This window comes from Paenibacillus sp. FSL R7-0312 (assembly GCF_038004445.1).
Classification (GTDB): Bacteria; Bacillota; Bacilli; order Paenibacillales; family Paenibacillaceae; genus Paenibacillus_AQ.
On record NZ_JBBORE010000001.1, the window covers coordinates 4,609,010 to 4,666,680 of the forward strand.

Annotated in this window: 52 protein-coding genes (2 of these 52 running past the window's edge); 33 read left to right on the plus strand and 19 right to left on the minus strand. The window is 52.1% G+C overall.

Annotation, left to right across the window (positions count from 1 at the left end; translation table 11 throughout):
• Together MKX70_RS20225 and MKX70_RS20230 are read left to right on the plus strand one after the other, a co-directional pair.
• Positions 1-879, plus strand: partial view of a 2-oxoacid:acceptor oxidoreductase family protein gene (locus tag MKX70_RS20225; protein WP_042236998.1) — the 3' portion only. Its footprint begins 132 nt before the window's first position; only the last 879 of its 1,011 coding nucleotides appear in the window; its start codon lies off the left edge, out of view; it ends in the stop codon at positions 877-879.
• A gap of 26 nt (positions 880-905) precedes the next feature.
• Positions 906-3,212: a thiamine pyrophosphate-dependent enzyme gene (locus tag MKX70_RS20230; protein ID WP_340840597.1), complete on the plus strand. Its 2,307-nt coding sequence runs from the start codon at positions 906-908 to the stop codon at positions 3,210-3,212.
• Positions 3,213-3,283: 71 nt separating this feature from the next.
• On the opposite strand, the gene MKX70_RS20235 is transcribed toward MKX70_RS20230, so the two are convergent.
• From MKX70_RS20235 to MKX70_RS20250, 4 genes are read right to left on the minus strand one after another with little or no spacing between them, the layout of a single operon-like run.
• Complete coding sequence (locus MKX70_RS20235; protein ID WP_340840598.1) at positions 3,284-4,042, minus strand: ABC transporter ATP-binding protein; 759 nt, start codon at positions 4,040-4,042, stop codon at positions 3,284-3,286.
• Between the two features lie 4 nt (positions 4,043-4,046).
• A complete protein-coding gene (locus MKX70_RS20240; protein ID WP_340840599.1) occupies positions 4,047-6,377 on the minus strand; it encodes an ABC transporter permease in 2,331 nt (776 codons plus the stop codon).
• Complete coding sequence (locus tag MKX70_RS20245) at positions 6,367-7,530, minus strand: sensor histidine kinase (protein WP_340840600.1); 1,164 nt, start codon at positions 7,528-7,530, stop codon at positions 6,367-6,369. The genes MKX70_RS20240 and MKX70_RS20245 overlap by 11 nt, the downstream gene beginning before the upstream one ends.
• The gene (locus MKX70_RS20250) at positions 7,527-8,210 is read right to left on the minus strand and encodes a response regulator transcription factor (protein WP_340840601.1); all 684 of its coding nucleotides are present in this window, start codon (positions 8,208-8,210) and stop codon (positions 7,527-7,529) included. Before MKX70_RS20250 ends, MKX70_RS20245 begins: the two co-directional genes overlap by 4 nt.
• A 269-nt stretch (positions 8,211-8,479) precedes the next feature.
• On the opposite strand from MKX70_RS20250, the gene MKX70_RS20255 reads away from it, so the two are divergent.
• From MKX70_RS20255 to MKX70_RS20270, 4 genes are all read left to right on the plus strand, one after another.
• A complete protein-coding gene (locus MKX70_RS20255; protein ID WP_340840602.1) occupies positions 8,480-9,517 on the plus strand; it encodes an ROK family transcriptional regulator in 1,038 nt (345 codons plus the stop codon).
• Position 9,518: 1 nt separating this feature from the next.
• Positions 9,519-10,730 carry an MFS transporter gene (locus MKX70_RS20260; RefSeq protein WP_340840603.1) on the plus strand — a complete coding sequence of 404 codons (1,212 nt, stop codon included), beginning with the start codon at positions 9,519-9,521 and terminating at the stop codon, positions 10,728-10,730.
• The gene (locus tag MKX70_RS20265; RefSeq protein WP_042236985.1) at positions 10,730-11,329 is read left to right on the plus strand and encodes a DUF1349 domain-containing protein; all 600 of its coding nucleotides are present in this window, start codon (positions 10,730-10,732) and stop codon (positions 11,327-11,329) included. The genes MKX70_RS20260 and MKX70_RS20265 overlap by 1 nt, the downstream gene beginning before the upstream one ends.
• Before the next feature lie 123 nt (positions 11,330-11,452).
• A complete protein-coding gene (locus MKX70_RS20270) occupies positions 11,453-11,974 on the plus strand; it encodes a hypothetical protein (RefSeq protein WP_340840604.1) in 522 nt (173 codons plus the stop codon).
• A gap of 197 nt (positions 11,975-12,171) precedes the next feature.
• Here the strand turns inward: MKX70_RS20270 and MKX70_RS20275 are convergent, their stop codons facing one another.
• From MKX70_RS20275 to MKX70_RS20295, 5 genes are all read right to left on the minus strand, one after another.
• Complete coding sequence (locus MKX70_RS20275; RefSeq protein WP_340840605.1) at positions 12,172-12,990, minus strand: ABC transporter permease; 819 nt, start codon at positions 12,988-12,990, stop codon at positions 12,172-12,174.
• On the minus strand, positions 12,987-14,009 hold the full coding sequence (locus tag MKX70_RS20280; RefSeq protein WP_442950490.1) for an ABC transporter ATP-binding protein: 1,023 nt from the start codon (positions 14,007-14,009) through the stop codon (positions 12,987-12,989). Before MKX70_RS20280 ends, MKX70_RS20275 begins: the two co-directional genes overlap by 4 nt.
• Positions 14,010-14,030: 21 nt before the next feature.
• On the minus strand, positions 14,031-14,828 hold the full coding sequence (locus tag MKX70_RS20285; RefSeq protein WP_042236977.1) for an ABC transporter permease: 798 nt from the start codon (positions 14,826-14,828) through the stop codon (positions 14,031-14,033).
• A gap of 31 nt (positions 14,829-14,859) precedes the next feature.
• A complete protein-coding gene (locus tag MKX70_RS20290) occupies positions 14,860-15,900 on the minus strand; it encodes an ArsR/SmtB family transcription factor (RefSeq protein ID WP_340785575.1) in 1,041 nt (346 codons plus the stop codon).
• 206 nt (positions 15,901-16,106) lie between these two features.
• Positions 16,107-16,622: a MogA/MoaB family molybdenum cofactor biosynthesis protein gene (locus MKX70_RS20295; RefSeq protein ID WP_042236973.1), complete on the minus strand. Its 516-nt coding sequence runs from the start codon at positions 16,620-16,622 to the stop codon at positions 16,107-16,109.
• 181 nt (positions 16,623-16,803) lie between these two features.
• On the opposite strand from MKX70_RS20295, the gene MKX70_RS20300 reads away from it, so the two are divergent.
• From MKX70_RS20300 to MKX70_RS20325, 6 genes are all read left to right on the plus strand, one after another.
• A complete protein-coding gene (locus MKX70_RS20300; protein ID WP_340840606.1) occupies positions 16,804-17,814 on the plus strand; it encodes a CobW family GTP-binding protein in 1,011 nt (336 codons plus the stop codon).
• Between the two features lie 93 nt (positions 17,815-17,907).
• A complete protein-coding gene (locus MKX70_RS20305; RefSeq protein ID WP_042236968.1) occupies positions 17,908-18,255 on the plus strand; it encodes a four-helix bundle copper-binding protein in 348 nt (115 codons plus the stop codon).
• Between the two features lie 214 nt (positions 18,256-18,469).
• Positions 18,470-19,435 (plus strand): ABC transporter ATP-binding protein, encoded by a 966-nt coding sequence (locus tag MKX70_RS20310; RefSeq protein ID WP_340840607.1) that lies wholly within the window; start codon positions 18,470-18,472, stop codon positions 19,433-19,435.
• On the plus strand, positions 19,432-20,142 hold the full coding sequence (locus tag MKX70_RS20315; protein ID WP_340840608.1) for a hypothetical protein: 711 nt from the start codon (positions 19,432-19,434) through the stop codon (positions 20,140-20,142). The genes MKX70_RS20310 and MKX70_RS20315 overlap by 4 nt, the downstream gene beginning before the upstream one ends.
• Positions 20,143-20,152: 10 nt before the next feature.
• Positions 20,153-20,335 (plus strand): hypothetical protein, encoded by a 183-nt coding sequence (locus MKX70_RS20320; protein WP_340840609.1) that lies wholly within the window; start codon positions 20,153-20,155, stop codon positions 20,333-20,335.
• A 55-nt stretch (positions 20,336-20,390) separates the two neighbouring features.
• Positions 20,391-20,855: a hypothetical protein gene (locus tag MKX70_RS20325; protein ID WP_042236964.1), complete on the plus strand. Its 465-nt coding sequence runs from the start codon at positions 20,391-20,393 to the stop codon at positions 20,853-20,855.
• A gap of 86 nt (positions 20,856-20,941) precedes the next feature.
• Here the strand turns inward: MKX70_RS20325 and MKX70_RS20330 are convergent, their stop codons facing one another.
• The 3 genes from MKX70_RS20330 to MKX70_RS20340 form a co-directional block, all read right to left on the minus strand.
• Complete coding sequence (locus tag MKX70_RS20330; RefSeq protein ID WP_042236963.1) at positions 20,942-22,201, minus strand: winged helix-turn-helix domain-containing protein; 1,260 nt, start codon at positions 22,199-22,201, stop codon at positions 20,942-20,944.
• Between the two features lie 139 nt (positions 22,202-22,340).
• Positions 22,341-24,437, minus strand: coding sequence for an ABC transporter ATP-binding protein (locus MKX70_RS20335; protein WP_156123188.1), 2,097 nt, complete (start codon positions 24,435-24,437; stop codon positions 22,341-22,343).
• Positions 24,438-24,504: 67 nt separating this feature from the next.
• Positions 24,505-26,253, minus strand: coding sequence for an ABC transporter ATP-binding protein (locus MKX70_RS20340; RefSeq protein ID WP_042236958.1), 1,749 nt, complete (start codon positions 26,251-26,253; stop codon positions 24,505-24,507).
• Between the two features lie 487 nt (positions 26,254-26,740).
• On the opposite strand from MKX70_RS20340, the gene MKX70_RS20345 reads away from it, so the two are divergent.
• Positions 26,741-27,058 carry a HesB/YadR/YfhF family protein gene (locus MKX70_RS20345; RefSeq protein WP_042236956.1) on the plus strand — a complete coding sequence of 106 codons (318 nt, stop codon included), beginning with the start codon at positions 26,741-26,743 and terminating at the stop codon, positions 27,056-27,058.
• A gap of 129 nt (positions 27,059-27,187) precedes the next feature.
• Here the strand turns inward: MKX70_RS20345 and MKX70_RS20350 are convergent, their stop codons facing one another.
• Entirely contained in the window at positions 27,188-27,703 is a 516-nt protein-coding gene (locus tag MKX70_RS20350) for a hypothetical protein (RefSeq protein ID WP_042236954.1), read from the minus strand.
• Positions 27,704-27,823: 120 nt separating this feature from the next.
• Between MKX70_RS20350 and MKX70_RS20355 the strand changes: the two genes are divergently transcribed.
• Positions 27,824-29,572 (plus strand): ABC transporter ATP-binding protein, encoded by a 1,749-nt coding sequence (locus MKX70_RS20355; protein ID WP_042236953.1) that lies wholly within the window; start codon positions 27,824-27,826, stop codon positions 29,570-29,572.
• Positions 29,573-29,681: 109 nt separating this feature from the next.
• On the opposite strand, the gene MKX70_RS20360 is transcribed toward MKX70_RS20355, so the two are convergent.
• Positions 29,682-30,125, minus strand: a complete 444-nt coding sequence (locus MKX70_RS20360; protein WP_042236951.1) for a DUF441 domain-containing protein — start codon at positions 30,123-30,125, stop codon at positions 29,682-29,684.
• 20 nt (positions 30,126-30,145) lie between these two features.
• On the minus strand, positions 30,146-31,129 hold the full coding sequence (locus MKX70_RS20365) for a YpdA family putative bacillithiol disulfide reductase (RefSeq protein WP_042236949.1): 984 nt from the start codon (positions 31,127-31,129) through the stop codon (positions 30,146-30,148).
• 220 nt (positions 31,130-31,349) lie between these two features.
• Here MKX70_RS20365 and MKX70_RS20370 point away from each other — a divergent pair, with 220 nt between their 5' ends.
• The 4 genes from MKX70_RS20370 to rsgA all read left to right on the plus strand — a co-directional run bounded on the left by MKX70_RS20370 (position 31,350) and on the right by rsgA (position 35,205).
• Positions 31,350-31,946 carry a DUF2087 domain-containing protein gene (locus tag MKX70_RS20370; protein ID WP_042236947.1) on the plus strand — a complete coding sequence of 199 codons (597 nt, stop codon included), beginning with the start codon at positions 31,350-31,352 and terminating at the stop codon, positions 31,944-31,946.
• A 120-nt stretch (positions 31,947-32,066) separates the two neighbouring features.
• On the plus strand, positions 32,067-32,525 hold the full coding sequence (locus tag MKX70_RS20375; protein ID WP_042236946.1) for a DUF3939 domain-containing protein: 459 nt from the start codon (positions 32,067-32,069) through the stop codon (positions 32,523-32,525).
• 154 nt (positions 32,526-32,679) lie between these two features.
• Positions 32,680-33,351, plus strand: coding sequence for an HAD family hydrolase (locus tag MKX70_RS20380; RefSeq protein WP_042236943.1), 672 nt, complete (start codon positions 32,680-32,682; stop codon positions 33,349-33,351).
• A 762-nt stretch (positions 33,352-34,113) separates the two neighbouring features.
• On the plus strand, positions 34,114-35,205 hold the full coding sequence (gene rsgA / locus MKX70_RS20385; RefSeq protein ID WP_042236941.1) for a ribosome small subunit-dependent GTPase A: 1,092 nt from the start codon (positions 34,114-34,116) through the stop codon (positions 35,203-35,205).
• A gap of 194 nt (positions 35,206-35,399) precedes the next feature.
• Here the strand turns inward: rsgA and MKX70_RS20390 are convergent, their stop codons facing one another.
• Complete coding sequence (locus MKX70_RS20390; RefSeq protein WP_042236940.1) at positions 35,400-36,026, minus strand: FMN-dependent NADH-azoreductase; 627 nt, start codon at positions 36,024-36,026, stop codon at positions 35,400-35,402.
• A gap of 329 nt (positions 36,027-36,355) precedes the next feature.
• On the opposite strand from MKX70_RS20390, the gene MKX70_RS20395 reads away from it, so the two are divergent.
• On the plus strand, positions 36,356-36,493 hold the full coding sequence (locus MKX70_RS20395) for a hypothetical protein (protein WP_340785601.1): 138 nt from the start codon (positions 36,356-36,358) through the stop codon (positions 36,491-36,493).
• A 132-nt stretch (positions 36,494-36,625) separates the two neighbouring features.
• Here the strand turns inward: MKX70_RS20395 and MKX70_RS20400 are convergent, their stop codons facing one another.
• Positions 36,626-36,865: a hypothetical protein gene (locus tag MKX70_RS20400; protein WP_039310083.1), complete on the minus strand. Its 240-nt coding sequence runs from the start codon at positions 36,863-36,865 to the stop codon at positions 36,626-36,628.
• Positions 36,866-37,046: 181 nt separating this feature from the next.
• Here MKX70_RS20400 and MKX70_RS20405 point away from each other — a divergent pair, with 181 nt between their 5' ends.
• Positions 37,047-37,715: a hypothetical protein gene (locus MKX70_RS20405; RefSeq protein WP_340840611.1), complete on the plus strand. Its 669-nt coding sequence runs from the start codon at positions 37,047-37,049 to the stop codon at positions 37,713-37,715.
• Here the strand turns inward: MKX70_RS20405 and MKX70_RS20410 are convergent.
• Entirely contained in the window at positions 37,702-39,447 is a 1,746-nt protein-coding gene (locus MKX70_RS20410; RefSeq protein ID WP_340840612.1) for an alpha-amylase family glycosyl hydrolase, read from the minus strand. The two genes, MKX70_RS20405 and MKX70_RS20410, sit on opposite strands and share 14 nt — an antisense overlap.
• A 381-nt stretch (positions 39,448-39,828) precedes the next feature.
• Here MKX70_RS20410 and MKX70_RS20415 point away from each other — a divergent pair, with 381 nt between their 5' ends.
• The 7 genes from MKX70_RS20415 (at position 39,829) to MKX70_RS20445 (ending at position 47,321) form a co-directional block, all read left to right on the plus strand.
• Complete coding sequence (locus MKX70_RS20415) at positions 39,829-40,842, plus strand: ABC transporter substrate-binding protein (protein WP_445323671.1); 1,014 nt, start codon at positions 39,829-39,831, stop codon at positions 40,840-40,842.
• Positions 40,843-40,925: 83 nt separating this feature from the next.
• On the plus strand, positions 40,926-41,705 hold the full coding sequence (locus MKX70_RS20420) for an ABC transporter ATP-binding protein (RefSeq protein ID WP_340840614.1): 780 nt from the start codon (positions 40,926-40,928) through the stop codon (positions 41,703-41,705).
• An 80-nt stretch (positions 41,706-41,785) separates the two neighbouring features.
• On the plus strand, positions 41,786-42,538 hold the full coding sequence (locus tag MKX70_RS20425) for an ABC transporter permease (protein WP_445323710.1): 753 nt from the start codon (positions 41,786-41,788) through the stop codon (positions 42,536-42,538).
• 95 nt (positions 42,539-42,633) lie between these two features.
• The gene (locus MKX70_RS20430) at positions 42,634-43,623 is read left to right on the plus strand and encodes an aromatic acid exporter family protein (protein ID WP_340840618.1); all 990 of its coding nucleotides are present in this window, start codon (positions 42,634-42,636) and stop codon (positions 43,621-43,623) included.
• Between the two features lie 215 nt (positions 43,624-43,838).
• Positions 43,839-44,861 carry an HD-GYP domain-containing protein gene (locus tag MKX70_RS20435; RefSeq protein WP_042242696.1) on the plus strand — a complete coding sequence of 341 codons (1,023 nt, stop codon included), beginning with the start codon at positions 43,839-43,841 and terminating at the stop codon, positions 44,859-44,861.
• 244 nt (positions 44,862-45,105) lie between these two features.
• Positions 45,106-45,663: an outer spore coat protein CotE gene (locus tag MKX70_RS20440; protein ID WP_039310097.1), complete on the plus strand. Its 558-nt coding sequence runs from the start codon at positions 45,106-45,108 to the stop codon at positions 45,661-45,663.
• A gap of 230 nt (positions 45,664-45,893) precedes the next feature.
• Positions 45,894-47,321 (plus strand): putative amidoligase domain-containing protein, encoded by a 1,428-nt coding sequence (locus MKX70_RS20445; protein ID WP_340840619.1) that lies wholly within the window; start codon positions 45,894-45,896, stop codon positions 47,319-47,321.
• Positions 47,322-47,472: 151 nt separating this feature from the next.
• Here the strand turns inward: MKX70_RS20445 and MKX70_RS20450 are convergent, their stop codons facing one another.
• Entirely contained in the window at positions 47,473-48,270 is a 798-nt protein-coding gene (locus tag MKX70_RS20450; protein WP_042236927.1) for a GNAT family N-acetyltransferase, read from the minus strand.
• Between the two features lie 268 nt (positions 48,271-48,538).
• On the opposite strand from MKX70_RS20450, the gene mutS reads away from it, so the two are divergent.
• The 6 genes from mutS to MKX70_RS20480 form a co-directional block, all read left to right on the plus strand.
• Entirely contained in the window at positions 48,539-51,280 is a 2,742-nt protein-coding gene (gene mutS, locus MKX70_RS20455; RefSeq protein ID WP_340840620.1) for a DNA mismatch repair protein MutS, read from the plus strand.
• Between the two features lie 110 nt (positions 51,281-51,390).
• Entirely contained in the window at positions 51,391-53,502 is a 2,112-nt protein-coding gene (gene mutL, locus MKX70_RS20460) for a DNA mismatch repair endonuclease MutL (RefSeq protein WP_340840621.1), read from the plus strand.
• Between the two features lie 42 nt (positions 53,503-53,544).
• The gene (locus MKX70_RS20465; protein ID WP_042236921.1) at positions 53,545-54,330 is read left to right on the plus strand and encodes a class I SAM-dependent methyltransferase; all 786 of its coding nucleotides are present in this window, start codon (positions 53,545-53,547) and stop codon (positions 54,328-54,330) included.
• Positions 54,314-55,270, plus strand: coding sequence for a tRNA (adenosine(37)-N6)-dimethylallyltransferase MiaA (gene miaA / locus MKX70_RS20470; protein ID WP_042236919.1), 957 nt, complete (start codon positions 54,314-54,316; stop codon positions 55,268-55,270). Before MKX70_RS20465 ends, miaA begins: the two co-directional genes overlap by 17 nt.
• A gap of 496 nt (positions 55,271-55,766) precedes the next feature.
• Complete coding sequence (gene hfq / locus MKX70_RS20475; RefSeq protein ID WP_042236917.1) at positions 55,767-56,006, plus strand: RNA chaperone Hfq; 240 nt, start codon at positions 55,767-55,769, stop codon at positions 56,004-56,006.
• A gap of 139 nt (positions 56,007-56,145) precedes the next feature.
• A protein-coding gene (locus MKX70_RS20480) for a PBP1A family penicillin-binding protein (protein WP_340840623.1) crosses the window boundary here: on the plus strand, positions 56,146-57,671 show its 5' portion. Its footprint extends 1,126 nt past the window's final position; the window shows 1,526 of its 2,652 coding nt (coding positions 1-1,526); its start codon is at positions 56,146-56,148; its stop codon lies beyond the right edge, outside the window.

Below are 57,671 nucleotides of genomic sequence, written 5' to 3' on the forward strand. Positions count from 1 at the left end.
GTCAGTTTTTCATCGTATGGTTCGGAAAAGAAGGGGTCGGCGGTTAAAGCTCATATCCGTTTCTGCGATATGGACACTCATATCCGTGATACCTCCCCGGTAGAACGTCCGCATGTTGTAGGTGTTTTTCACGAAGCGCTTGCCAAGACCGTTAACGTAACCAGCGGAATTCATGAACACAGTACCGTTCTTGTGAACTCGGCCAAGACGCCGGAAGAACTCAAAGAACTGCTGAAGATGAAGGCCGGTACGATTGCAGTAATCGATGCCACCAGCATCGCGCTGAAAGAGAAGAACCGGGTGAATATGGCGATGCTTGGCGCGCTGTTCCGGCTCTGTCCGTTCCTGGATACCGATATTATGAAGGGCGTTATTGAGAAATCGCTCGGCAAGAAATATCCGCAGGCGGTCCAGTCGGCCATTACGACCTTTGACCGTGGCTATAATGAAGTGAAATTCCTGCATTTCGAGCTGGCTGCCGGCGACAGCATGCCGGTGTATGTCCGCTCCGATATTTCCGCTCTCGGCTACGAGACTCAGCCGATAGGCGGCACCATCACGAACCCGGGCGGCAGTTTCCTGAAGAACCTCAGCATCTCCCGTTCCGGTATGCTTCCGGTCTACGAGAATGAGTCCTGCATCAACTGCGCACAGTGTGACACGGTATGTCCGGATCAATGCTTCGTATGGGAAGAACGGCTGGACCGCAAGGGCCGTTCACAGATGTTCCTGCTCGGCATTGACTATCAATATTGCAAAGGCTGCCTGAAATGCATCGGCGCCTGCCCGACCTCGGCGCTCTCCAGCACCCGGGAGAAGGAAGGCTATGCAGACAGCCATACCGTGAAGCATACGTTTGATCTGGTTACTCAAGTCTAAATTTCGGAAGAAAGGTGGAATGAATTGTGGCTATTGATTATGAAAAAGAAGTAGGCTCCGCAAAAGTGGAGCAGAAATTCCTATATGAATCAGGCAATGAAATGGCTGCTTATGCCGCCCATCAGATTAACTATCATGTTATGGGGTATTTCCCGATCTCGCCGTCGACGGAGGTTGCCCAGTTCCTCGATACCATGAAAGCCAGCGGCCAGCATGATATTATGCTGGTGCCTTCCGATGGGGAGCACAGCTCCGCCGGGATCTGTTACGGCGCTTCAACAGCAGGCGGCCGTGTGTTCAATGCTACCAGTGCTCAAGGGTACATGTTCATGCTGGAGCAGTTGCCTGTACAAGCAGGTACGCGGATGCCTATGGTTATGAACCTGATCTGCCGTTCGATCTCGGGTCCGCTGAATATTCACGGTGACCATTCCGACTTGTATTTCGCCCTGAACACCGGCTGGCCGATCATGATGTGCCGTGATCCGCAGTCCGTATATGATATGAATCTGATGGCATTGAAGCTTGCGGAGCATGCCAAGGTCCGCCTTCCGGTTATGGTTGCTTCCGACGGTTATTTCACCTCTCACCAGAAGCGCCGTGTGCAGGCTTTTGCCCACCGCGAGGATGTTCACAAGTTCGTAGGCGAGCAGCCGCCAGTTGGCTTCACAGATACGCTGGACCGCAATAACCCAGTTACTGTAGGTCCTTATATGAACGAACCGGATTATATCAACAACCGTTATCAGCAGTCGGTAGCCATGTACAATGCCGGTGACGTGTTTGAAGAGATCGCAGCGGAATTCGCTGTGCTGACAGGCCGCCATTATCCCATGATCGAGCAGTACCGGATGGAGGATGCCGATGTGGCCGTATTCCTGATGAACTCCGCTTCGGAGATTATCAAGGATGTAGTTGACCAGCTGCGTCTGCAAGGAATCAAAGCGGGAGCGATCTCCCCGAATATGATCCGCCCGTTCCCGCAGAAGCAGATTGCTGAAGCGCTGAAGAATGTCAAAGCCATTACTGTAGGTGACCGTGCGGATTCCGTCGGCGGACACGGCGGCAATATGGTTAACGAAATTAAGGCTGCATTGTTCACCTACGGCAACACTACCACTAAGGTAATCAGCCGTATCTACGGACTGGGTGGTAAAGACTTCTATGCTGAAGACGGCCATCACTTCTTCCAGCTCGCAATGGATGCCGTGGTAGCGGACCGCGTAGAAGTGCCGTTTGATTACTACGGACATAATCCGGGAGCGCCGGAGAATGCGCCTAAGCGTCTGCTGAAGCCGATGAACTTTGATCTGTTGAAGACCGGACTGATTACGGTGAACAAGAATGAAGAAACAGGTAAGCTGGCCGTGAAGATTCCGCCGATCCGCTCCCTGATGAAGAAGCCAAGACGTCTGTCTCCGGGACATGGCGCATGTCCGGGCTGTGGTATTTTCTCCGGCCTGGAGCTGTTCTTCAAAGGGATTGAAGGGGATATCGTAGCGCTGTATCACACCGGCTGTGCCATGGTTACAACTACCGGCTATCCTTATTCGTCACATAAATCAACGTTCATCCACAACCTCTTCCAGAACGGTGCAGCTACGCTGTCCGGTGTGGTCGAAATGTTCTGGGAACGCAAACGCCGCGGCGAGCTGGACGGCCTGGGGCTGCAGGATGACTTCACCTTCGTTATGGTAACCGGTGACGGTGGTATGGACATTGGTATGGGTCCGGCGATTGGCGCTGCGCTGCGCGGCCACAAGATGATTATCGTGGAATACGATAACGAGGGCTACATGAATACAGGTGCACAGCAGTCCTATTCCACACCGCTCGGACACCGTACTTCGACTTCGAGCATCGGCAAAACCCAGCAGGGCAAGCTGACCCAGCATAAGGACACTGCACAGATTATGGCTGCGACCAATATCCCTTATGTCTTCACCGGTTGTGAAGCTTACCCGCAGGATCTGCTGAAGAAGGCTGCGAAGGCTCAGTGGTATGCTCAGAATGAAGGTCTCGTCTATGGCAAGATTCTGATCGCCTGTCCGCTCAACTGGATGAGTGAAGACAAAGACGGTACAGATATCGTCTCCCTGGCCGTTGAGTCCTGCTTCTTCCCGCTCTATGAAGTAGAGCAGGGCATGACCAACATCACGTATAACCCGGAAGACAAGGAGAAACGGATTGAAGTCTCCGCATGGCTGAAGACTATGGGCAAAACGCGCCATCTGCTGAAGCCGGAGAACGAGCCTGCACTGCGTAGCTTCGAGAATGAGGTACAGCGCCGCTGGAGCCGTCTCAAAGCGAAACATGAGCATCCGGATTTGTAAGGCTTAACCTAAGCACCACTATAATTAGCCATCATTCATACCCGCCCGGCAGAGATTCTCTGCCGGGCTATTTAAATACCCACAGCCGCCATCCGGGCGAGTACCTTGTCCCCTCTCGCCTCCATATCCGTGCCGCTGAACTTTGGTAGCGGTAGTTCGGAAACGATACTTCCGTCTTTCGTAAACAGAACCCTGTCAGCCCTGGCCGCGACTTTCGCATCGTGGGTCACAAGCAATATGGCTGTGCCCTCTTGATTAATAACCACCAGCAGCCCCATGATTTCATCCGCTGACTTTGTGTTGAGCGCGCCGGTCGGTTCGTCGGCAAAGAGTATCTCCGGCGCATTCATCAAGGCGCGGCAGATGCCGGCCCGCTGGAGCTGGCCACCCGATACCTCTGTGATATCCCTGCCTTCTAAACCGGAAATCCCCGTTTTCTTCATTAGGGCTTTGGCCTTTTGTGAGATTTCCGCTGTATCCTTGTAGCCCTTATGCACGGCGGGGAGAATAATATTATCCAACAGATTTAAATTTCTCAGCATAGTGGGCTGCTGAAAGACAAAGCCCATCTTTGTCCGGCGAATATCTGCAAGCGCGTTTTCGCGGAGTTTAGATAGTTCGGTATGGCCAAATTTCACCGATCCGCCTGTAATCTCATCCATGCCGCTAAGCGCGAACAACAGTGTGGATTTCCCCGAACCTGACGGCCCCATCACGGCAACAAACTCGCCTTTTGCTATTTCCACTGTTACTCCGTTCAATGCCGTGACCTGCTCCTTGCCCTTGCCAAAGGTTTTCACGATATTTTTGCCTGTGATAATGTTATTCATAAGGTTAAGTCTCCTTAATATGTTCGGAAATTTGTAGTGTACGGATGCCGGAGACGCCCAGCATGGTGGCGTAGATGACGCAACCCGTAATCAGCAGAGGTGAGGCGAGATAGACAAACCATGGATCTACCGTGAAATGGAAGGTTGCTGCGCCAAAGGAAGAGACGATGGCTACACCCACAAGCTCACCCAGCGTGTTTGCCAGAAGCGTTCCGATGAAGACGCCCAGCGCCAGCACGGTTATGGAGCGTGTAAGATACTGCCCGCGAATATCCGCACAGGTGAAGCCCATTGATTTTAGGATGGCGATGGGATATCGGTCTTTCGCTACCAGCATTTTCATAAACAGCACCGTAACCAGCAGTGTAAGCAGGACGGTTGCCAAGGCAGCGACAACGGAAGCCATTTTGATGGAATCCCGTATAGATCCGAGCATCTGCCCAATGCTTTCGTCGATGCCGGTAACCTTGGCGAAGGGCAACTGTTCCCTGTACTGTGATATTGCTGTCTGTACACTCTTACGGTCACGGAACGTGGCGGCCAGCCCAACGCTCAATACCTCTCTGTTGTTTACGTTAAAAGTGGCTTGCGCCGTTCGGCCACCGCTCGTGACATCAGAGTAAATCCCGCACACCGTCAGATGCTTTTCTGCTCCGTCAACGATTAAAATGATGTCATCCCCAACGGCTGTTTCAAGGTCTTCGGCATTGAGGACGGAAAGGGCGATTTCCGATTCTGACTGCGGCGCATGGCCCTTGGAATAGGTGATAGGATAGGTGGAGTAGTCACCAATCGTCACCCGCAGCTTCTCCATCGTTCCGTCGTTCGCTATCCGCTCTAACATTATGCCGGTGAACAATGCATACTTTTCAACATTCTTATCCGCCGCCAGCATATCAGCAACTTCCGCCGCCTTCCCCGTAACGTCCTCCACCTGTGTCCGCATCACCCCGATATTAACATCGCTAATTCCCATCCCCATGTAGGTGATGAAGCGCTCCGCCGAAATAGTGCTGCTGATATTGTGCGGTACAATCATAATGAATGAGGATATGACCAGCACCATCAGCAGGGTGACATACAGCTTTTTCCGGGTAAGAACATCTTTGATTCCAAGAAAGATATTCCGGGAAAAAAGCCTGTTATTGCTCAGCCGGAAGCTTCTGGCAGGTTTCGATTGTTCCGGCGCTGAGCCGAACCGCGCCGCCTGCGCTGCAGATATGTTGCGGAAACGCCGCAACACCCCGTTCACATACAGCATGACAACCCCGCTGATAACTGTGGCCCCCGCAAGACCGCAGAGCAGGCCGGGTAACGGGCTGCTGCTCTCTCCCATATATAGACGGATATTTTGCATGAAAGGAATTTGGAGCGGCAGGGAGGCGAGATAACCCAGCGCGCAGGCTACCCCTGAGATAGCGCCGTATTTCGCAAGGTAAAGCTTTTTAATCTGTGATACCCGTATCCCTATGGCCTTCAGTACGCCTATTTCCTTATAATCCTCTTCAATTTTAGCCAGAAGCGTTAACCGGATGCACAAAAATGCCACGATGATCACGAGGGTGCCTATCAACACCAACACGGCAATGGTTATACCATCTGTAATGCCATTTATCATCTTTACTTGTGGGTAAGTGATCGCGGGGGGGCCGTTCGACGGAAGCCCCGCATTAAGATAGGCTGCCTCGAAAGCAGGGAACGAAACATCCTCCGCCAGCCGGAACTCAATAAGGTTCTCTAACTGTCCGAAATCACGGACTTTATCAAAATCCGCTTGGCTCACAAGGAACCGTTTGGAGCTTACCATCGCCGCGTTCATGATAGAATCCCGTAAAAACCCTGCGACGGTAAAGGAAATGCCATGAATGATCACCTTGTTGCCAAGTGCCGCGTTTCCAGCCTGCCTGTAATAGATGGGGAGATAGATTTCGCCGTCGGCCGGCTGGATGATTTCACCGTTTAAGTTAAGCAGGAAGTCGAATTTCTCGCCCTGTACGGAAAGGCCGTTATCCTGTATGCTCCCGACAAGGGAACCGTCCCCGATGACAATGTCCGCACCTTCAAGGTTAAGGAACTTAAGCACCTGATAGTCCTCTACGCTGTCGTTAGCGTCCGCGAAGCTTCCCAACTGTTCCATATCAATATCGCCTGTGTGCATCTGCATGAAGTGGGGCGCCTTTGCCGAAAGAAGCATATTGTCGATAGCACCGAACAGGTTTACTGTCAGCGATGCAGCCAAAGCAGTCAGCATGGCGGCAATCAGGATAAATGCCGTAATCATCGCGGTAATCAGCTTGCTTTTGCGTATATCATTTTTGATCATTTTACGATACATCTTCATCCCTCAGTCTTTCTGTGTCTTGAAACTTTGAAACTTTGGGGAGACACAGGACAAACATCTTGGTATAGGGTGAGGGGGCGTCCCATACAAAGACCTCACCAGAATGGTGTTCCATCACCTTTTTTACAATGGCTAGCCCAAGTCCTGTTCCACTGCTGGTACTTCTTGAATCACTGCCGGATACAAAAGGCTCGAACAGACTCCCGGCAATCGTCTTGGGGATAGTTGTTCCGTTATCGGCAACATGTATTTCGATACAGCCGGATTCCTCCTTCAGCCCCACGTATAATAAGCTGCCGCTCGGATTATGGCGGATTGCGTTGGTCAGCAGATTGCTGATAGCCCTGGCAATTTCCAGCGAATCCGCCATATGAAATAATGGATGATCCGGCAACCGCAGCTCCAAGTTCATCAGCTTGTTTTCGATTTCACCGAACAAAGCGGCACAAGATGCGCGAAGCAGCTCTACAAGGTCAACCTTGGCAACATTTAACCGGTACTTCGGCGTACCCAGCTTGGAATAGGAAAGCAACTGGTCAATTAATTGGTTCATCTGTCCGGATTTCGCTTGAATCGCCAGATGGTATTCCCGCTGTTTGTCAGGTTCCTCAACCATACCGCTTGCCAAAGCCCCAGCGTATCCGGAAATCGTCGTCATGGGGGTTTTTAAGTCATGGGCAATGTGCGAGAAAAGCCGCATCCTTTCATTTTCCATGGTCATTCGCTGTTCTTCGGAATCTTTCAGCTTTCGCGCCATATAGTTGAAGGCGTCCCGCATGTCCCCAAATTCCGTTTCTGTTTCAAAGTCTAGTATAGTGTCCAGGTGGCCGGCGGTAACTGCCTTGAAGCCTTCTTCCATTTTCTGAATGGGTTCCATGATTCTCTTGTTGATTCCGCGCCCAAAAAGGACAATCCCAATCAGATATACTCCAGCTGTAATAAGATTCCAGAATACTGAAAGTGTGATTTGAAGAGATTCTGTCCCCTCGCCCAGAGGGGAAGACGCCAGCTCCGAGAGATTCATCCCGTTATTCAATGTATACAGACTGAATAAAAACTCCAACACCAGAAGCGTTAGTGCAATTCCGATGGTGTAACCTATGAATCTGTGTATGATGACTCTTTTGAAACTGCGTCTGTTCTTCATGTACGCACCTCCAGACGATAACCTAATCCCCGCACAGTTCCAATGGATACCGCGCCTCCGGGAAGTTTACTGCGCAGCTTGCTGATGGCGACCATCACTGTATTGTCGTCTACGATGGCGGTCTCCTGCCATGCAGCCTCATAAATCTGCTGTTTGGTGTATACACGACCGGGACTTTGCATAAACAGCTTCATTATGTTAAATTCTGTCGCTGTAAGAGGAATTGCCCCGTTGCCAAGGCTAAGAATGCAAGCCGAAACATCCATACACAATGCGCCTGCCGTCAGCAGATCCGCTTCTCGATCCGACACACCTCCGTCATAACGTCGTAATTGAGCTTTGATCCGGGCAGTAACCTCCAAAGGGTCAAAAGGCTTTGTTACATAATCGTCTGCGCCAAGATCAAGCCCCAGAATTTTCTCGTAATTTTCCGTTTTGGCGCTGACGACAATAATAGGAAGATTACTGTGTTCTCTCAGACCTTTAATAAGCTGATAGCCGTCAAGCTCAGGCATCATAATGTCGATAACCGCCAAATCAATCCGTGTGGACGCAGCCCGTTTAAGCGCCTCCAATCCGTTAGCAGCCTGGATTACGGAGTAGCCGTCCTTCTCGATATATAACCGTAGAAGCTCACGGATTTCCTTCTCGTCATCTACAACCAGAATCGTTTTGTTCACGAGTTCACCTCTCTTCCTGTTCATCATATCCTCGGGGTCGTAAGTTCATTATAGTTGCCTTGCCTTTCAGTTAAATATGACTAACCTTAACACTGTCTTAAGATATTCCAGCGATAACGGCTGTCCAAAGCATAATAATATGCAGGGACTCACCGCCGCAGCGTTGGGTGGAGGTGCGTACCGTTATAGCGTTCCTGAAGCCGGAGTTTTCAATTTGTCTATTTATTTAAATACTTTTATAAAGTATTATATTAATGAGGTGAAAGCAGATGCAGAAGATTGGCGGCAACGCTCTGGTCATTCGAGAAGTAAATATTAATCTGGTGCGGCAGGTGCTGAAGGAAAGAGGGCAGGCGACCAAGCGTCAGATTGCCGAGTATTCCGGGCTTAGTATCGTTACTGTAGGAACCGTACTGCAGATTCTGATGGAGCGGAATGAGGTAACTCTGGGTGGGCAGGTTTCCTCAAGCGGCGGGAGACCGTCACAGCAATACATATATAACGAAGAATTCGCTCTAGCACTGATTGTATTTACACATGAAGAACAGAATGTCATCTATATTCACAGAACCATCGTTACGCTTGCCGGTCGCTGCCTGTTTGAAGACAACACGGCTGTTCTGCGAGTTGATCTAGCGGCTTTTGAAACCGTAATAGACAGCTCGCTGCAGATGTGCCCCGCTATACAGGCAATAGGGTTAGGACTGCCTGGTGCTGAAGTGGATGGCAAAATGATTGTGTCCGATTATGATACACTGCTCGGTGTTCCGGTGGCAGAGCATTTCAGGCAGCGTTACGGCAAACCCGTAGTGATTGAGAATGATGTCAACGCTGCAGTGATCGGGTATTGCCGCAGAATGAAGGAGGAGGAAGGTTCAGTTATTTATCTGTATTTTCCCGACCGGTTTGGACCGGGGGCAGGGATCTTTATTAACGGTAAGCTCTATAAAGGCAAACGGGGCTTTGCTGGAGAAGTGGCCAACATACCCTTGGGCATTCCGTGGGGAGATCCCCGTCTGATCTCCTCCTTTGCAGAATTGACTGATGCGATTGCCAGACTGGCGGTAGCTGTCAGCAGTGTGCTGAACCCGGATGCAGTTATCTTGTATGGGAGCTTCCTGAATGAAGGGCATCTGCAGGCGCTTGCGGAGAAATGCGGGGCCCTTCTGCCGGACGCCGCTATTCCGCGGGTGCTGCTCTCAGAAGATTTTGCCGCCGATTATATTCAGGGTATGATTGTGCAGACCTTAGGGACTTTGGAGCAGGGGCTGAAGCTGACGAAATCTGAAGGACAGGGTGGATATTGACATGGCAACAGTATTTTTAATTATTATATATTTGGCGTTTATCAGTTTGGGGCTGCCGGATTCCATGCTGGGCGCAGCCTGGCCGATGATGAGGCTTGATTATGGGGCACCGGTCGATACAGCAGGACTGCTCTCCATGATCGTAGTCGCAGGCACAATTATATCAAGTTTGGCCAGCAGCAGCGTGCTGAAACGGTTCGGGACAGGAATGGTTACTTTTATCAGCGTGGCTGTGACCGCTCTGGCTCTGCTGGGTTTCTCTTATTCTTCCTCTGTAGTCTGGCTAGCGGTGCTGGCCTTGCCGCTGGGACTCGGTGCAGGTTCGATCGACACAGGGCTGAACAACTATGTGGCTACCCATTACAAAGCACATCATATGAGCTGGCTACACTGCTTCTGGGGCGTCGGGGCAATGCTCGGGCCGATCATTATGTCGCGTTATATTGCAGGCGGCGAATCCTGGAGAGAAGGGTACTTCATGGTCAGCATGATCCAGTTTGCCCTTGTAGTGCTGCTGTTCGCAAGTCTCCCGTTATGGAAAAGAGCTGGTAAGAGCAGCAGTCCGCAAGCTGGTGAAAAAGTTCAGGAAGGGCTGGTGGCAGTGCCTGCTACGAATGCTTCTTCCGGTAATGTGCTGCGGATTAAGGGAGTAAAGCTGGCGATGATCACCTTCCTGTTCTATTGTGGTGTTGAGGCGACAGTAGGTTTATGGGGCAGCAGCTACCTTTTGAATGTCAAGGATGTATCCCCAGCTACGGCGGCTGGCTGGGTGTCGCTGTACTACGGGGGAATCACTGCTGGGCGGCTGATTACCGGATTCATTACCTTCAGATTCAGCAACCGTGCGCTGATCCGCGGCGGTCTTCTGATTTCGTTGCTAGGTGCGCTGGTGCTGGCTATGCCGCTGCCTGCTGTCTATTCACTGGTTGCGTTTATTCTGATTGGTCTGGGTTCGGCGCCGATCTTCCCTTGCATGCTGCATGAGACACCGGCCCGGTTCGGGAAAGAGAATTCCCAGAAGATTATGGGTTACCAGATGGCACTGGCTTATACGGGCGGTGCTTTTCTGCCTCCGCTTCTCGGGTGGGTAGCTGCCCGCAGCACTTTTATGATTCTTCCGCTTGTGATGATCGGGTATATTATTGTTATGATGTTAAGTTCTGAGCAGATCAACAGTATGATGAAAAAACGGAAAGAAGAGGTGAGCCTGTAATGAGCATAGTAGAGTGGCAGGATGGAGTATGGAGCAACGAACCGGTGTCCAGCACAAAGATCTCTGGCAAGCTTGTGGTGGAAGCAGCAGAAGGCAGTGATTATTGGCAAAAAACGATGTACGGCTTCCAGCATGACAACGGGCATGCGCTGCTCGCACCTTGGGACGACTCGGAAGCTGTTGAGGTCAGCTTTGTACTGGACGGGTTTACAGGGCTCTACGATCAGGCGGGAATAATGCTGTGGCATAGTGATGACATATGGATCAAAGCCGGAATTGAACTGAATGATGGCGTGCCGCATATCGGCGCGGTTGTGACGGATACGTACTCAGACTGGTCGCTGTCACCAGTTCCGGAATGGACAGGTGAGGTGGTGACTCTACGTGCATCACGGATGAAGGATGCGGTTATCCTTAGGGCGAGAACAGAGAATCATCCTTGGCGGACGATCCGGGTAGCACGTTTTGCTCATGAGAATGGCAAGCAGGCAGGTCCGTTCCTGTGCGCACCAACCCGGCCAGGGCTTCAGGTGACCTTCACCCGCTGGTCAGTCTCAGCCCCGGATATTGATGTGCATACAGATCCACCTGTACGGTAACGGTACTTCGGTCTGGACAGCACGCAGATGTGAATGGCAGCGGTTTGCATATTTTTCACACGCTCAGACATCCTATACCTAACAGGAATGAACCTGAGTGTTTGGAAAAGGGGGCTTTTGGCTATGAAGCGCAGATTAGCAGCCATGCTGGCTACCGCACTGACTGCCGGGACACTGCTGGCGGGCTGTTCCGGGGAGCAGGACAAGAAGGAAGCGGGAAGCTACACGACGCAAGCCTATCAGGATGGTACGATGCTGGCCCTTTCACAAGGGAAGGGACTGGACGGCCGGTTCCGCAAGGAGATGCATCAGGCTTTTGCCAGAGAACAAATTAAGCTGACGGATGAGAAATTTACTGAAGACAACAGCGGTAACACGAGTTATCAGTATCTGATTAACAGCCAGCCAGCGCAGAATATTACCCTGCATGTATTCAGCAGTAAGCCTGAGCGGGTGAGCCGGATTGCAAATTGGTATGGCGGATTGCAGGTATCGGAAACTTCCGGGGCCAGAACAGAGATCTACAACAAGGACAATACCTCGCTCGTCTATACATCCATGGGCAAGGAGAAGGGGAAATACTCGAAGAAGGTAAAGAGCCTCTTCACTGGACTTCTGGAACATTTGGGCACATACGAGCATTAAAAGATCAATTAATATTCACCATTATAGGGATTGATCTTTATGCATGGGTTAGTTTTGGATAGTGATATAGTCAATAAAACCAAAAACCGCCCGCAGAATTAATGCAGCGCTGCTGCTATTAATCTGCGGGCGGTTCTTTATGAGGAAGGTTGTTTTTTCTTGGTGAAGTCCATTTTCCATAGGCTGTGAAGCCGGCGTTAGAACAAGCTCCAATTGCCTTTCAGTCTGGCATGGTGCTCCGCACGGTACAGCACATAACGGGTGCATCCCGCAAGTACTATGCTGCCCACGGCCAGGATGCCAAGAGCCCACCACCAGGTGGCCCCGATGGTGCCGTACAAAGCTCCTCGTACCAGGATTAGGCTGTAGGTCACCGGGAATAGTGTGGAGAGTCCGGTTGCCCAGGCCGGGAAGACCGCTGGGGGGATCCGTACTCCGCCGAATAATTCCATCGGTGTCTGGAAGATATAGTAGAGAAATGAAGATTCACGGGAGAACAGCGACACTGCGCTGAGCAGAGCACCCCAGACCACGGCCGCAACCATAATCAGCAGCAGCGCAAGCGTCAGCGCCGTCCAATTGACGCTTGAAATATCAGACACAAATACAAAGGTCAGCAGGGAGAAGACGGCGAACATCCAGATTCCGTGCATAAGCGAATACAGGGAGCGTCCGTACAGAAAGGCTATTTTGGGAGCAGGTGTAAGGAATACCGTCTCCACAGTACCGTCTTTGCGTTCCTGCTCAAAAATCCAGGCAGCTTCAACCACCGTCCAGAACAGCTGGAACACCAGATACCCGCTGAGCAAAAACAAAGGAATGCGTTCATCCGGTATGATCCGCGAGAGGACGGAGCCTTCCCCGGTCCTGTAGGGCTTCATGGTGTAATAGGAGGTCAGGAAGCTGAGCGCAGGCCAGAATAGCAGGGAGAAGAAGGTTGCCCTTCCTTTCCTGCGGTTCCGGTGCTGCTTGGACAGCTCGGCGGCAATCGTCGTCCATAATCCACCGGGTCTCATGATGCCCGGTCCTCCGACAGCAGAATAATGGCATCCTCCAACGTTGGTTTATCGCAGGAGAAACTGTGGATACGCAGCCCGTGTTCACTTACCCAGGGGAGCAGCTCTGTGATCAGCGTATCAGCTACCGGAGTTTGTACAGAAATCCGGTACGTTGTATCTTCTCCGGAAGAAGTCTGGCTGGCGGCATTCTCTCCGACAACCAGCTGTGCGGGATGCCCAAGCTCAGTCAGATGAGACACCAGCTGCGGACGAAGCTGCTCATCCCATCCGCTTACCTCGAGATGGGCAGATTGAGAACCGGCAATCTGCCGGACAATAGCCTCCGGCTTGTCGCACAGCAGAAGTTCCCCGCGGCTAAGTACGTATACCCGGTCACATAGCTCTTCAACCTCCTGAAGATAATGGCTGGTCAGCAGAATACCTTTACCCTGCTCTTGGGCTAGCGTCCGAACCGTGCCACGCAATTGACGGGCAATCGGTGCATCGAGTCCAAGTGTAGGTTCATCCAGGAATAAGTAGGCAGGGTCATTAATCAATCCTCTGGCGATCTGGAGCCGCTGCTTCATCCCTTTGGAATACTGCTCTACAGGCTGGTCAGCTGCTTCCGCCAGCCCGACTTCATTCAGAAGCCGGGTGCTTTCCATCCGGATTGCAGTGCTGCTAAGACCGTAGAGTCTGCCGAAATACTCCAGATTCTCCCTGCCGGTGAGCCGCCAGTACAGCATTCGTTCACCACCGGGAATCATGTTTACCTTCGATTGGATAGCTTTCCGGTTATCGGCCATGGAGAGTCCATCCACCTCTATACTTCCTGAAGTCGGATCAAGCAGGGTTGAGAGCATGCGGATGGTTGTAGTCTTGCCTGCCCCGTTCAGCCCGAGCAATCCGACAACCTCACCCGGTGCAATGGTCAGGGTCAGCGCTTTGACTGCCGCTTGTATCCTGGTTTCGGAGCGGAACAGACCGAGTCTATGTTTGGTCTGATAGATTTTGGTTACCTCGTTCATGCAGATCACTTGAATATCAGCCTCCTGAGTTTAGAATTTCTCGAATAAACTGCGTTCAACCCGGTTAGTGCACCACAATCCAACTACAATATAGACCAGGCTAAGTAGCAGTGCAGGCAGCATATCCGGAAATGATACCGCGTTACTGGTCAGCAGTGCTCCGCGCAGAAGCTGAAGCGAGGAGGTCAGCGGGAAGATCTCCGCTACATTTTGCAGGGAACGGGGGAGATACTGTCTTGGAAACTGGAAACCGCAGAGCAGGGTAGTTACGGCAAATAGTGTATTCTGTACGATGTATGTATCACGTGTGAACAGCATTACACTGCCCAGCACCAGCGCCATGGCATAGGTAGAGAGAATAAACAACAATGCGCCTAACAGCACGGATAGCAGGTGAGGAGAGGGGAGCCGCAGTCCGGCCAGAATGCCAAAAGCCAGTACAGTGATCAGCACAATGCCGCTGCGGTAAAATTGCTGAACGGCTGTTCCTAGAAAATAGCCATTCCGGCTTGAAGGGGAGAGCAGAAGCGCCTCAAGCGTTCCTTCCCGCCATTCGGTAATCTGCGCCCGCGATACGTTCATCATCATGCTGATGCAGAAAATATTCATAGTACCGCCAATGATGGCAAAAGCCAGATAGTTATTGGTTCCGGTATAGAGTGCGAACCTGTCATCTAAATCGCCTTGTATTAAATAGACATACGAGAAATAAGAGACCAGGACCAGATAAGCCCCTTCAATAATATGCCCTAAAGTGAAGTTCCAGGGAAAAGCCCTGAGATTGGCTCTCTGGTTCCTGAGCGCTGTTGCAATTGCGGTTTGCCACACGTGTGAACAACTCCTTATTCAGGGATCAGCTTCATTGTTCAAAATACTGCCTCTGCAGAACAATCAAGCTGTCGAACGCCTCCTTGTCACTGGAGTAAAACAAATAGTTCCCTTTGCGCTGCGAACTTACGAGTCCGGATTCACTCAGCAGCTTGAGCTGCTTCGATACCGCTGCCTCCGAGATGCCCATTATGGGAGCAAGCTGCTTCGTGCAGTGCGGAGCTTGCCATAGCAGCTTCAGTATGCGCAGGCGCGTCGCATCGCCAAGTCCCTTGAACTGGCGCAGCAGATCCGCCGGAGGCGCTTCGCTGAAGGACAGGCCGGGAATATCGACAGCGAGCGGCAGCACAAGCCTGTCTCCGGTCCAATCGATCAGCAGATGAGGGAAGATGAAGGTGGAGGGAAGTACATAGATCAGCTGTAATTGTTCATATTCAAAATGATAAGTGACCGCCTTTTGTGCAGTGATGGTTCCTTCAGCGGCGTGCAGCCGGGGATGCAGGGAATTCAGCGCCCGCTCCGCAGAACGGGAGACCGAGTCCTGAAACTCTGCGGCTGCAGTATGGATCCATGGCTGGACATACTCCCACTCCTTGCGGAAGTAGTCCTGTTCATAGGTTTCCAGTGTTGTGAACAGCTGTGTGCGTACTTCATTCAAATGCTGCAAAAGGTATCGGGCAGGTTCATCTGGCTGACCTCCGGTCTCGCCGTTTCCCGGCAGCAGTCCATGCTGCCACTCCAGAATGGTGCCGAGAGAAACCTTGCCGTTCAGCAGCACGTGGAGAAGCTCTGTATCAGGCAATGCTTTCAGCTGCCGGATGCCCGCAAGGCTTGACGGGAACGCTCCGTTTCGCCCGGTAAGCATAAGACCCATCCAGCTGTCGGTTAACCGGCCGATAGTATGTATCCCTTCAACCAGCGAAGAAGGCATTACACTTAGCATCTCAACGGCCCACTGCAGGCGTTTGGGGTGATGCTCCGGCTGATGGAGTACATGCAGGCTGCACAGCATTTCATGATAGGGACAGGCAACCGTTTTGATCTTGCGTTGCAATTGTTGGAGTGAGCTCATCTCTTTCCTTTCCGATTAACCATTTAGTTAATCAAAAAACACTTTCGCGTAAAGTGTTCAATAGTATAAGGAGATCTCCAGATGTTGTCAATGCCATTATTGATCCATGCCAAAAAAGGCAAACCTGCAAGCAACGCGCCTCGTTAAAAACGCGGTTGCAGGGTTTGCCTTCAATAAAATAATACATAGGGTGCAGCAATCCGTACTTAGGAGCGCTTATAGATCTCACGCATGACATGGCGCAGCTCAGGAAGGATCAGCCGCTCCATGGCAAGCTTGATTGCACCTGTAGAGCCGGGCAAGGAGAAGACTGCTGTGCTGCCGATTGTACCGGCAATGGCCCGGCTGAGCATGGCAGCGGATCCGATATCTTCGGTAAAGCTGAGCAGCCGGAAAATCTCTCCAAACCCCGGCATCGACTTGTCGAGCAAGGAAGCAACAGCTTCATAAGTGGTATCCCGGGGGGAAATGCCTGTTCCTCCGGTCAGCAGTACAGCTTCGATGCCGGAATGAACAGAGCTTTTGTAGACCAGTTCACGGATATCCTCATAATCATCCTTAATGATCGTGCGGCCGTAAACCGTATAGCCTGCTGTTTCAAGCATATTCTGGATCAGCAGTCCTCCGGTATCGGTCTCCATGGTCCGGGTGTCCGAGACCGTAATGATATAGCAAGCTACTGAATCGGGGGCTTCACGCCGGTGTTCTTCAACGGATGACATGCGAACCAGCTCCTTAATGGTGTTATGAACGGCTTGTAATCCCATGATAGGGGATGGGGCATGCAAAGACAAGTTCAGGCAGCAGCAGGCGGATACCCCGGAAGCTGCAGATGTCTTGCGTAGAGCCGTCCGTTGTAGTACACTCGCTACCATAACTGATTTTTGCGGGGAGCGATTGAACTTGGAACACACATTACCAGTTTACATATTGTCGGGATTTCTCGGCAGCGGCAAGACTACATTACTGCAGCGTCTGCTGGAGCATTGGAAAACGCAAGGCCTCCGGCCGGCGGTCATCATGAACGAGCTTGGCGAGGTTAATCTGGATGGTCTGCTGGTAGAGCAGTCTGTGCCGATGGCAGAGATGCTGGGCGGTTGTATCTGCTGTACCAGCCGGGGCGATTTAAGTACAGAGCTGACCACTCTGGTCAAAAAAGAATCACCGGATGTAGTTGTCATTGAAGCGACAGGCGCAGCGAATCCGCTGGAGATTGTGGACGCTGTTACCGAAACCTCACTTTATCAGCAGGTGGAGCTGAAAGGACTGATCACGGTCGTCGATGCGGCCCATCTGTTAGAACTGTACCGTTCCCAGCAGGGGGCTACCTACCGCCTGATGCAGGAGCAGATCCGCTGCGCCTCCGTGCTTATTCTGAATAAGACAGACCGGATCAGTGCAGAGGAAGCTGAAGAGATCTCGGCGGTGCTGCGCAAATGGAATGCGTATGCAGAGATACTGCCCGCTGTACGCTGTGAGCTGGAGCCGGAAGCCCTGCTCGGCAATATCGGTGGAGTTTATTCGGAAGAACGTGGTGTAACAGAAGAGAAGGAGCATAGTAAACAGGATGGAGATGCCAGGCAAATGCATGCTTCGCATGATCATGTGATGGCATACACGCATTATTTCAAGAATCCGGTGAACAGCGAGGCCTTCGAACGGTTTGTTAAGGAACTACCGCGTGACGTCTACCGGGCTAAGGGAATTGTATCCTTTAACGACACCTCGAGCCGGTTTCTGTTTCAATATGCTTACAGGGAAGCGGATTTCATGAAAATCACCCCCCAGGGCGAGGTACCTGATGTCGCCGTATTTATCGGTGAACATTTCTCTTCCAGCGAACTGCGCACAGAGCTTCTGCGGCTGGAGAAACGTCTGCTGGCAAGACCGGCTGCCGTCAAAAGAAGCCTGTAATACCTTCCCCTGAGTCCGGGGGATTGGTTCGTTCCTTTTCTTGCAGGTTAATACATAGGCATACCCTATAATAATTGCAGGAGGTTTAAGGCTATGACCCGAATTCAATATCAGGAATGCATTGATGCTTGTATGAAATGTATGGATGCCTGTAACTATAGCTATGTCTCAAGCCTGAAAGAATATGATTTGGCAGCACTAAGGGAGACCATCCAGCTTGACCGCGAATGTGCTGATATGTGTTCTTTCGCCATCCAGGCAATGACCCGCCAGAGCCCGTTCGTGGTGGAGATTCTCCGGTTATGTGCTGATATCTGTGAGCGCTGTGCGGATACGAGCAGCAGACATGAGCATATACACTGCCAGAAATGCATTGATGCCTGCCGCAGTGCGGCAATGGCCTGCAGACTGGTAAGCGGAGCTGTTGAGGTATACGCATAATACAGATTTTAAGCACTTCCTTATAAAAAAGCAGGGGCCAGACAGGTGCGGGAATCATTCTGCACCTGTCTGGTTTTTTTGTATCCGATATTCAGTAATCTGCGAAATCCAAAAGGAGAAAAGGAAGCTTCCGGCGAATGTAGTAAATAAAGAACTTTGGCTGCCATTTCGTGCGGCCGTTGCCCTAGCGTAAGTTGAAGGAGGCTATAAACGAATGTTCCTTCAGAGTACAGACACAATTAATATGCCGGAAGATCCGGATGCACGCCCGCTTATTACACTCACCCGGGGAGCCAAGCGGTATGGAGGCCGCCCGGTTCTTCATGAAATATCAATGATTGTCCACCCTGGCACGGCGACGGCGCTCATCGGAAGGAACGGCTCCGGCAAGAGTACTCTGCTCTCCATTCTCGCGGGACTGCTGAGGCTGTCCTCCGGTGAACTTACATACGGCCGTCAAGGGCTGACTACGGGTTATGCGCCCGAAGCGTTTCCGGGACTGAAATTAACAGCAGAAGATTATCTGCACGACATGTGCCGTATTGCCGGGCTCTCCCGGGCGGCAGCGGTATCGCGGGTGAGCGAACTTCTGGATATCTTTAAGCTGGGAGCGTCCCGCAGCCACCCCCTGGCAGGCTTCTCCAAGGGCATGCTGCAGAAGGTCAATCTGATCCAGAGCCTGCTGATCCGTCCGCAGCTTCTGCTTCTGGACGAGCCCATGTCTGGACTGGATCTTCCGGCTCAGCATACTCTGACCGAACTGCTGCAGAGGCTGAAGTCGGAAGGGACGGCACTGGTCTTCTCCGTGCACGAGCCTCAGACCGTACAAGCTCTGGCGGATGCCGTGTATGTACTGCAGGAAGGGCGGATGATCCGGACAATCCATGGAGCAGAGAACCTGCGGACGGTGCCGTCAGTACATATCGTCTACACAGACCTTCCGCCAGTGGAACAACAGGCGGTAAAGGCGTTGCCTGGAGTGCTCCATATGCATCCAGTACCGGATTCTGCAGGTGCAGCCTGTACAGGATTGACTGTAGACCAGAAGATGGCAGATACTTGCCTGCAGCAGATTCTTGCAGCAGGCGGTTCAATTGTTTCGGTTGAACGTCTTGGGGGCTTAAGCGGTATAACAGAGTGGATGGACCCGAAGGAAGAGAACGGGAGTGGATGCGGGTGAAGGCTCTCATCAGATATTTTTTGCGCAGCTACAGTGTCTCCCAGCGGTATTTCGGTCCAATTGCCGGCATTATTATAACTGTGTTAATCTTGTATTCCTATAAGCCTAATCCTGTAATGAACAGCTACTCGGCTACGGCAGTCTTTCTATTTGTAGCCTGCTGCTGGCTGGGGTTAAGCTTTCTGAATCATGAGCATGCGGTACAGAAACAGGTGGTTATCGTCCAGCTCCGCAGTGCCCGCCGTTACAGTATCGGCGGTATTCTTACATTGGGCCTGCTCACCTTGCTGCTGGATCTCTTCATTGTCATCTATCCGGTGGTGACCGTGAGTTTCAATGAACCGGCCGGACTGGACCGGATCCTGCTTGCTTTTACGGGACATGCTCTACTTGGTATGTTGGGTATTGTAGTCTCCCTGTACCTGCAGTCCTCGTGGGTGTCCAGAACCAGCTACGCCGCCGGCTTGATGCTCATCACAATCATTCTGTCCATCAGCGCCAGCAAGGTTGCTGAGCTGGTGCCCGGACCTGTTGTTCCGGTGCTGCTGCCGCCCGTATTTCCGGTGATGGATGCAATGATGAATGCGGATACGCTGCCGGTGTCAACCCTGCTTCGCGCCTATGCCCACGCGCTGGTATACATAATTTTGCTGACCGGATTCTACATTTACCGTTCCGGCCGCATGGACTATAACAAAATAACATGAGCTGTATCCTTTGAACCTGAAGATTTACAGTTTGGAAAAAGTGGCGGAGGAGATATTTGGAGCTGTAGGAGCAGAAGCGACCGCCTTTGTCTACGGATTTCCACCGCGAACAGCGGATAAATTGGAGAAATCTGGAGACGGGCAGCGGCCGGAAGTCCAAATATTCTCAGCAGCAACGGTCATTCCAAAATAGAATTTAAGGTTCAATAGATACAGCACAAATAACCAGATCAAGAACGGGAGGAAAGATGAAGGATACACATGTACCGGAGAGTGAACAATCCAAAGAGCTATTTGCTTATTTCGGGCTGGCCGTTTATTATTGCCAGGCGCTGGAGCAGCAATTGACCAATCTGCTGCTGCTGACCAAGCTGTCACAGGGCAAAACGCCAACCGATGCAGAGATATCAGAATTGTATCAACGCAAGCTTAGCAATTCACTCGGCCAACTCATCAAAGAAATCCAGCATCACTTTCCATTCTCGGAGGAAGAAACGAGTCAGCTGCAGGCAGTATGGAAAGAACGCAACCACATTGTCCATGATTATTTCAAGGAACGGATTCAGGAGACGTTCACTCCGGCGGGACGGGCCCATATGATCCGCGAATTGAAACGGTTTAAGAACAAGGCAAGCAGACTGGAGATTAAGCTGCAGGGCTATTGTACAGAAATGTACAGCAAGCTGGGTCTTGAAGAAGAGCATATCAAGTAACGCCATCCTATCAGTTCATACCAAAGAGACTCACTCTTTACGCAGAAAAACACTGCGGATAAGAGGAGTCTCTTTACGTTGTGCGGTTATTGTGGAGAGGACAGCACGGATTCCAGTTCCTGCAGCCCGCAGGATTGGACAGTTTCCGGCGCAAACTGGATACCGGACGCTCCGGTTGAACGGGCAAGTGAAGTAAGAGCCTTGACGAGCGCGGGAAGCATGTCCGGAACAAGCGATTCTCCGGTTTCCCACCACCAGCGGACAATGGTAAGAATTCCGCTCTTCTTATTCATCACCGGTTCAAGCCGGGCGATAAAGCGGTCGCCATATAGCAGGGGAAGTACGTAATAACCGTACTCCCGCTCAAGCACAGGCTTGTATACCTCCCAGCGGTAATGGAAGCCGAACAGCTGGCGGATCAGCTCTCTATCCCACAGCAGGTTGTCGAGCGGAGCCAGCGCCGCTGCAAACGTAAGTTCCTGTGTGTCAGCGTCCGTAACAGCGGCGTCATCCAGCCGCAGTACCGCTTCCAGCTCCGGGGCATCGGATGTCCGCATGTACAGCGGGAGCTTGATGCCCTCGACCCGTACCTCGCGGAGCTTATCGCTTAGCAGCAGTCGCTGCACGGCTGCTGTCCGCTCCTTGCTCTTCAGGCCGGAGATTCCGAGCCAGCCGTCCCCGGATTTGTTCCATTGCAGCCCGATGCTGCCGATCCGTCGCAGTACATACCAATCATGGTGCTGCTCCATGGTTACATTCGGGTCGCTTGTGCTGAGCAGTCCGGCCGGTAGCAGCTTAGCCGTAAAATCATAATAACGGCGGGTATGCACCCGGTGGTGTATGGAGAGCTCTCCCCAGAAATACATGCTCTCCATTGCTGCCCTGGATAGTCTCGCCGGAGCCCAAGACCAGTCGATCTTCTCTTTGCTCTCCAGATCAAGCGAAGAGAGCGGACCCCGTGAGTTCAGTTCTTCACGGACATGGGTGACCATGGCAGCCATGGCTTCATTGTCCTGATGCCTGGCGGCGGCTTCTCTGCGCCGCTGGAAATAAGGCCAGTCCTCTGTGCAGTAGATCGACATATTCTTGTCCCAGCCGTCAATCAGCAGCCTGTCCTTATAGAGCAGCTCCGTGGCCATTTCCGGCCGGAATCCCGGGAGTCTGGCCTGCAGCACAAGCTCATGATTATGTCCGGCTATACTCAGCGGATCATATTGAATACAGCCCACGTGGCGGACGAATTCGTGGATGCTCATCTTACCCTCCTTCAGTCCTCCCGTGACCAGCCGCTGGTGACGCAGCAGGAACAGCCGGGCTTGCCGCTTGCTCAGACTATAGGTTATCAAGTCCTTCACCCCATCCCTATGTATTGCTTTCCATTATACGGAACAAATGTTCTGAACTCAAGTGAAAGAGCCCCCCTGAAGCTTCTACAGCATCAGGGGGGCTTGTTAATCAGCAGAGAGGATGGCTGAACCTCAAAGATTAAATCTGCTCCAGTGACGGACGCAGTCCGGCAGCGGAAGTGGAAGAGGAGACAGGGTCTGGGGCTGGTGCATCCGTACCGTTACCGGCACCGGCACCCAGCTGAAGCTGATACATGCGGAAGTAACGTCCGCCCAGCGCCATCAGCTCATCATGGCTGCCCCGTTCAACAATCTCGCCCCGGTGCAGCACCAGAATCTGGTCTGCGCTGCGGATGGTGGACAGCCGGTGGGCAATGATGAATGTGGTCCGGCCCTTCTTCAACACCTCCAGCGCCTGCTGGATGATACTCTCCGTTTCGGTATCGATGTTGGAGGTCGCTTCATCCAGAATCAGAATCGCAGGATCGAACGACAACGCTCTGGCGAAGGAGATCAGCTGCCGCTGGCCAGCGGATAATGTGCTGCCTTTCTCAATTACCGGTTCGTCGAAGCCTTGCGGCAGATGGGACAGCAATTTGTCAGCCCCTACTTCACGCAAGGCACGCTCTACACGTTCCCGGCTGATGCGTTCATCCCCGAGACTGACATTCGAGGCAATCGTTCCGGTGAAGAGGTAAGGGTCCTGCAGCACAATGCCCATATGGCTGCGCAGCCACTGTTTCGGCAGATCCTTGACCTCCTGGCCGTCAATAGTGATACTTCCGGCTTGCGGATCATAGAAGCGGAACAGCAGATTGATGATCGAGCTTTTGCCCGAGCCGGTATGACCGACCAGAGCGACAGTCTCGCCCGGACGCGCTTCGAAGGAGATATCACGCAGGACGAAGTCTTTTTTGTAGGCGAAGGATACATCCTTGAAGACCACATCACCTTTATAACGCGGCATCGAACCGTCGGTTACCGGCTCACCAGGCTCATCCATCAGCGTGAAGACGCGCCCTGCGGATACCATCGAGCTGTCGAGGTTCGCCAGCTGGTTGACCATTCCTGTAATCGGCTGGAACATCCGTCCCAGTACGTCAACGAAAGCGTAAAGAACGCCCAGGGATACGAAGGTTGAACCGTCGAGACTGCCGAAGCCGAAATACCACAGCACGAGCACGAAGGAGAGACTGCGCAGGGAGTTCACCAGGTTGTGAGACGTGAAGGCATTCAGGTTAAGCATTTTGTTCTGGTATTTCAGATAGTCATCATTCAGCTGTTCAAATTCGCTACTACTCTGCTTCTGACGGCGGAAGATCCGGATAATGGACATTCCTTGAATGGATTCATTGATAATGGCATTGATCTCACTAAGGCGTGAGCGGATGATCGTATTGTATTTCGTTGCAATTTTGCGGTAGAGCACAATCCAGACAATGATAATCGGCACGATGAACAAGCTGACTAGCCCCAGCTTCACGTCCAATAGGAAGAGGGCGACATATACACCCGTAATATTAATAATCCCTGTTGCGAAGTTGGACAATACAGCAATGAACAGATCTTTGACCGCTTCCGTATCATTGGTGACCCGGGACACCACCTTGCCTGCAGGCAGATTATCGAAGAAATGCACCGGGAGGCGCTGGATATGGGCATACACATCCGTCCGCAGCTTGCGGATGACCTGATTGGCTGACGATTGCAGCCAGTAGGTTTTGCCGAACTCCGCAATTATGGAGATGACGAGGAACATGGCGTATAGAGCGACTAGTTTATAAATCCCGGGGAACTCTGGTTTGTAAAATGAAAACAGGTCATCAGCCGACAGCCTGACGGCCGGATAGATCGTCGCCTGATCGCCATATTGGATACGCAGGTTCCCGTCCGAGAAGCTCCGCTCGCCTTCAGTCTGGGCTACAGCTTCATTAATGAAATAGAAGCTTCTGCCAGCCTGAAGCAGGCGGATTTCCTGGCCTTTGACTTCATCTGCGGCAAACCGGTCACCGCGCTTGTAATAGTTGTTGTTATATTCAGCAGCATCTTCAGGCGAAGCAGTCACGAAATAAGGCTGCTCAATCGCGAGCAGGTGATTGTCAATCATACTCTTGGCGATGAAAGGCCCCGCCAGTTCAGCCGCTACCCCGATGGTGAGGAGCAGAAGGGCTGCTATGAATGTTTTTTTGGCAGTCAGTGCGTACTGCAGCAGACGTTTGCCTGTACTCTGTGTCAACGGTGACACCTCCTATATTTCAGAACATTAGAATGGATATGATGCACGTGAAAACGTATTTTTTGGGTTATTCATTCGTCAGGTTATTCTCAACCTGCTGACGGTCGAACTGCTCACGGTACCAGCCGTTCAATTCAAGCAGCTCCTGGTGGGTACCCCGTTCCGTAATATGTCCTCCGTCAAGCACCACGATCAGATCGGCGTGTTCAATAGCCGAGAGGCGGTGGGTGGAGATGAGCGTGGTTTTACCGCTGCGCTCTTCACGGATGTTCTCGATGATCTTGGCTTCTGTCCGCGCGTCAACAGCAGACAGTGCATCATCGAGAATCAGAATATCCGGATTAGAGATGAAGGCTCTGGAGATTGAGACCCGCTGCTTCTGTCCTCCGGACAGGGAAACACCGCGTTCGCCAACCATCGTGTCGAGCCCGTCGGACAAGGTGCCGAGGTCATTTTGGAATGCTGCAGCCGTTATAGCCTGCATAATGAGCTCATCGCTGGCTCCCGAATGGCCGAACTGTATGTTCTCGCGTACCGATTTGGAGAACAGAATCTGCTCCTGCGGCACATAGCCCATCCAGCTGTGCAGCTGATCCAGGGCAATCTGCCCGATCGGAACACCTGAGATCAATATCTCACCCTGGCCGGTCGGATATTCATGCAGCAGCTGTTTCAGCAGAGTCGATTTGCCGCTGCCGGTCCGTCCAACCACACCGAGTGTCTGGCCCTGCGACAAGGAAAGGCTGACTCCGCTCAGGTTGTCGATGGTTGAGGTCGGATAACGGAAGGTCACATCCTTCAGTTCAATAGATGACGGATGTTCTACGGGTGTTGGGTGAGGGACATCCTGCACATCAGGTTTGGCATGCAGTGTCTCATCGATCCGCTCCAGCGAGGCGCCGCCGCGCTGCATAATGTTAATCAGCTCGCCGATGGCGAACATCGGCCAGACAATCATGCCGAGATACATATTGAAGGAGACAAGATCTCCAAGTGTGATCTGATTGCGGAAGACCAGATTGATTCCGTAGGTCAGTGCAATAATATAACTGAGGCCAACGCAAAAGCGGATAGTCGGCTCGAAGAAAGCATCGACCCGGGCTACGGCCATATTCTTGCGGTACACATCTTCGGTGATATCAGAGAAACGCTTCTCATCCTGGCGTTCCTGCACATAGGCACGGATAACGCGGATACCGGATACGGATTCGAGCACCTGATCGTTCATGTCACCGAAAGCATCCTGCGCCAGACTGTAGCGGTCGTGAATGGCTTTGCCGTAGAAGACCATAGCTATCGCGATCAGCGGAAGCGGGATAACTGCGGCAAGTGTCAGCTTCCAGCTGACCAGGAACCCCATGGCGAACAACACTACTGTCAGATAGACTGTCGAATCGACGAGGGTCAGCATACCAAAGCCTACGGTAGCTGATACCGCACGGATATCATTGGTGGCACGGGCCATCAGATCACCGGTGCGGTTGCGCTCGAAGAAAGCCGGTGTCATCGTCATGAGATGATTCATGAAACGCGAGCGCAGCAGGCGCTCCACCAGGTTTGAACCTCCGAACAGCTTGTGCATCCATATGTAGGTGATCCAGTAAATAATTAGCAGCATGAGCACGATCATGCCAATATATTTCATCAGTGAACCTGCAGTAATGGCGCCGCTGACAATATCGTCGATGGCGTTACCGAGGAGACGCGGAGGCAGCAATTCAAGCACACCTACCACAATTAGGAGTATAAGGCCTATAGCATAGCGCCTTTTTTCCCGGCGGAAGAACCAGCCGAGATCGCGGAGAACGGAGAACAAGGGAAATCCCTTCCTTTCGTGTTGAGAATGTTGTTTGCCGGCTTGGGTAAGGAAATTGTGGGGCTGTAGAACAATGGATAACTCTCTCAAAGCATGCAAAAAAGCGTACCATCCGAAAACGGATGATACGCCTGTCATTTACGGCTATCATGTCCACGGTGCTTGTCGCAGCACAGAGACATGGAAGAGAATTGCTTAGCCTGAATTCATACGGTACGCGTAACACGCATGATACTCAGGAATTATCCATTACTCGGGCTGCTTCGGTATTCAGTTGTGTGGATTTGCCGACAATAGTTAGGAAATATGCTGGAACAATAGTAAACACCGCGCTCACCCTTTCTTTGATTTGATTTTGGTAATAACTTGAAGACGCTTCGTTATGTTCCGAGTTTATCATCACCCTTCAAGAATTGTCAAATGTAATTTTGAACAAATTGCGAATAAGCTGTATGATAAAATAAACTTATGCGGGAGGAGTGGAGAGATGAACATGTTAATTAGTCCGGAAGCTGCCGCCTGGTTCAAGAGAGAGCTGAGCCTCCAGAATGGAGCGTATGTCCGTATATTTCCCCGGTATAGCTCAGGGGGCGGACTGCATCCCGGATTCTCGCTGGGAATAGCTACAGAACCGCCGGGCCGTCCCGCTGTTCAGTTCGAGCAGGGAAGCCTTATTTTCTATATGGAAGAGCAGGATCTGTGGTACATGGAGGGGTATAGCCTGTCGATTGTCTATTCGGAGGCTGAGGATGATATCGAGTATAAGTATGAGTCTGTGCCGGTCGCCGGAGGGGTAAAGGAATAACCCGGAAGTAAGGAATGGTGCAGGCCCCATTACGGTGAAAGATGTAAAAATCCCTTGCCATGAGGCAAGGGATTTTACGTGAGAACGCATTAGCGGATAGGCATTCCGCCTACATCATCTGCTGCAGCATCAATGAGAACTGCGGAATGTTTCTTCTTCCATCGCGAACTCGAAATCATCAATATCAAACACCTGTACCGGCACTCCGCCTTCGATGATACGCTGAATCAGCTCGAATTGGTCGGTGAGAATCGGTACCTGTTCACGCTGGGAGGCCAGGAGCAGTTCCGTCTCGATCGGATCAAAGGTTTCTCCGTAGGAAGCGTTGTCCAAGCTGTTGATGATAGTAATCTGCGCCTGTCCTCCGAGCAGAATGCCGGAGCTTTTGGCCCACGGGACATTAAGGCAGCGGTTGATCTTCTTGGAATTAAGCGGTTCCTCGAAATAGTTGATCAGCTCGCGGATTCTCAGCTTCACATGCTGGTCATCGTCAGCGTGGCTCATCACCGGCTCATCACTGTCCCGTAGTTCGTACAATTCCATAATTGTAGTGTAAGGCACTATATATTCTACAGGGCTCCGCGGTGCGAGAAGCTGGCCGTAAATCGCCATCATGACGGCTTCCGTCACAAATTGTCTGGGCATCATTATCCTCCTGGATTTCAGGTACTGCGATCGTAACTAATAAAATTATAAAAACACTGCGGAGCGCAAATGTCAACAGTGTCCGGGTAAACCAATTAACGGGAAAGGGCGTAAGAGGCTGTGAAACAATGGAAATCTTATTATACCTTCGTACGGCCTTACATGAAATGGATTGTGCTCACATTAATTATCGGGATGATCAAATTCAGTATTCCGCTGACGCTGCCGATGATTTTGAAGTATGTAGTAGATGATCTGCTGGGCAACCCTGCGTTAACCATTGCTGAACGGGTGTCCAAGCTGATGATCGTGCTCAGCGGCGCATTTGTGCTGTTCGTGATTATCAGAGGTCCGGTAGAGTATTACCGCCAGTATTTTGCCCAGCTGATTACAAGCAAGATCCTCTTCGATATGCGCAATAAGCTGTATGGACATATGCAGCGACTGTCGCTGCGTTATTACCAGAATACCAAAGTGGGCGAGGCAATCTCCAGATTTATTAACGATGTGGAGCAGTCGAAGAATCTCGTTGAGGTCGGAATGATGAATGTCTGGCTGGACATGTTCACGCTGCTCTTTGCACTCGGGTTCATGTTCTACCTGAATCCGGTGCTGGCGCTGGTCTCGATTGCGATTCTGCCGCTGTACGGCATTGCCGTGAACACCCTGTATAAGCGGCTCAAGCTGCTTACCAAGGACAGGTCCCAGGCGCTTGCAGTTATTCAGGGCTACTTGCATGAACGGATTCAGGGGATTGCGGTGATCCGCAGCTTCACTATGGAACGGGTGGATCAGCAGCAGTTCAAGGATATTAACGGCAGATTTCTGGAAAAAGCGATGGCGCAAACGCGCTGGAACGCTTTTACCTTCGCGATTATCAACACCTTGACGGATATCGCGCCGCTCCTCGTCATTGGATATGGGGGGTACCAGGTGATCCAGGGTAATCTGACTCTGGGAACCTTCGTAGCCTTCTTCGGATACCTGGACCGCATGTATGCACCGCTCCGCCGGCTGATTAATTCCTCGACTGCGCTGACCCAGGCTTCTGCTTCGCTGGAGCGGGTGATGGAGCTGATGAACGAGCCTTATGATATCGTAGACGCCCCAGGGGCGAAGCCGCTGCTGGCACCCGCAGGAGAGATTGAATTCAGCGAGGTATGGTTCAAGTATAACGATGAGAATGAGTGGGTTCTACGCGATATTAATCTGCGTATTGCTCCGGGGCAGACGGTGGCTTTTGTCGGGATGAGCGGGGGCGGCAAGTCCTCGCTGATCAGCCTGATTCCGCGGTTCTACGATATCAGTGAAGGCAGCCTGCGGATGGACGGGCAGGATATCAGAGGGCTGACACAAGAGAGTCTGCGCAAGGCAGTGGGCATGGTGCTGCAGGATAACTTCCTGTTCAGCGGCTCCGTGCGGGATAATATTCTGTTCGGTAATCCGCAGGCAGGGGAGCAGGAGGTCATTGCAGCGGCGGTGTCGGCTAATGCCCATGATTTCATCATGCAGCTGCCGGAAGGCTATGATACGGAGGTAGGAGAGCGCGGAGTGAAGCTGTCCGGAGGCCAGAAGCAGAGAGTGGCGATAGCGCGCGTATTCCTGAAGGACCCCAAAGTGCTGATTCTGGACGAAGCCACCTCAGCGCTGGATCTTGAATCAGAGCATCTGATTCAGCAGTCGCTGCAGGCCCTTTCCTCAGAACGGACCACACTGATTGTGGCTCACAGACTGTCTACCATAACCTATGCCGATCTGATAGTTGTGCTGGAGAACGGGGCCGTTACTGAACGCGGAACCCATGAACAGCTGATGGTGCTGGAGGGCAGCTATGCACGCCTGTTCAATGTCCAGCGGCTGGATGGTTAGCAGGGTCCCCAAGCGACAGCAGAGCGCAACTTATTAGGCAGGACAACAAACAGGCTGCATACTCCACCCGATTAGGTGAAGATGCAGCCTGTTTCATTTGTGGCTGGGTTCAGATCCGTCCAATCAGCAGCGACAGGATACCGGCGGCAATCAGCGGACCAACCGGCACGCCTTTGAAAAAAGCGACGCCGATGACGGTGCCAATCAGCAGCCCGGCCACAATCGTCGGCTGGCTGCCCATAAGCACCGCGCCGCGACCGCCGAGATAGGCGACGAGAATCCCGATGCCGATTGCGGCCAGCGATTTCCAGTGCAGGAACGATTGGCCGATCGTCTGCAGCGAGATTTTACCGCTGGCCAGCGGTGTCATCACTCCGATGGTGAGGATGATGATGCCGACGGTAAGCCCGTATTTCTCCAGCCAGGGAAAAGCCTGCTGCAGGCCCAGCACCCGTATCAGCAGCAGAACGACCATGGCAATCGTGACCGGAGAATTGCTGCTGATAATCCCCAGTGCGGCCAGACCCAGCAGCAGTAACGAGGTCATATCCATAGCTTAGAAGCACTCCTTCTCTAAGAAAGCCTTTTGCTCATTATATGATCGGCAATCAGTTTGCCGTGCCCGCGACCGCTCTCGATGAATACCTCATTGGCATTCCGTCCGGACGCGATAACGCCTGCGACATAGATACCGGGAATATTGCTCTCCATCGTAGAAGGATTGAAGTCAGGTTTATCCAGGGAATCATCCATCAGCACACCTGCCGAGGATAATAGGGTTCTGCTCGGACGGAAGCCGGTCATGGCAAGGACGAAGTCATTATCCAGGATGCGGGTCTCCCCGCTGCTAGCCGTGACTACTGCAGAAGACGGGGTGATTTCCGTTACCCGTGACTCCAGATGGAGCGCAATGTTCCCTTTCTGGACCATGCTCTCAAAAATCGGACGCACCCATGGCTTAATATTCTCCGAAATACTGCTTCCGCGGTAGACCATATCCACCTTGGCACCGACCCGGATGAGCTCCAGAGCGGCATCAACCGCTGAGTTGCTTCCCCCGATGACGGCAACCTTCATGCCGGAATATGGATGGGCTTCACCGAAATAATGGGTTACTTTGGATAGCTCTTCCCCGGGAATCCCGATCATATTCGGCTGGTCGAAATAACCGGTTGAAATGACTACATTCGCGGCGTTATGGTGCTGCTCTTCTCCGCGCTTGTTGCGTGTATGTACGATGAAGCTGCCATCCTCCTGCGGCAGAACGGACAGTGCCTCCTCATAGGCGGCGATGTCGAGGTCATGCTGCGCGGCTGCGCGGCGGTAATAGACCAGGGCTTCATGGCGGTACGGCTTGTCGTTTGGGGAGGTGAAGGGCACATCTCCGATTTCAAGCAGCGGGGTTGTACTGAAGAACTGCATATTCGTCGGATATAAATAAATAGAATGGACGATGAAGTTCTTCTCAATGATCAGGCTGGAGAGCCCCTGGCGCTGGCATTCTATAGCTGCAGACAGTCCGCAGGGACCCGCACCGATAATAATAACGTCTTTCATAATAGCTGCATCCTTTCGGGTAAGTATTCTTTTCAGTAAATGGTACCTTATATTTTAGATTTATGCCATTCCCCGGTGTTTCCAGTAACAAAAGCATTGCTCAATCATTGAAAAAGGTATATAATTAGATATATATCTAAACACAATGCAGCAGATAACAGTATTTATTTTTATAAAATAGGGTTTATGAATGTTCAAATGTCTATAGGAGCGTGTTCCGATGCAGTTAGATAAAATTGTTGCTTACCATAAAGCGTTATCCGATCCGACCCGGCTGCGGATTCTGCTGCTTTTGTCCAAAGGCGAGGTTCACGGACATGCGCTGGCCGAGAAGCTGAACCTGTCACAGCCCACCGTAACCCATCATGCCGCCAAACTGCGCGAAGCTGCGCTGATCTTGGAGAGAAGAGATAAGAATACGGTATATTTCAAGCTGAATCCTGAGTTTATTCAGGCAGGCTCAGAGGCCTCGCTGAAATTTATTTTTGCCAAGGGGGTGGAAGAGATGGAGGAAGCGTCGCCGGAGAGCAGTCTGAAGGAATCGGTGCTGCGTAATTTTTTTGCGAAGGACGGACGCCTGCGGCAGATTCCCGCACAGTATAAGAAGAAGCTGATCGCCCTACAGTATATGGTGGAGAAGCTGGAGCCGGGTGTAGTCTATTCCGAAAAAGAGATCAATGAATTCATTAAGCCGTTTCACGAGGATTATGCGACGATCCGCCGGGAGTTCATTATGCATCAATTCATGTACCGGGAGAACGAGAAGTATGAGCTGAATCCGCCCGAGTTGTGGACTCACTGGGAAAATGTCAAATAATGATCTAATAAATGGGGATTTTGTGTGACAAGTTCGAATCTGCTGATTAAATGTTTGAATAACGAATAAAATGGAATTGTAAGCGTTATCTGACATAAACTTCGAAAGGAGACTTTCAGTATGATATTCAAACGCGCCAAAAAAAATATGCCGTCTGTTCATCTCACCGTTACCTTGCCGCAAGTCAAGCAGGCTGTTAGGCAATTTGAAGAAGATATGCCTGCGCCGATTAACCGCACTGCTCTGATTATGGACGATAAAAGTATTGATCTTAATCGGCTTAAACGATATTTGGGCGGGGTCCCGCAACAGAAGTTCTATATGTCCCGCGAAACCTTTGAAATCTTTGAGGAAGCTGACAAGCTGGTACCGTATTATCTCGATATGGTGCAGTCGGCTGTAGACAACTATATCAGTGATACGGGCAAGCTCCCGCTGCTAGAAGATGCCTGGCTGCCAGAAGTTCATTACCGGCTGCTCTCCACGGAACGTTATCTCAAGGAAACGCCGCCATTCCCGCTTTACATTACGGAAGAGGAAATGATGCTTACGCATCGCGCAGAGCATTTTGAATCTTAGGCGTTCCGGACCTGAATCTGAAAATAGAGGCCATCCTGTGGAAGAAGCGGTTGTTCTTCTTAACAGAATGGTCTTTTCTTTGTTCCCCGGTGCATAGTACAATGAATTTCTGATGTTGGATCATAGAAATTGATGAAATAAGGGGAACGAAAGAATGAAGGAAGTACAAGCTTTACTGTTTGACCTCGACAATACGCTGATGGACCGTGATCAGACCTTCCGCAGCTTCAGTATGAAATTTGTACAGGATTTCCTCGGGCATCTGGAAGGGGAAGAGGCCGCGCAGGTGGTTGAAGATATGATTATCAGAGATGCTGACGGTTACCGTGATAAGGATGGATTTTTTGCAGAACTAAGCGAAGTTCTCCCTTGGCAGACTGTGCGGTCGGCAGAGGACATCCGGAAATACTACGACGAAACATATATTCACCACGGGGCAATCATGAAGCATGCGGTGGCGACACTGGAATATTGCCAAGGCCGCGGCTATCCGCTGGGACTGGTAACGAATGGCAGCAGGGATATTCAATATAGCAAAATCGATCTGCTCGGTCTGCGCCGCTATTTCCGTACCATCGTTATTTCTGGAGAAGTCGGAATCAGCAAACCGGACCCTCAGATTTACCGGCTGGCCTTGGAACGTCTAGGTTCAACGGCAGACCGGACCCTGTTCATAGGGGACCATCCGGTGAATGATATCTGGGGGGCAGTCCGGGCCGGAATGGATACCATCTGGCTGAAGCGTAACCATGCCTGGGATGAGTCGCTGAACGTGCAGCCGGTGGCCACTATTCATGAGCTGAATGAGCTTGAAGGCATTATTTAATTCGAATTTGTTAAAAAATTCAAGAGAGCCTGTTGACAAACAGCTGGCAGCGCGTTTATCATAACAGCATATTAGTTCGGAAGGAGACGATGTCAAATGACAGTTTATACCGTGTTATCAGGATCAGTTGCAACTGTTGTGGATACGTGTCTTCCGGGAACAGCGGCTGTGGAATAAGATTCCCAGCTTAGCGGGTAAGCTCTAAGATGCCTTTTAGAGCCGCCGGGAACCGTATCGGTTCCGGCGGCTTTTTTGCGTGCATTGCCAGGTGTATATTCATGCGCTTGAATATATCCTGGTCTGTGGCACGCCCAGAAATCTGAGTCAGTTCTCCTTACGTGGGGAGTACTTCAGCTTTTTGTTCGATTCCGCCGCCGGAACCTTTGGGTTCCGGCGGTTTTTTTGTTGAAACAGCAGCCATTATATGCTGCACGCAGTAAATGATGTGCTGTGCTAAAAGGATTGGATGGGTTACTGATTCCCGGAAATACACTTGAATGATTAAGCAGGCTAGTGAAGCTATTGGTTTAGAATTGAATATTTGAGAAAAGAGAAGGAGTGGCGGAGGGGGATTTTGGGCTGGAGGAGCGGTAGCGTTCGCCTTTAGGTTTGGATTTCCACCGTGAACTCGGTGATAAATCATGAAATCCAAACCTAACAGCGGCCGAAAGCCCAAATATCCACCGCAGTGGCGGCTGATCCTAAATCTCAAAAAAGGAAATATTTAAAGCTTAATACGAAGCAATAACCAGGAGGATTTGTATGAATATAGAACAGTATGGCTGGAACGATGAATGGAAAAATAAGTGGACAGAGAAGCTGCAGCAGCTCGAGGCCAGGATACTTGAGCCGGGCCGTATTGTCGGTGATTTCGGCAGCAAGTACCGGGTTATCGCAAGCACAGGAGAGATCTGGGGAGAGTTATCCGGCAAGCTCAGACATACCTTGACCGGGTCCGGTGATTATCCGGCGGTTGGTGATTGGGTGGTTCTGGCCATGCAGGACGGCGGGGAGCATGCTGTGATTCATGGCATCCTGCCCCGCCGCAGCGTAATTTCGCGCAAGGTGGCAGGGGTGACGCAAGAGGAACAAATCGTTGCCTCCAACGTCGATACCCTGTTCCTGGTCAGCGCCTTGAACGATGATTTCAATGTACGGCGGATGGAGCGTTATCTGATTATGGCCTGGAACAGCGGGGCAAATCCGGTGATTCTGCTGACCAAGGCAGATCTCTGTTCGGACGCGGCGGATAAAATTGCCGAGATGCAGCGGGCGGCTCCCGGGGTAGCTGTACATGCGGTCAGCGCACTGCTCGGCGATGGGCGGGAGGAACTGCTGCCTTATATCGGCCGCGGTCAGACCGTAGCCCTGACCGGTTCCTCCGGCTGCGGCAAATCAACGATGGTCAACTGGCTCAGCGGACAGAATCTGCAGCTTACCCAGGATATCCGTGAAGGGGACAGCCGCGGGCGGCATACGACCACACACCGTGAGCTGTTTGTCCTGCCGGATGGCGGCATCATTGTGGATACGCCGGGGATGCGTGAGCTGCAGCTGTGGGAAGATGAGGGAGGCCTGGATCTGGCCTTCGGTGACATCAGCTCGCTCGCGGCAGACTGCCGCTTCAGTGACTGCCGCCATATTCGGGAGGAAGGCTGCGCGGTGCTTGAGGCAGTAGCAAGCGGTGCACTGGATGAGAAACGGCTGCTCAATTACCGCAAGACGCAGAAGGAACTGCAGTTCCAGAACAGCAAGGAAGTGAAGCAGAAGCGCAAAACCGTAGCTGCCTCCTCCAAAAGTACACCTCCGCGTGCCAAAGGCAGCAGCTGGCAGCGGGTATTGGAAGAGTATTAAGCCTTTCCGGAGCACAAAAGAGGCCCTGCAGCTGACGTAACAGCTGCAGGGCCTCTTCCTGTAGGGTCCGCCGGGTGCCCCGGAGGATGCACCGGCGGATCTATATATAAATAAAAGTCCGGTTGATGTTATGGCAGATGCCTGATAAAAGTGCGGGGTTCTAAAGGTGAAACCGGACTTTTAGCGCTGGCGGATTAGAACGATACAGCTGCAGTTTTTGCCAATTGCAGACCGGTAGCGATAATTTCAGCGGATTTCTGCGGGTTCTGGTTGTGTCCTTCAACGATAACTTGTGTAGTTTCCTTGAAGCCCCAGAAGTTCAGGTTACCCATGATGAAGTTAACAGCCATTTCAGCACTTGCTGCCGGGCCTTCGGAGTACACGCCGCCTCTGGCGTTCAGTACAGCTGCTTTTTTGCCTGTCAGCAATCCTACAGGACCTTCAGCAGTATATTTGAAGGTGGTGCCGGCCTGGTTCAGGTAATCGATGTAAGTGTGCAGTACAGCCGGAACAGTCATGTTCCAGAGCGGGAAGGCGAATACCACTTTATCAGCGGCCAGGAACTGGTCTAGATATTTCTTAACTAGAGCGGCGCCGGCAGCTTCTTCAGGAGTTGCTTCGAAGCCTTGTGCTGCTTTGTATACGCCTGTAATCAGCGTATTATCGTAGTATGGAAGTTGTTCAGCGAACAAATCCAATTCAGTAACTTCATCCTGCGGATGGGATTCTTTGTAGCTCGCCAGGAACTCATTATAGAGCTGAACACTTACAGATTGCTCGGCTGGGCGGTTATTTGCTTTGATAAACAGGACATTAGACATTATGATTTCTCCTTAAATATATATTTAATATTAACTATAGATAATATAGCATTTAATAAATTGTTTGTAAATATCCGTCGGATAATATTTTTATTTTGCCGACACAAACAGGCTTTTTTTTGCACAGATACCATATCTCCTGATCCAGGAATCCATTCACAGAAGAACCGTCAATATGTAGTAAGACTAATTTCGCAGCTGTTTGCAACAGCGATATTGGCTGGTTTAAGCCATCCGGGACCCGGTTATATAGGTGTTACAAGGAGACAAGGAAATGATTTCCTCTCTCTACAACAGGATTCCGATCCCATTCCAAAGGAGCGATTGACATGTCCATTGACCGGTTTATTATTAAGAAATTGGACAACTGTCACGAAGAGCATACCCGGCGCAACCTGGTGAAGTTGTTCAAGCTGCGGATTCAAAAGGCTGAGAAAGAAGAGAAACGGAAACTCAGGATTGGCTGAGGCAGAGCATTCACTGATCATACAGAGCATTATATAGAGAGGGCACATTCCTGGATGCAGGCGTGTGCTTTTTTGTATGGTTTTCACCGGATCTGCATCAAGTACATTTTCAGGCAAAAAAATATCCCTCTATTAATAGAGGGATAAAGCCAGTGAATCATTTTCACTATAACTGTGCAATATAGCTTCTGAGCCTTTAATTTCGATACTGATCAGAGAATTCAAACATTTCTGCAGGGCGTTTTTCCCCTTTTGAATTTTGAGCTCCAGTGTGCTGTTAAGCAGTCGAAGTACTTTTTGGGTAGGCTGTTTGTTTTCTGTTGTGAAATATACTGGTACAAGCTTGTTCTGAAATGTGATGAGCATTCTCATTTTGAAATCACCTCGCTAAAAGTATTTCATGGTATTGATCTTACCCTGCATTTCTTAATTTTACCTTAAAATTAGCTTATGATAACATAAAGATTGCAAGTTTTATAGTATTACCGTTTTTTGAAAGCCACTCATTGACAATAAATTTCAGATTTATGGGAATAGGGAAGGATATATGGATGTGAAAACTCAAGATGTAATCTGTTTAGCACAGTTTCTGTTCCCCGGTGAAACAGAGCGGAAAGTGGTGGCGGATATCCTGCAGACAGTCTCTGGCACAGTAGGGATTTGCAGGGTGAAGTATTTGGAAGGCGAAACTTCGCAGGATGTATGCATGCAAATACATAAAGATAAAATAGTTGTTACCGGTATACTGGAAGAAGACCCCTTCGGTTATGAATTGAAGGAGCCAAGTGAGATGAAGCGCGCCTGTTATTATCTTTTTAACTGCTTTGAATATGCAGAGACCCGCATGGTGTCTGTTCCTGCACTCTTCCTGTCCAGAAGCAGGTATGAGGAGATTAAACAACAAGCAGGGTCCTGCGGTTTGTATATGCTGGCTGAGTACCTGGGGGAGGAGACAGGTGATTTGGCCAGTTCAACTGAACTGGCCAAGGTTATGTTAGGCCCGGAAATGACCGGAGAACTGCGGTTATGCTCCCGAACTGGCAGCGGCTGGAGCCTTCAGCAGGCTTCATATTTTGAGAACGCTGCTGGCGGCTGGCTCCTTCGGATGAGCTCCGAGCCCGCGCGGGACTATCTGATCGCCGCTCCGCTCACGAAGGCGGAGCTGTGCTGCGCCTTTTATGAGTGGGTCATGCATTCTACTCCGATTTTTACTCCAGAATAACTGTTGTGTAAGCAGGAAGTGTGAGTCCGCCGCTGCCGAGTGCAGCCTTGCCTCCAACTGTCCGGAGGATACCAGCGTATATAATGCCTCCAGTTCCGCTATGAAGCTGCATCGTCTGTGCCGATCCCGTTAAGTTATGAATAACAAGGACCTGCTGCCTGGCGGTTATCCGTTCATAAGCCATAATTCCCCCGTTCCCGGAAGGGTAATCACGTATGTCCCCGTCTCGCAGGGCCGGCACCTCTTCCCGCAGCTGAATAAGCTCACGGTAGCGCACCAAAAGTGAACCCATGCGCGATTGCTGGCTCTCTACATCGGCCCCGGGATTCGCAGCGTTATTGCTGCCCGGCTCCCACGAAGTCTGACCTGTATCCAGTCCGTCCGGCGTCCATTTCATGGGCTCGCGGATGCCTTCATCCGGCTTCACACCCAGCAGTCCGATCTCTTCCCCATAATAGATAAATGGATTACCCGGCAGGGTCAGCAGCATGGCTGCCGCCATTGCGGCATGATCTGGCTGATTCTCAAGCTGGCTCATGACCCTGTTCTGATCATGATTGGTCAGGAAAATCGCATCTGTGAAAGCACTGCCTGAGAGTTGCGAATACAGCTTGTAGGTCCGTTCCAGCGTGAACGCGGCTCCGCTGTCTTTCTCCGTTTGAGCCGAATGGACCAGCGTTTCAGCAAGCCCGAAGTTAAATCCGGAATTGAAGGCCTGATCTAGATAGGCCCCTACGGACACAGCGGAATTCTCCCAGACCTCACCTACAATATAAGCCTGCGGATTCACCCCGTTCATGGCTGTGCGGAATTCCTGCCACCAGGCTACATTCTTGGCTGTTGTCGCAGTGCTTTTGTCCGAAAGAAGATCCTCATAAATATGCTTTGCAGCATCCAGACGGAACCCGTCGACGCCTTGTTCCAGCCAGTAGGTACCGATGCTCTTCATTTCCCGGCGGACCTCAGGATTATCGAAGTTGAGATCCGGCATTCCCTCCCAGAAAGTCCCCATATAATGGCTTCCCCGCAGAGCATGCCACGGACTGCCGCTGCCGGCAGCACTGGTTCCACTGACCGGGCGGTTCTGATCTTCTGCCCAGATATACCAGCTGCGGTATTGGCTGCCTAGATTCCTGGCTGAATCCACAAACCAGGGATGAGCCTTGGACGTATGGTTCACCACCAGATCCATAATTACCTTGATGCCCCGTTTATGTGCCTCCTTGATCAGTGTCTGCATATCTTCGAGCGTTCCATAGTCCGGATTAATACTCCGGTAATCGGTTACATCATAACCGTGATAGCTGGGCGAGGGGTTAACCGGCATCAGCCATATTCCTCCTACACCCAGATCCTCATGGGTCCCCGGGTCGCCGTCATTTAAATAATCCAGTTTCTCCGTGATCCCCTGCAGATCACCGATACCATCCCCGTCAGAATCGTAGAAGGAGCGGACGAAGATTTCATAAAATACGGTGGAAAGCTGCTCGTCTACAGCTGCATTCGGATTAGCGGCAGGTTGCCCAGCGCCGTTGTTCTGTATTCCTGTCCCTGATTCCGGTTCTGTACTGTGAACGGGGGAGGAAGGTTGTGCGGATGAGACACCGGCAGCTTGATTTCCGCCTGTGCGCGCAGTACTGCTGCAACCGGCCAGCAGCACCGCAGCCAGGCCAGTGATTGCTAAGGCATGCACCAAACGGGTTGTTGGCATAACTGATGAAGAACGAGACATAGAATTAAAACTCCTTTCAGGCATTCGGGATATTTCGCTTCATTATATGTAACTTCGTAAGCGCTTTATTGTTACATCTTATTGGAAACTCTACTATTGGTAAAACGTTTGCACAACCTGAATATTGATATATACGGTCATAGGATCGGTTTTGACCAAGTTAATCTGGAGTTATCGCTTTAATGCTTTGATTTAGTCTGTTTTATTACCTGATATGACCATTATATTAATGCCTATCCGGAAAATCGACCGAAAATATATACAAATCGCTTTATAGAATGCAGTTTTTTTGTGCAAACGATAGCAATACAGGTCTTTAACCTTTCGGCGGGCAACCGCATATGCATAGAGCAAGGGCGAAAGACCCGGGAAGAAAGGAGAATGAAGATGAATCTCAAGAAAAAACTGTCATTGCCGCTCATGATGATTGTCATGTGTTTTGCAGTACTCGCCGGGTGTGGCGGTGATTCGGCTGTAGTGAAGGTGAAGATCGGTGAGGTTACCCGCTCCGTGTTCTACGCGCCGGAGTATGTGGCGTTGTCCCAGAATTTCTTCAAGGATGAAGGGCTGGATGTGGAGCTGCAGACCATACCGGGCGGGGATAAAACGATGACGGCGCTGCTCTCCGGAGCTATAGATGTAGCGCTGGTCGGTTCGGAAACTTCGATTTATGTGTATCAGCAGGGAGCGGATGACCCTGTGATCAATTTTGCCCAGCTCACGCAGCGGGATGGAACATTCCTATTCGCACGTACACCGGACAGTACTTTCACATGGGACAAAGTTAAAGGGTCAACCTTCCTGGGCCAACGGCAAGGCGGCATGCCGCAAATGGCCGGCGCATTTACCCTCCTGAACAAGGGGATTGATACCACCAGGGATCTGACACTGATTCAGAATATTGATTTTGCCAATATTGCCGGCGCCTTTGCTTCCGGGACAGGGGATTATGTACAGCTGTTTGAACCGCAGGCATCGATCTTCGAGAGTGAAGGAAGGGGCCAGGTTGTCGCTTCATTCGGTGTAGAGAGCGGTTATCTCCCGTATACCGTCTTCATGTCCAAGGAGAGCTACATCAGCAAAAACAAAGACACGGTGCAGAAATTCACCAATGCCATCCAGCGTGCACAATTGTGGGTGAAGAATCATAGCGCGGAAGAAGTCGCCGATGCGGTTATGCCTTATTTTGATAAAACGGACCGGAATATTGTCGTCTCTGCCATCAGCCGCTATAAAGAACAGGACACCTATGCGGTAAACCCGGTTATTGATGATAAAGAATGGAACAATCTGCTTGATGTGATCGACAACGCCGGTGAGCTGAAGGAACGTGTCCCTTCGAGCAAGATTGTGGATAACACTTTTGCTGAAAAAGCGGAGAGCAGCATTAAGTAAGATGTGGATGCTTCCGAAGCGAGTTTTGCTGCAAAGAAGAATCGAAGATGTGATTTTTACGCAAAACTTTTAGGAGGGCTGATATGCTTCCAGTAGTGGAGTTGAAGGAAATCACGCACGCCTATCTGGGAGACCGCGAGGCTTCGCTTGCGATCGAGGATTTCAATCTCAGCGTGGGCCAGGGTGAGTTCGTCAGCCTCGTCGGGCCCAGCGGTTGCGGCAAGACGACGCTGCTGTCGATCATTGCCGGGCTGCTGCGGCCCTCTCGTGGCGAAGTTTTGCTCAGCGGACGCTCAGCGGATGGGCCGTCTCCTGAAGTAGGCTATATGCTGCAGCAGGATTATCTGTTTCCCTGGAGGAGCATTCAGGATAATGCACTGCTTGGCCTGGAGCTGACCGGAAGGCTGGATGAAGAGTCGCGCAGCAAAACCCTGCAGCTACTGGCCGATATGGGGCTAGCGGGCAAGGAGCTTGCCTTTCCGGCTCAGCTCTCGGGCGGAATGCGCCAACGCGTCGCTCTGGTGCGGACGCTGGCGACAGATCCCGGCCTGCTGCTGCTGGATGAACCGTTCTCCGCGCTGGATTACCAGATTAAGCTGCAGCTGGAGGATCTGGTCTCGGAGACGCTAATGCGCCGGGGAACAACGGCCATTCTGGTTACTCACGACCTGTCTGAGGCGATCGCCGTCAGCAGCCGGGTCATTCTGCTCCAGCGGAATCCTGGAAGAATCCGCAGGATTTTTCAGGTTCCGGAAGCCATCCGCAGTACCCCGCCGCTGTATGCGCGGGACTTGCCCGGATTCGCGGAGCTTTTTCATGAAGTGTGGAAGGAAATGGAGCTGGCAGGGAGGGAAGGCGTGTGAAGAGCGAATTGCCCGCAGAAGTGGCGGCCTCCCGTGCACTTTGGCTGGAACAAAAGCATGCGGACTACAGGAAGAAGAAGCTGCGCCGCAAGACTCAGGTTCTGATCGTAAGAAGCAGTATCCTGATCCTGTTCTTTGTGCTCTGGGAAGCGGGGGCCAGGCTGGGCTGGATCGATGAACTGCTCTTCAGCTACCCGACGAAAGTGTTCCGGCAAATTTGGGATGACATGGTCAGCGGCAGTCTTTGGCCGCATCTGGGGATGACTGTAGGAGAGACCGTAGTCGGATTTATTCTCGGAACCCTGCTAGGGACGCTGCTGGCTGTGATCATCTGGTGGTCGCCTTTTCTGTCTGCCGTACTTGATCCTTATATGGTCGTCTTCAACAGTATGCCGAAGGTTGCGCTGGGTCCGATCTTCATTGTTATGTTCGGCGCCGGTTTCACTGCGATTGTGGTCACCACGTTATCCATTACGGTGATTATTACCACTCTGGTAGTGTACAACAGCTTTTGTAGTGTGGACCCGAATCTGGTTAAGGTTGTCCGGTCATTCGGCGCTACCAGAGTGCAGGAATTCAACAAGGTTATTCTCCCGGCTTCCTTTCCCACGGTAGTCTCCACACTGAAGGTGAATGTCGGGATGTCTTGGGTCGGTGTCATTGTAGGTGAGTTTCTGGTCGCGAAGTCAGGGCTGGGATATCTGATTATATATGGCTTTCAGGTATTCAATTTCACCCTGGTCATGTCCAGTCTGCTTATCATCGCCGCGGTGGCTACAGCTATGTATCAGCTGGTCGTTTATGTGGAGAAGCTAATATTGTCGAAGCGGTAAGAACAATGTAATATTGTGTCTCCCGGCAAAATCTTGTACCATGACTATATCTTTACCTGAATATTGAAGCTGAACTTTGTAGGAGAGGTATTAACATGGGATTTCGTATTATCAAAACGGCGGCTGCAACTCTGCTGTCCATTCTGCTGGCAGCCGCCGCAGGTATTCCCAATGCGCAAAGCGCGGGACTGCTGGCTATTCTCGGGGTGGAAACGACGCGCAAAAGGAGTCTCCGCACGATCACGGCACGCTTCTTTGCCTCTCTGGTGGGACTCTTTTTGGGTTGTATTCTCTTTTTTACCCTGGGCTTTCATTATTGGGTTCTCGGACTGTATGTACTGTTTGGCTTCCCGCTTATCGTCAAATCCGGCTTCAAAGAGGGGATTGTCACCAGCTCCGTTATTGTGTTCCGTGTTTTTGGACAAGCTGACATTACCGTTCACATCCTGCTGCAGCAGATTGAGCTGCTGATTATCGGCCTGGGTTCGGCCGGACTCGTCAACTTCATCTATATGCCGCAGACCGGAGGCATGATTGCCGGGATCCGCAAAGAGGTGGACAGCTATTTCTCGGTTATCTTCCGGCAGATTGCCAGAACCCTGCGTGATCCGGCGTATGTATGGGACGGGAAGGAACTGATCGGAGCCGGTGAAGCGGTGCAGAAGGGTCTGACCGCGGCTTCGAGGGAGATGGAGAATCATGTGATCCATCCGGATGAAGCCTGGAATGTGTACTTCTACATGCGCAAGGAGCAGCTGGAATCGATCCAGAATATGATGCAGCTTCTCTCTCAGGTATACCGCCAGCTGCCGCATGGTGATATGGTTGCGGAGCTGTTCGATCAGCTTAGCGGCGATGTGCTGGCCGAGGAATATACAGGCCGGACCGAGAAGCTGCTGGATGATCTGCAGCAGGAATTTCAGCAGATGGAGCTCCCGGATTCCCGTGAGGTCTTCGAGATCCGCTCCGCTATTCTGCAGTTATGCCGCGAGCTTGCGCTCTATCTCAAAATTGCCAAACGCTATAAAAGTCCGGTCGATCCGAGGCCGGTGAAGGACAAGCTGCCCGCAAAGGGAAATGCTTGAGCAGGAAGGTAAATATGTCTCAGGTATTAACATTACGGTGTGAATTAACGATAAGATATATAAGCACTTAAAGTGAGCTTATCTCTATAGCTATGTTCATTTTCTGTGCGGGACAGATAAACACATTTCAGGATAAGATTGTACATGAGGCCGCGAAGCTTCCAATTACAGCAGCGGTTCACTCCGGTGGACGGCTGCACTGGCAGGTGAGGAACATGAACAACAGCAATGAACAATATATCGGCAAACAGCTTGCAGCCAATCTTTTTAATCATAGCGGTGTGTTTGTTCTGCCGGCGATGACCTTATTAAGCGGGGAGCATATCCGGCTGATCTCCCAGCACAAGATCCTCTTAGAGCCGCATGATGTGTTTCAGGTGGACAACGCGGCATTCTATCAGCTGGCTGTGGATGACTGCACAGCAGCGATGGAGAGCATTTTTGATCAGCTCCGCTATACCAAGACCAAAAGGCTGCCGATGATTGAGATCCGAAATGAAGTCATTCCTTTTATCCAGCAGGTAAGTGAGAAGAACGATTTCTATGGAATATTGGCTGCACTGCAGTCTAAGGATGATTATACATACAGGCATAATGTTGCGGTTGGTATTATCTCCACACTGCTTGGCAAATGGCTGAAGCTGAAGCCGGAAGAGCTAAGCATGCTGACCATCGCAGCGACTCTTCATGATATCGGCAAAATTATGATTCCGGCTGAAATTCTCACCAAACCCGGCCCGCTGAGTGTGGAAGAACATGCGCTAATGAAGAAGCATACCACCTTTGGATATGAAATGATCCGGGATACCGTGGGCACCACTCACATGCAGGCGCTTGTTGCGCTGCAGCATCATGAACGGATGGACGGCAGCGGCTACCCCTTTGGTGTGCTGGGGCACCGGATTACCGATTTCAGCAAAATTGTTGCGGTGGCGGATATTTTTCATGCGATGACCTCAGACCGCTTCTACCGCACGGCCGCCCCTTTGTATGAGGTGCTCAGGCAGATGGATGATAATGTCTACGGCAAGCTGGACCCTTATATCTGCAGCGTGTTCATCAACAAGCTGATGCAATCGATGATCGGCAATGAGGTACTGCTCACAGACGGACGGATTGGCAAAATCATAATGATTCTGGCCCATGATCCGTTGCGTCCCCTGGTGAATATCGATGACGATTTCATTGATCTGAGCCGTCACAGGCAATTGGGTATTGTGCGTGTAATTCCGCAATAAGCACAGGGTGCAATATCGTAATACGAAAAAAAGGTAGCGGTTCCCCATATTTTGGGGAAGGGCTACCTTTTGTTTTTTCGGAGGCGGGACTCATAACTGGCTAAATTCAGCAATAAAATGAAGCAGGAGGCTTAATTAGACTCTCACGAGGGCTTACCCAAATTTATTTCTACTCTAACAATCAACAAATGCCCAGAACGTGCATACACTTGATAGTGAATGATTGTATGGAGGAGGTTCAAAGATGTCATTAAGCCATAAACGTCAAACAAGGGAGATCATTACGAAGGCAATTTGCGGCAAAGGTCGTAAGTTCTCTACCGCAACCCATACCGTGACTCCGCCACATCATCCGACTAGTATTCTGGGGGCTTGGATTATTAACCACCAGTACGAAGCGGTTGCCGCCGGGAACGGAATCGAAGTAATCGGTACTTATGATGTGAACATCTGGTACTCGTACGACAAAAACAAGCAGACCGAGGTTGCCAAGGAAACGGTCTCCTATGTGGAGCTTATTCCATTGTCGTATCTGGACCCGAGACACCGTGCTTCCACGGCACAGGTCTCTGCGGAGGCAACGCAGGAACCCAATTGTGTGGAAGCCGGGGTATCGCCGGGCGGCGGCAGTGTGACGCTCCGGGTGGAACGGGAGTTCGAGGCGGAGCTGGTGGCTGAGACCAAGGTCCGCGTGTATGTCAGCGATCAGAGTGATGATCTGGAAGACAAGGATTATGATTTTGACGGCGAGAGTTTTGATTACGATGATCTGGACCCTGACGCCCTGGATGATGAGCTGTAAGGAAGGAATACGCCGCTGCCTTTCTGTTACTGTGTGGGTTATGATCCATTATATGATGAGAGGGCAGCGGCGTAGAGGGCGAATGCCCTCTTTTTTTTAAAATATTTTGGGGTTAGGTTTCAGCACCAAAAGCTTCATCTGCGTACTGCTGAAGGGCGAGCTATCCGGTCATTAGGATGGTGCAGCTGTAGGCGCTGCATGAAGAATTTCTGATGGGCGGTGGCATAAGGATGAACGAAGGGCTTAACTTATTCCTTCAGCTGGCACCGGAGCAGATTATGCGCAGACTCCGGCGCTGCGGGATTGAAGCGGACCCGGGGGCTATCGGCAGACCTGCACGGCGGAAGGATGCAAGTGAGAGTCATACATATTCCCATGGACAAGACCCCGCTAGTTACAGGCAGCACTACCGGGTGGGTATTTTCAATCTGGCTGTGCTGGAGTGCCAGCCTCTGGGTGCAGGAGCGGCTATGAATGCTGCTTTTTTGGGGCCGGGGAGAGGACGGGGTGGTTATAGCGGAGCGGGTGATGACGGGGATGGCGAGAACGGTAGTGGTGGAGCGGGTGATAGCGGGAACAATTATGGCGGAGCGGGTGGTGGCGGCAGTGAAATGCGCGGGGTGGCAGGAGTTGTCCGTGTAACGGCGGTCCGGGCGTTGTACAGCCTGGGGCTGGACAGCGGCGAGGTGGAACTGCGGGCCATGGGCGGGCGGCGTTATGTGGTGACGGGCATCAATCCGTTGATGCCGGTTCCCGGCAAGCCGCTGCCTGAGCCGTACCGGACAGCCTCGCGGGAGCTGGCCCGCTCCCTTGCCCTTGAGCAGCCAGGCCGTGCCGGGCTGCTTATGGGTATGGACCCGGAGTTCATTCTGCTCCGGGAATCCACGGGCCGCGTCGTGCCGGCGTCGCGGTACCTGCCCATGGACGGCGCCGCGGGCTGCGACGCCGGACCCCCGGGAACGCGCGGCGTGTTCCCGGTGGCGGAGCTGCGCCCTGCGCCGCGCGGGGAACCGCGCGCGCTGCTGGCGCAGCTGATGTCCGCCGCGCGCGAGGCGGACCGGCTCATTACAGACCGCTCGCTCCGCTGGCGGGCGGGAGGCATGCCGCTGCGGGGCTGGGCCCTCGGCGGCCACCTGCACTTCAGCGGCGTGACGCTGTGCGCGCCGCTGCTGCGCGCGCTCGACAACTATCTCGCGCTGCCCATGCTGCTGCTCGAGGACGTCCGGGCTGCGGCCCGGCGTCCCCGCTATGGCGTGCTCGGCGATTTCCGGCGGCAGCCGCATGGCGGCTTCGAATACCGGACGCTGCCGAGCTTCCTGGTGTCCCCGGTCATCGCCAAAGGCGCGGTCTGCCTGGCTCACCTGATCGTGAGCCATTATGAAGAGCTGCCGCTGCGCCCGCTCGACCGGGAGAAGCTGCATGCCGCCTTCTACAGCGGCGACAAGCAACCGCTCCGCGAAGCCTGGCCTCCCCTGGAGGCGCAGCTTCGCGCACTGGGCGGCTACGCAGCCGCCGCCAGCTACATAGAGCCGTTGCTGCGCTCCATAGCCGCGCAGCAGACCTGGGACGAGTCGCGTGATATCCGCGGCTTGTGGTGCGGCAGCGCCCCGTCAGTCTCCGGGACGCCTCCTTCGAGGCCCGGAGAATCGGTTCAATAGGGCATGCAAAATGGCAGACAGCCGCCGGTCACGATTCCTCCGTACCACAGGGTGCGGGAATCCGTGAACACGGCGGCTGTCTTTTTGAGAGATGCATAAAGGGGTTGGTATTCTGAACGCTATATGTGTTCTCCAACCTTCTTTGATCTGCTTATATGTACAGCATCGACCAGTTGCCGATATCGCGGAATCCGAGCTTCTTATAGATAAGTCCGGCTTGCGGGTTGTTGTAGAAGAGGCACAGCGATTTGCTTTCCTCCAGGATATCGGTGCATAAGCGGGCAACCAGGCGCGTAGCCAAACCTTGTCCTCTGTAATCAGGATGCGAAGCTACAGCAACAACCATAGCCGACATGGAGTTTTCTGCTGCGGTTGATGCTGTCACTACAAGCCGGCCGTCTTTTTTGGTGAAATAGGTGCGTCCGGTCTTACTCTCCAGTGTTTTACTCAGGGTTTGCCGCGAATCCGCCGAGTTGTCTGAGAATTCATCAATCCGGTCCGTAAGGGTACAAATATCTTCTACATCCAGAACCGTCGCACGTTGAAATTCTCCCGGGGCGCAAGCCGCCTTATGGAGCTGCTCATTCATTTCTTTAAGCTCGGCAAAGTACATCTGCTTCTCTGTGCGGAAGCTCAACACCTCGCAGAACTGATTCACCACTTCAGAAGAGCCGGAGAGCATTTCCGCCTTCCCGCCTTTTTTTAGCACCTCCGCGAAACCCTCCACGTCAAAAGAACCATCCGCATAACACAAATAACTTCCGTAATAACGCATCATAACCGCTTTGATCCGGCTATCCGGTTCATCCATCTCGCCCCATAATTCCATAAAGTCTTGTTCAACCCCGAAATTCTCCAAGTCGCCAATCATAAACAAATTTAAGGCCGGTTCTTTGAGAAGCAGTGCCATCAGCGGATCGCGGTCGGCTTCATTTAGCTTCCGTATCACGAATACTTCCTCCTTTTAGCAGATAGAGTGTACTGTTAATACTATAGATAATATTATAGGATAGGGTTTCTTGAAAATATAATTTCGTTCAAAACACCTACAGCGTGCGTAAGGGAAAGCCATGCCTACCGTGAAATCATCTTCTGCCAATCGTGAGAATAGGTTCGCACCAGGTTTTAGCAGGAGACCGTGAGAGGCTGCGGGTAACTTTGAGAGCGAAGTTTCTGCTATAATAGAGAACAGTATGAAGTAGGCATGGAGGTAGACGATGGCAAACTATACGCCGATGATTCAGCAGTATTTAAAAGTGAAGGAAGGGGCCAAAGACGCTTTCCTTTTCTTTCGTCTGGGCGATTTCTATGAAATGTTCTTTGAGGATGCCTTGCTTGCCTCGAAAGAGCTTGAGATTACATTAACAGGCCGTGATGGCGGGGTCGGCGAAAAGATTCCAATGTGCGGAGTGCCGCATCATGCTGCTGAGGGGTACATACAGCGGCTGATTGAGAAAGGCTACAAGGTCGCTATCTGCGAGCAACTGGATGATCCTGCGGTGACCAAAGGAATGGTCCGCCGCGATATCGTCCGTGTAGTTACACCGGGCACCGTGATGGATGGCAAAATTATAACGGACAAAAGCAACAATTACCTCGTCTGTGTGACTGAGGAAGATGGCATGACGGCACTGGCTGCCTGCGATTTAACAACAGGTGAGCTGTATGTCACCTCTGTACTCTCCAGCACCGAATGGCTGCGGGATGAGATCGGCATCTATGAGCCGGCAGAGATTATCGGGGACGCGGCGCTCCTGGAGCTGCTGCGCAGTGAAGCCTCCCTGCTGGCTAAGCCGGTAGTTTATACACCGTGGGACAAGCAGGAGGAAGGACTTGCCCGCCGCCAGTTCGGCGAAGCGGCTTGGGTACGCCTGGAGAAGGAACGCGGCCGCTGTCTGGCACTGCTGATCTCTTATTTCAGCGAGACCCAGCGCCGGTCACTTGGGCAGCTCACCCAGATTTCTCCCTACGAGCCCGGAAATTATATGATTCTTGATCCGTTCACCCGGCGCAATCTGGAGCTGACCGAAACCGTAAGGGAGCGCTCCAAAAAAGGCTCGCTGCTCTGGCTCCTCGACCGCACCGAAACCTCGATGGGCGGGCGTCTGCTGCGCCGCCGGATCGACAAGCCGCTGCTGCAGCGCGCACCGATTGAACGCCGCCTAGAAGCTGTTGACTATCTGTATAACCAGTTTATTGTCCGCGAGGATTTGCGCGGAGCACTGAAAGAAATCTATGATCTGGAGCGGCTCGTCGGACGCATTGCCTTCGGCAGTGCCAACGGCCGGGACATGAATGCCTTGAAGCTGTCGCTGGCGCAGATTCCGGCGCTGAAGGAGATGTGCCTGACATCCGGTTCGGCCACCCTGCGGGAGATCGGCACATCCATGGATGAGTGCGCAGAGCTCCGGGAGGATATCGAGCGGGCCATCGTTGAGGATGCTCCGGTATCTGTACGTGACGGCGGAATTATCCGCGGCGGATATCATGAGCGGCTGGACGAGCTTCGTGAAGCCAGCAGCAGCGGCAAACGCTGGATTGCGGAGCTTGAAGCGAAGGAACGCCAGGCGACAGGCATCAAATCCCTGAAGATCGGCTATAACAAAATCTTCGGTTATTATATTGAAATTACCCGCTCCAATCTGTCTGCACTTCCGGAAGGCAGATATGAACGGAAACAGACGCTGGCCAATGCCGAGCGTTATGTTACCCCGGAGCTGAAGGAGAAGGAAGCACTGATCCTGGAGGCCCAGGACAAAATGACAGACCTGGAGTACAGCCTGTTTACCGAGCTGCGCGAGCGGATTAGCGCCCAGGTTCCCCGGCTGCAGGCGCTTGCCGAGAAGGTGGCCGAGATTGATGTGTATCAATGTCTCGCGGCGGTTAGTGCCGAGCACCGTTTCGTGAAGCCGAAGCTGTCCGACAGCTATGACCTGCGGCTCGAAGGCGGGCGCCATCCGGTGGTTGAGGCAGTGCTGAAGGATTCCGCTTTTATTGAGAACGGCAGCACACTCAGCAAGGATGAGGGCAATATCCTGCTGATTACCGGACCGAATATGGCAGGCAAAAGCACGTACATGCGCCAGGTTGCGCTCATCTGCATCATGGCCCAGATCGGCTGCTTCGTGCCGGCATCCAGTGCCGAGGTTCCGCTGATTGACCGCATCTTCACGCGGATCGGAGCAGCGGATGACCTGATCGGCGGCCAGAGTACCTTCATGGTTGAGATGGCTGATATTCAGGTCATGACCGAAAAAGCTACGGCCCGCAGCCTGATCATCATTGACGAGCTGGGCCGGGGTACCTCAACCAGTGAAGGTATGGCGATCGCCCAGGCGGTGATTGAATATGTGCATGATACTATCGCCTGTAAGGCGCTGGTATCGACGCATTTTCATGAGCTGGCTCATCTGGAGCAGAGTCTAAACGGACTCCGCAACTATTCCATGGCAGTTCAGGAGAGCGGGGACAAGGTCAACTTCCTGCGCAAGCTTGTGCCGGGAGCGGCGGACAGCAGCTACGGAATTTACTGTGCGAGACTGGCGGGACTGCCGGAAGGCATTATCGACCGCGCGTACGGCTTGCTTCAGAGCATCGAACAGGCGTCTCCGCCGGGCAGCGTGCCGCTGAACTACGGTACGGGCTATAATGACCGTCCCGTATCTGTGATTCAGGAGAAGCAGGCTGTGGCTTCCATGGCTGCGGCTCAGCTGGAAGCCGCTGTTTCACTTGCTTCCCCTGCGGAGGAAGAGGACAATGAGGTTGTGCAGCTTTCGATTTTTGGTGAGGACGAGCCGCGCAAGAACCGCAAAGGCGGGGTCGCAGCACCGGCAGCCAAAGAAAATCCGCTCTTGAAAGAGCTGATCTCAGCTGTGCAAGGCGCTGATCTGATGAATATGACGCCGCTGCAGGCGATGGGCTTGCTGAATGAGCTGAAGATGAAGGCTAGAGAGCTATAAACCTGAGAAGTGTATACAAGCGAGCGGGCTAATTATGATTTAGCGGGCTCCATTCAGATAACACTATGAGTTTGCAGCTACATTATTTATTAATTGCGGGGTGAACGAATATGGCTAAGATTCATGTGCTGGACGAGCATATTGCCAACCAGATTGCGGCCGGAGAGGTAGTGGAGCGTCCTGCATCTGTAGTGAAAGAGCTTGTGGAGAACGCGATTGATGCGGGAAGCACACGTATCGAGGTCTCTGTGGAAGAGGGTGGACTGCAGAGCATCCGCGTCAAGGATAATGGCTCCGGCATAGAGCCGGAGGATTGCGAGACGGCCTTTTACCGCCATGCAACGAGCAAAATCGCCAACGGCCGTGATCTGTTCCTGATCACCAGCCTCGGGTTCCGGGGGGAAGCACTGCCGAGTATCGCGGCGGTATCGAAGCTGACCCTGCTGACTGCCAGCGGTGATGACGGGAAGGGACGGCTGCTGGAGATTGAGGGCGGGAAGCTGATCCTGAGTGAGGATGCGCCTTCCGGCCGGGGAAGTGATCTCACCGTACGGGAATTGTTCTATAATACCCCGGCACGGCTGAAGTATATGAAGAGCATCCAGACGGAGCTGGGCCATATTTCGGATGCGATGTACCGCATGGCGCTGGCCCATCCGGATATCTCATTCACCTTGCAGCATAACGGCAATCAGCTGCTGCATACGCTGGGCAACGGCGATCTGCTGCAGGTTATTGCCGCCGTGTATGGCACCTCCGCTGCCAAGGCGATGCTGCCGGTCGCAGCCGAGGATCCGGATTATAAGATCTCCGGTTATATCAGCCGTCCGGAATGGACGCGTTCGAACCGTAATGCCGTTACGACAATTGTCGGCGGACGCTATATCCGCAGCAACGGACTGAATGCCTCGATCATGCGAGCGTATCATACGCTGCTGCCGATTAACCGTTATCCGCTGCTGGTGCTGCAGCTCGACATGCATCCGTCACTGGTCGATGTCAACGTGCATCCGGCTAAGCTGGAGGTTCGTTTCAGCAAGGAGACCGAGCTGTACGCATTCGTGGAGCAGCAGATCCGCAGCCTGCTCATGGGACAGAGTCTGATACCGCGTCCAACCAAGGAAATTATCGGGGGAAAAAATAGCAGCTCCTTCATTCAGGAGCAGTTCGCTTTTTCCAAAGGGTCGGTTCCGGGAGCTCCGCAGCAAGGTGCTGAGCCAGCTAACCCTGCGGAAGCTTCTGCTGGCCGCGGTCCTATCCAAGGGATGCCTGCTGATGCTGATGCTCTGCAGGGAGGCAGCAGCCAGCCACGCCCTGGCGGGAACAGTGCTGCCCCGCTAACCGGCAGCAGTGGTCCGCTGTTCGGTGGTGGGGCCGCTGCCGGGGCTCCGCAGCGTTATCCAAGCGGCGGCAATTCTCTGCCGCCGCAGTCTCAGACCAGGGAGACGGCTGCAGCATACGGCGGCGGTATCATTCCGCCCGCACCTTACCGGAACGGGACCGCAGCACAGCCGTCATCCCGTCCGCGCGACAGCTACCGCCCGCAGGCAGCTGCGGCTGACCGGGGACAAATGCCAACCGCAGAGGAGTTATACGCCCCTGCTATTGCTCCTGCCGGAAGCGAAGACACGGGACTCCCGCAATTTCCCGAGCTGAATTATATCGGCCAGCATCACGGAACGTATATTATCGCCCAGAATGACAGCGGGCTGTATCTGATCGACCAGCACGCTGCGCATGAACGGGTGAATTATGAATTCTACTATGAGAAATTCGGCAAGCCGGAAGATGCATCGCAGGAGCTGCTGCTGCCGATTACGCTGGAATTCACGCCTTCGGAGAGCAGGCAGCTCAGCGAACGGCTGCACTGGTTCCAGCAGGCGGGAGTATTTCTTGAGCATTTCGGCGGACAGACTTTCCTGGTCCGTTCCTTGCCGTACTGGTTCCCGGAAGGTGACGAGAAGGCGGTTATCGAGGAGATGGCGGAGTGGGTGCTGAGCGAACGGTCGATTGACCTCGCCAAGCTGCGCGAGAAATCCTCTATCCTCTGCTCCTGCAAAGCCTCGATTAAGGCTAATCAGAAGCTCACAGAGCTGGAAGTGGAATCGCTGCTCTCCCGGCTTGCGGCCTGCCGCCAGCCTTATACCTGCCCGCATGGACGGCCGATAGTGGTCTCCTTTTCTTCCTATGATCTGGAGAAGCTGTTTAAGCGCGTGATGTAGTGGCAGCACTGTACATTTGAAGAGAGCAAGATCGGAGGCAACATGATTATAACCACGGGCTTTAACCCGATACCGGAAATTGTAGAACGGGCCAGGACTCTGGCTGAGCGCACCGGCTGTCTCTATGCGCCCCGTGCCAAGCTATCCATGGCGAAGCTTGTGGATCACTATGGGGACGAACAGGTTCTGGTCGTTCTGCAGGAGGCGGTCCGGCTGATCACGCCGGAAATGCCACCTATGGAGTTCCATCCCAGCATGGGGTTTGTCCGGGCGAAGCGGATTATAAGAGGCGAGTCAGACCCCATGATTGATGCAGCAGGCATGCTGCCCGGCGACAGCGTGCTGGATTGTACGGCAGGGCTGGGGGGAGACTCCCTGCTGTTTGCCGTCACTGGTGGGGAGCATTCCCGGGTTACGGCACTGGAGAGCTCACTGCCGTTATACGCGCTGCTGCTGGAGGGGATGAGCCAATATGTTTCAGGCCAGATTAAGGTGAATGAAGCCCTGCGCCGCATCGACGTCCGGCTGGGCGACCATCTGGAGTATTTGAAGGCTCAGCCGGACAACAGCATTGATATTGTTTATTTCGACCCGATGTTCCGGGTGCCGATGACGGATTCAGCGGCGATTTCACCGCTGCGTAAGTTCGCCAATCCCGCCGCGTTGTCGACGGAGAGCGTGGCTGAAGCGGTCAGGGTTGCACGCAAGACTGTGCTGCTGAAGGAAAAGGCGCTGAGCGGAGAGTTCGCCCGTCTGGGCTTCACGGAGCTGCTGAGAACGAGCGCCAAAACATCGTACGGGGTGATCACCATTGACAACAGAGACTAAACGCAAGGTACTCGTGCTGCTCGGTCCGACCGCAGTCGGGAAGACCAGGCTGAGCCTGGAGCTGGCCGGAGCTTTCGGTGCCGAGATCATATCAGGGGATTCCATGCAGGTCTACCGTGGTATGGATATCGGCACGGCGAAGATCACCGAAGCTGAGATGAAGGGGATTCCCCATCATCTGATTGATATTCATGATCCGCTTGATGCCTATTCCACCGCAGAATTCCAGGAGCAGGGAACCCGGCTGATCGAAGAGATCAGCAGCAGGGGCAGGCTGCCTTTTATTGTTGGCGGAACAGGACTGTATATTGAGTCCCTGTGCTACGGATTCCGCTTCTCCGAGGCGGTGGCGGATGAGGCCTTCCGCAGCGAGCAGGATGCTTACGCTGAAGAGCATGGGGCGGAAGCGCTGCATGCCCGGCTGGCGGCGGTAGATCCGGCCAGTGCGGAGCGGCTGCATCCCAATGACCGGAGAAGAATTATCCGCGCGCTGGAAATCTATCATCAGACTAACATTCCGCTTTCCGACTCTCTTTCTGAGCAAAAGAAGGAATCCCCTTATGAGTTATGCCTCATAGGGCTGACTATGGACCGTAAAAAACTATATAAACGTATTGAAGAACGGATTGATCAGATGGTGGCGCAAGGACTCGTCGCTGAAGTTCAGGGACTGCTTGAGCGCGGCTACAGCAGAAGCCTTGTATCTATGCAGGGACTGGGCTACAAAGAGATTGCCGCCTATCTGGAGGGAGAGACAACGCTTGAGGAAGCTGTGATCCTGCTGAAGCGCGATACCCGCCGTTTTGCCAAAAGACAGTTATCCTGGTTTCGCCACATGAAGGAGATTCAGTGGATCGACGTGGAGGAGAGTCTGGACTATCATGAGATTTTCGCAATCATTCAGCATAAAATTGCGCAAACCTTTGCAAATTCAATATAACTCTTGAGGTTACCCCATTAAATCCATTCTTGGCTGCACGAACATGTAGGATGCTTCCAAAGCGTATTCGCGCTTTACCGGAAGCATCTTTTTACATCCCGCTTCATGCCTCTTTTTGCCGAATGTACAAAGAACCGGGGGACCCAAATGAAAAGACGGGATCAGAGCAGCTGCCCAGAGTGACTATGCGGAAGCTTCCCGCGTCACTGCTGAATTAGAGGATTTGCTGTGCCGGATAAACCGGTTGAAAGCGGGACCGCAGCTGATGCTGAAGGCATGGAGATTGACCGGAAGGGCTCCGAAGATTTAATATGTAGTGGAGGGGTTTAATAAATGAGCTGATTTCATCTATGTGTTAACGTTTTACATACCATATCTAAGCCTGTTTTATTACATTGCTGTGCTTGCAGAATACATGGTATAATAGCAGGAAAGTTTCTCTAAGGTGTTGAATATACTTACGAACAATCTAATTGAACCATTGGGGGTACGTCATATGAACAAGTCCATTAACATCCAAGATACGTTCTTGAACCAACTACGCAAAGAGAATATCCCTGCTACAGTATATTTGACCAACGGTTTCCAAATCCGGGGAATTATCAAAGCCTTCGACAACTTTACGATTGTCATCGACAGCGACGGGCGCCAGCAGATGGTGTACAAGCATGCGATTTCCACGTTTACACCACAGCGCAGCGTATCGCTGATGCAGGACAATAATACCGAGATTTAAGATTTTACAGTCTTGAAGCGAAACCTTTTTGTTTATCAATCGTTTGAATAGAGAGTGTGAGAGAGCAACCTGTGAAGGTTGTTCTTTTCATTCATGACCATAATTCATGATTTTTCCGCTAAGGGAGTCAGGAGGCAACATGTCCAGAGACCAACTAACCAGGAATGGCGGCAATAGAGACAGAGGTAGCAATACGCCGAATTCCAAAGGGAAACCAAAGAAAAAGAAAAAATTTCTAACCAAGAAACGTGTATTGTGGAGTTTGTTTTTTGCAACGGCACTGGCGATTTTTTGTGCGCTGGGCGGCTATTTGTTCATTATGCTGAACGGCCAGAAGCTGCTGGAGGAGAACCAGGGCAAATTGACGGTAAATCCACCGACGCAGATTTTTGACCGGAATGCGAATCTGATCGGGGAGCTCGCCCTGGAGAAAAGTGATCCCGTAGAATACGAGGATCTTCCCAAGATGCTGATCACCGCTTTTGTAGCTACCGAGGATAAAAGGTTTTTCGATCACAAAGGTGTAGATATCTGGTCCATCGGACGGGCAGCGGTGAAGGATATTGCGGCACGCAGCATGGTTGAAGGCGGAAGCACCATCACCCAGCAGCTCGCGAAAAATATCTTCCTGACCCGGGATAAGACCTTCTTCCGCAAAGCGACAGAGGTTTCGATTGCTGTTGCGCTGGAGAATAAGCATACCAAAGAAGAAATTATCACGATGTATTTGAACCGGATACCTTTCGGGGGAACCATCTACGGCATCAAGGCCGCCTCTATCCGTTATTTCGGTGAAAGTGATTTGAACAAGCTGGAGCTGTGGCAAATGGCTACACTGGCTGCCATGCCGAAGGGGCCTTCCCGCTATAATCCGCTGCGTAATCCGGAGCTGTCCAAGGAACGCCGCGCGGTTGTGCTGCAGCTTATGTATGATCAGAAAGCGATCACGAAGGAACAGATGGATGAGGCTAAGGCAGTTGACTATAACTATACGCCACCTGAGAGCAGCAAGCAGCATTACCAGGCATTTATTGATTATGCTATTGACGAGGCTGAGGATAAATTCGGGCTTACCGAAGATGATCTGAATATTGGCGGTTACAAGATCTATACAACGATGGATAAGCATGCCCAGGAGACCATTGAGGATGCTTTTGCCGACAGTGAGAATTTCGAGAAAAGCGTGGACGATGAGCTGGTGCAGGGTTCGATGACGATCATCAACCAGGAGAACGGCAGTATTGTGGCGCTCATGGGCGGTCGCAATTATGAGAAGAAAGGCTATAGCCGCGTTGACGGCAGCCGCCGTTCCCCGGGGTCAGCGTTCAAACCGCTGGTTGCCTACGCACCGGCGCTGGAATCCGGCAAGTTCACGAATGATTCGAGGCTGAGCAATGAGAAGCAGTGCTTCGGCAAATATTGCCCGAACAACCTGCATGGCTATTCGACAACGATTAGCATGGCGGATGCCTTGACGAAATCAGAGAATATTCCGGCGGTATGGCTGCTGAATGAGATCGGTGTGAACACCGGCTTCCAGTTCGCCAAGAAGCTTGGCATCAATCTGAAGGATGAAGACAAGAACCTGTCGCTTGCCCTCGGCGGGATGAGTGAAGGGACCAATACACTGGAGATGGCCCAGGCCTACAGCGCATTTGCCAATGG

What these genes read in the sequence shown, in the direction of transcription:
- MKX70_RS20310 (WP_340840607.1), top strand. Translation starts at nt 18,470, where the DNA reads ATGTTCCTTCAGAGTACAGACACAATTAATATGCCGGAAGATCCGGAT.
- MKX70_RS20435 (WP_042242696.1), top strand. Translation starts at nt 43,839, where the DNA reads ATGAACAACAGCAATGAACAATATATCGGCAAACAGCTTGCAGCCAAT.
- MKX70_RS20245 (WP_340840600.1), bottom strand. Translation starts at nt 7,530, where the DNA reads ATGAAGAACAGACGCAGTTTCAAAAGAGTCATCATACACAGATTCATA.
- MKX70_RS20395 (WP_340785601.1), top strand. Translation starts at nt 36,356, where the DNA reads ATGTCCATTGACCGGTTTATTATTAAGAAATTGGACAACTGTCACGAA.
- mutL (WP_340840621.1), top strand. Translation starts at nt 51,391, where the DNA reads ATGGCTAAGATTCATGTGCTGGACGAGCATATTGCCAACCAGATTGCG.
- MKX70_RS20375 (WP_042236946.1), top strand. Translation starts at nt 32,067, where the DNA reads ATGATATTCAAACGCGCCAAAAAAAATATGCCGTCTGTTCATCTCACC.
- rsgA (WP_042236941.1), top strand. Translation starts at nt 34,114, where the DNA reads ATGAATATAGAACAGTATGGCTGGAACGATGAATGGAAAAATAAGTGG.
- MKX70_RS20400 (WP_039310083.1), bottom strand. Translation starts at nt 36,865, where the DNA reads ATGAGAATGCTCATCACATTTCAGAACAAGCTTGTACCAGTATATTTC.
- MKX70_RS20430 (WP_340840618.1), top strand. Translation starts at nt 42,634, where the DNA reads ATGGGATTTCGTATTATCAAAACGGCGGCTGCAACTCTGCTGTCCATT.
- MKX70_RS20360 (WP_042236951.1), bottom strand. Translation starts at nt 30,125, where the DNA reads ATGGATATGACCTCGTTACTGCTGCTGGGTCTGGCCGCACTGGGGATT.
- MKX70_RS20265 (WP_042236985.1), top strand. Translation starts at nt 10,730, where the DNA reads ATGAGCATAGTAGAGTGGCAGGATGGAGTATGGAGCAACGAACCGGTG.
- MKX70_RS20410 (WP_340840612.1), bottom strand. Translation starts at nt 39,447, where the DNA reads ATGTCTCGTTCTTCATCAGTTATGCCAACAACCCGTTTGGTGCATGCC.
- MKX70_RS20345 (WP_042236956.1), top strand. Translation starts at nt 26,741, where the DNA reads ATGAACATGTTAATTAGTCCGGAAGCTGCCGCCTGGTTCAAGAGAGAG.
- MKX70_RS20445 (WP_340840619.1), top strand. Translation starts at nt 45,894, where the DNA reads ATGAACGAAGGGCTTAACTTATTCCTTCAGCTGGCACCGGAGCAGATT.
- MKX70_RS20390 (WP_042236940.1), bottom strand. Translation starts at nt 36,026, where the DNA reads ATGTCTAATGTCCTGTTTATCAAAGCAAATAACCGCCCAGCCGAGCAA.
- MKX70_RS20240 (WP_340840599.1), bottom strand. Translation starts at nt 6,377, where the DNA reads ATGTATCGTAAAATGATCAAAAATGATATACGCAAAAGCAAGCTGATT.
- MKX70_RS20235 (WP_340840598.1), bottom strand. Translation starts at nt 4,042, where the DNA reads ATGAATAACATTATCACAGGCAAAAATATCGTGAAAACCTTTGGCAAG.
- MKX70_RS20465 (WP_042236921.1), top strand. Translation starts at nt 53,545, where the DNA reads ATGATTATAACCACGGGCTTTAACCCGATACCGGAAATTGTAGAACGG.
- MKX70_RS20325 (WP_042236964.1), top strand. Translation starts at nt 20,391, where the DNA reads ATGAAGGATACACATGTACCGGAGAGTGAACAATCCAAAGAGCTATTT.
- MKX70_RS20350 (WP_042236954.1), bottom strand. Translation starts at nt 27,703, where the DNA reads ATGCCCAGACAATTTGTGACGGAAGCCGTCATGATGGCGATTTACGGC.
- MKX70_RS20295 (WP_042236973.1), bottom strand. Translation starts at nt 16,622, where the DNA reads ATGTCATCCGTTGAAGAACACCGGCGTGAAGCCCCCGATTCAGTAGCT.
- MKX70_RS20370 (WP_042236947.1), top strand. Translation starts at nt 31,350, where the DNA reads ATGCAGTTAGATAAAATTGTTGCTTACCATAAAGCGTTATCCGATCCG.
- MKX70_RS20275 (WP_340840605.1), bottom strand. Translation starts at nt 12,990, where the DNA reads ATGAGACCCGGTGGATTATGGACGACGATTGCCGCCGAGCTGTCCAAG.
- MKX70_RS20420 (WP_340840614.1), top strand. Translation starts at nt 40,926, where the DNA reads ATGCTTCCAGTAGTGGAGTTGAAGGAAATCACGCACGCCTATCTGGGA.
- hfq (WP_042236917.1), top strand. Translation starts at nt 55,767, where the DNA reads ATGAACAAGTCCATTAACATCCAAGATACGTTCTTGAACCAACTACGC.
- MKX70_RS20380 (WP_042236943.1), top strand. Translation starts at nt 32,680, where the DNA reads ATGAAGGAAGTACAAGCTTTACTGTTTGACCTCGACAATACGCTGATG.
- mutS (WP_340840620.1), top strand. Translation starts at nt 48,539, where the DNA reads ATGGCAAACTATACGCCGATGATTCAGCAGTATTTAAAAGTGAAGGAA.
- MKX70_RS20415 (WP_445323671.1), top strand. Translation starts at nt 39,829, where the DNA reads ATGAAGATGAATCTCAAGAAAAAACTGTCATTGCCGCTCATGATGATT.
- MKX70_RS20270 (WP_340840604.1), top strand. Translation starts at nt 11,453, where the DNA reads ATGAAGCGCAGATTAGCAGCCATGCTGGCTACCGCACTGACTGCCGGG.
- MKX70_RS20440 (WP_039310097.1), top strand. Translation starts at nt 45,106, where the DNA reads ATGTCATTAAGCCATAAACGTCAAACAAGGGAGATCATTACGAAGGCA.
- MKX70_RS20365 (WP_042236949.1), bottom strand. Translation starts at nt 31,129, where the DNA reads ATGAAAGACGTTATTATTATCGGTGCGGGTCCCTGCGGACTGTCTGCA.
- MKX70_RS20260 (WP_340840603.1), top strand. Translation starts at nt 9,519, where the DNA reads ATGGCAACAGTATTTTTAATTATTATATATTTGGCGTTTATCAGTTTG.
- MKX70_RS20290 (WP_340785575.1), bottom strand. Translation starts at nt 15,900, where the DNA reads ATGAGCTCACTCCAACAATTGCAACGCAAGATCAAAACGGTTGCCTGT.
- MKX70_RS20305 (WP_042236968.1), top strand. Translation starts at nt 17,908, where the DNA reads ATGACCCGAATTCAATATCAGGAATGCATTGATGCTTGTATGAAATGT.
- MKX70_RS20255 (WP_340840602.1), top strand. Translation starts at nt 8,480, where the DNA reads ATGCAGAAGATTGGCGGCAACGCTCTGGTCATTCGAGAAGTAAATATT.